Origin of the sequence: Rhodoferax ferrireducens (genome assembly GCF_003347515.1) — a bacterium.
Taxonomy (GTDB): Bacteria; Pseudomonadota; Gammaproteobacteria; order Burkholderiales; family Burkholderiaceae_C; genus Rhodoferax.
On the sequence record NZ_QEII01000284.1, the window covers coordinates 1 to 55,538 of the forward strand.

The following is a 55,538-nucleotide window of genomic DNA, read 5'->3' on the forward strand; positions in this document are numbered from 1 at the left end:
ATCGTCAGCTTCTACAACAGCCAGCGGTTGCACTCCACACTGGGCAACTTGCCACCCAATGCTTTCGAGCAGAAATCGGCAATCAAACAACCTATCGGTCTGTACGAAAAAACTTGACCAGGACAGACTGATGGGGGCGAAGTCAGTGACGGGGTTGTAGGGGAGCTTCTTATAGAGCGCAGGATTCACTGCGTGGGTGCCGATGTGACCCATCATCAGCGTATACCCGTCAGCCGGAGAACCCTTGACGAATTCAGCAGCTATGGCACCGGAGGCCCCAGGCTTGTTGATCACAATGAAGGGTTGCCCCAGCGCGGCTTGCAGTTCATTTCCGAGCAACCTTGCCAACGCGTCTGTCACACCTCCCGGCGGGAAGGGCACCACCAGCTGGACTGCACGGGTTGGAAAGGTTTGCTGCGCGTAAGCGCTTGACAATAATTTTATGGGGCTGACTGCAACAGCTGCCGCCAGTAAAAATCGCCGTCGCGCGCATCTTGTGTAATTCATGGTGTTTGTCTCTGGTTGTCAGGAAAGTGAATTCGTCAGCCAAACCTTGCGGCGGCATCCCATCCGGAAAGAGGGGAAGGAACCTGGACACCGCGAACAACGGCTGGCCGGTTTGACATGCGGTCAAACCAACGCGACAGATGGACGTGCCGCCCAAAATCGAAATGCATGGCAGATATGCAGTTGAACCAGCCATAGTGGGCGATGTCCACAATCGAATAGTCCCCACAAATCCAGTCTCGGCCCGCCAATCGCTGGTCTACGACACCGAATAGCCGCTCAACTTCGGTTCGGTATCTGTCAATTGCGTAAGGCAGTGGCTCACCCGCGTAGTACGTAAACCAGGCCAGCTGGCCGAACATCGGGCCGATAGCTGAAGCCTGGAAGAACAACCACTGGAGCGCTTCCCAGCGCTCGTTGGGCGTCACCGGCATGAGCCGGTTGGACTTTGAGGCGAGATACAGCAGGATGGCGCATGACTCAAAAACGGTCGTGTTCGAGTCATGGTCTGTAATGACGGGAATTTTGGCGTTCGGCGCTATCTCCCTGAATGAGTCCCGCAGATGTTCACCAGCCCGGACATCGACACACTGGACCTGGTAAGGCAACGCCAGTTCTTCAAGGGCAATACTGATCTTGTGCGAGTTCGGCGTGTTAAGGCCATAGAGGGTTATCACTGCGCGATCCTTATGCAATTTCGGCGGCTCGCTGGACTGAGTTGAGCATCGAGGTGTCCATCAAGTACTGCTTGGCGCGGTCAGGGTCTGCCGCGGTCTGCCGCAGGCTCAATGCCTGTTCCGCCCGGCGTGCGGGATCCCTCTCTTCCATCTGTTTTTTGTTGCGTATGCTTTGTGCCTGAACATGCTCGACTGCAACATAGCGGCGCTGTCTTTCGTAGACATCCAAAGCCGACTCAGGACCGCTCTGGCGTACGACGCTGAGAAGCCGCTGTGCCAGGTTGAATGCGTCGTGCACTCCGCCGTTCAAGCCAAATCCGCCCAAAGGGTTGTTGATGTGTGCGGCATCGCCCGCGAGAAAGACGCGCCCGTGCCGAAACCTCGACGCCACTCTCTGATGCACCCGGTAGGTGCTGCTGTAAACCACGTCGAATTGACCCTCACCCGGCAAGAATTCATGAAGGCGCTTTTGTACGGCCTCTGGTGCCAGAACTTCTGGATCGGGAAGGTCAGGGTCGGCTGGCATTGCAATCCGCCAGAGGTTGGCATATTTGTCATCCGACAGCTTCAGGACAACCGCCCATCTCTCGGGGTCTGTGACGTAAGCGGCGCCCGAAAATCCCAGACCTTCAAGAGGCTGCGTCACATTGGTGACCAGGAAGCGCTCCGGCCAGCTGAAGCCCGGAAAGTCGATAGCGGACTGCTTGCGTATCACGCTGTGCGCGCCATCCGCGCCTATGACCCAGCGTGCATCAAGCGTCTGTTCGACCCCGTCGTCTCCGCTAAACCGCACTTCGACCCGATCTGCTTTGGATTCGATTCCCAGTACCTTGTGCCCATGCAAAAGTTTTGCGGGGGTGGCACGCAATCGCTTGATCAAAACGTCTGACAAAACATGCTGCGGCATGTGAAAGCGAAACGGATACCTGGTCTCGTCGCGCAGCAATCCCAGGTCGAATTCCGCGATCAGGCCGCTGCGATCACGTACCTGCCACACCGGAACCTTAACGCCGCGAGGCAAGATTTCCGAAGTGATGCCGAGCTCGTCCAGCATTTCAAGCGTGGGAGGGTGGAACGCCGCACCACGCTGTTCTTTCGCCGTCTCAAGCTCGGCCTCTATCAGCGCCACTCCAACGCCCTTGGTCGCAAGGTAAAGCGCGGCGACGAGCCCGACAGGCCCACCGCCCACGATGGCTACGTCTATCGTCACGCTCCGCTCCGGCTGGCGTCATATGTATCCACATGACCGGCTGTGAAGTGGCGCAACTCCTTGTCGTAGCGATCGCCAAAGAGCTCGCGGGCTGATGGCACGGGATTGGGATCCTGAAGGAAAGGGGTCTCGAACGTCCAGTTTCCCGTGTACACCGAGTACTCCAAAAAGACGCCGTTGGGGTCGCGGAAGTAAATCGATTTGCAGAAGAGGTGATCAATGACATCGGAAACCTCGACACCTTTCGACTCCAGGTGTTTTTTGGCCTCAAGCAGTGCGCCCTCGCTCTCCACACCCAACGCGACATGGTGGGCAAATCCTTTGTCTTTGGTCTCTGGTGTTTCGTCCTTCAAATCAAAGAAAGCGACGCGGTCGCCGTTTCCTATGTCAAAGAAGTAATGTTTCTTGTCGGCAAGGTCGCCCCAGGTCAAACCCGCAAATGGGTCGACTGGCGGGAGATGAAGAGTCGTGACGATGGGGCAACCCATCACGCCGCTCCAGAAGCGAACTGTTTCTTCCATATCCTTGGTGCACAGCGCCAAGTGGTGCATACCCGTACTTTTGATACCCATGACGAACTCCTATGTGTAGATTGCGGATCCGTTTGCCTTGTGCTTCAATCGCAACGGCAAACAGGTACGTATCCTAGGTCGCCGGGACTCGCCGCGATAGATCGTACGGCTTAGAACAGGTATTAGTGCAATGCATATCAGCAATCTCGACATCAAGACACTGACGATTTTTTCGACGGTGATGCGCTTGCGCAATTTGTCCCAAGCCGCGGTACAGCTCGGGCTTACACAGCCGGCCATTAGCCAAGCGGTGACACGCCTCCGCAAGCACTTTGGAGATGCGCTGCTGGTTCGCACCGGCCGGGGAATGGAGCCTACTCCGCGCGCACTTGAATTGCTTGAAGCGGTGGATGCCATCCTCACGATCGCCCATGAGCAGCTGGATTCACGAGCCGCATTCGAACCGTCCAAAGCGCGCCGTACGTTCAGTTTTTTTGCCACCGATTTCGGTGCAACCCTGCTTCTCCCTAAACTTGCGAGCGTGTTGCGCGAAGAAGCACCGCTCGTTACCGTCAAGGCAGTCACCAATACCCTCCGGCCTGCGAAGCAGCAGCTGGAAGGCGCGGAGGTCGATCTGGCGGTTGGTGGTTTTACTGACCTGGGGGGAAGCTTCTACCAGCAGTTGCTCTTCAGGGACAACTATGTGTGCCTGGCCGGAAGCCTTTTCGTGAACACCGCTGCGAAACTGAGCAAAAGCGCATTCCGAAGTGCGTCACACGTTATTGTTGCGCCGCTTCCTCAGGGCTACGGCGCAGTGGAAGAACTCGTTCGCGGCGAAGCAGAGTCCGGGCGGATCGCCATCGAGGTACCTAACTTTCTCTCTTTGCTGATGGTCTTGCGGGAAACTGATCTCCTTTGTACGGTTCCCGCCCGCGTTGGAACGGCTGCAGGGCGACTTCTTGGTCTTCGCACATATGAGCCACCATTTGCACTTCCCAGCTTGAACGTGAAAATGTTTTGGCATGAACGTCTGCATCGGGATCCGGCGCATCGTTGGTTTCGAACGCTCATGGACAGGCTTTTCCGAGCGAAATAAAACCCATGAAAATGGGCTAAATGATGACGCCAACGAGGATTTGACCAGAGTGGTCTGTTGTTGCCAACCAAAAATTGATCAGTTAAGGCGAGAAGTTCCGTAAATAGTCTGCCCTGCAAAATTCATTCTTCAAAAACCAGCCCACTCGACCTGGCCAAAACTCGGTTTTTTTGCCACGGCCTCGCCGTCAAGCAAGTTGCTCAAGTGCCAAGTCCCGATGCGCGCATGAGTCCCATATGACTCTGCCGCGGCCCATAGCGGTGACGCCGTTAGCTGCAACAAGCGCAAAAAAGCCGCTCCTATGCCCAGCCGGGCAATCGCGCGCAGCAACCAGCGCAGGTTGTAGCCCGCAGCGCAGCTCAGGGCATGCAACGCATCTCCCAGCGAGCCTTGCAGCCAGCAGCGATCCATGCGGTGATCAGACTTCAAGTGTCCGATGGCCGGCTCCACTGCCGGGCGCTGTTTGAGCCAGCCCTTTTGCTGCGCACTCAGGCTCTTGAACTTGCCCCGGTGAATGATTGTCTTGTTCGGGTTGTCGGCGTCCACGCCGCGAAAGCCCAGATCGACCACGACGTCCTGGATGGTGACGCTCAAGTCTTGCATCAGGTTGGTTGCCTGCTCCAGGACTGCGCTCAGAATGTGGCCGTCGTAGGGGTTGCCGGGGAAGGTACGCGCGCCCAGCATCAGGCCATGCTGGTGGGAGACTATTACGGCGCTCTTGACGCCAAACTCGTAGGGCTTGCGCGCCTTTCCCTTGCCAATACACTCAACTTCCGGCGCGTGCAGCGCGTACAGTTTGTTCTTGTCGTTGCGCTGCTGCGTGCGGATGCGTTCAGCGCGCCCCAGCCACAGCCCCAGGTCACTGACTGCCTTGGGGTGATCAGGTGCAAAGTCCGCCCCCTGCATCTTGCGCTGCACCTGGCGCATGACGATGCCCAAAATTGTGCGCTGGCGTTTGAGAACCCGTTTCAGGCGCCGAAACTGCTTGGCATGCGCGTAGCCGCCGGCGCGCCAGCGCAGCGCTTTGCCTTCTTTGGCAAAAGTCTGTTTGAGCCCGATGCCGGCACGCTTGGCAGCGCTGACCACCTTGTGGCGCGCGATCTCCAGCAAACGGCTGTCTGTCGGGTGGGCGATGGCCTTCTCCTGGACGGTGGTATCCACAATCACGCGCTCCAGGTCCTTGGGCTTGAGCGCCTCAAGGGCTACGGCCGTGTCGATGGTGGCCTTGAGCAACAGTTCCAGGCCTTCTTCGCCCAGGTCGCGGCGAAAGCGCCCAATCTGTGTGGCGTCGCACGGCAGCCGGTGTTCGTAGTAGGCCATGCCGCTGAAGAACTGCCAGACGATGTTCTCGCTCCAGCGCACAACCAGTTCCTCGTCGCTGAGATTGAAGCTGTGCTTGAGGTACAGCAGGCTGGCCATCAGGCGAATCGGTAGCTTGGGCCTGCCCGCGTTGCTGCGACCTGCACCCATCAGGGCCTGCGTGGGGCCGAACATGTCACGGCCTTCAAGGATCTGGCCGGCGCGAGCCTGGCGCTCGAATTTCGCTGCCACCGACGCTTCGATCTGATCCCAGGGCAGTCGGCTCGCCAGCACTGCCAGGGGGTCGCTCAGGTTGATCATGGCATCGATGCGGCTGCGGAAAAAGTCAGGCGTTTGCATCCTCAAATCCCTCGGAAATAAACTCTCTGTAAAACGATTCTTGAGGGAATTGGTGCACCTCATTTACACAGAAAACCAGCATTCATGCGGGTTGGCGGGATTCTGCAGGGCTGACTAAATATTATTTACGTATAAATTCTCAGTAGTGTCCGGTTAAAAGTTGAACAAATTCAACTGGTTAGCGCCAACCGGTGTTTCTGGAATTGGGGTACAGGTCTGCAAGGCGCATGCAAGCTGGGTTTTCTCGAAAACTGAGACCGAAAGAATCTGTAGCAATGCATAGAGCGAGGCATCGAGTTGAAGCTCCTTCTTGACGATGGCGATGAGCACGTAGGTGCAGACGGCGCACCAGATTTGGGTCTTCACGGCGTTCTCGCTGGTGCCCAGGAATTTTTTGATCCGCAAATGCTGCTTGATCCATTTGAAGAACAACTCCACCTGCCAGCGGCTCTTGTACAAGGCGGCGATGGTCAGCGCTGGCATCCGCCATAAAGGACAGGGTCATCAGCTCCTGCACTGCCATGCGGTCGCAGTGTGTGGGCCAATCCCAATCGAAGTCGGCCAGTGGTTTGAAACGCCCAATATGGGCTGCCCGCAGTCGGCGTTCCAGACTGCGCTGGGCTCGCTCACTCTCTTCCCAGTCCAATACATCTTTGGTCCACCCCAGTCGTACTGGGTCGCCCTGCAGGGTCTCCCAGTGCGCCAGCAGGCCCATCAAACGCAGAGCTTTGGCGCGCTCCTGAAGTTGCGCCAAATTGATGGCGGGAACCTGGCTGGCATGGTCGGTAATGGCGTTCGTGTTCATGATTTGTCGTCCTGCTCATCTGTGGCATCTGTATCCGGTTTGGCCGGGGTCAGTTCGTCATACGAGTCCAACTTGTGGGGACGTACTGTTACGTCCAACGCGCGTGGCCCACCGTCAATTGGTCATCCTCAGGCCAGCGCCTGTCCGCCGCTGGTCCTGCTACCCAAAGACGCGCCTGTGCGTTGAGATCATCCACATCGGTGAAGCTGCGCGCGGCAAAGAAGTTGTCGCGGATGTATCGAATCGATCGCTCCACGCGCCCCTTCTCGTTGCCGCGTGCCACCGCCACCGGGCGCGGCTCATAACGGTGGTGGGCGGCAAATGCCAGGTACTCAGGATTGAAACGGATGGCACTGCCCACGCGCTCCAGCACAGCGCTTTTAAGGTTATCGCTCAAGATGACCCTGGGAACGCCACCCCATGCTTCAAACGCCAGTACATGGCCGAGCAGGAAGCTGTCCATGCGGGCGTTCAAACTAAAGTGCAGGAAGATGCGCCGTGAGTAGGCCAACACCATCACAAAGGCCATCAGGGGACGGCGAGCTTTACCAACCTCGACATGATCGAAATGAGCCCAGTCAACTTGTGCCTGTTCACCCGGCAAGGTGCGAAGGCGCAGGTAGGCCTCAGCGGCGGGACGCGGACGGTGGCGAGCCACGATACGGCGAAAGTAGTCACTGCCACCAAGGTAGCCACGACCCTGCACCATGGCATGAAGGCGGCTGGCCGTGAGTGTGGGGAATTTGGCCAGCGTCTCGCGGATGAAGGGCAAATAGGGATCAGCCTGGCTGGCTCGCAGGGACTGCTGGGCTCGCATGACGTTGGCAGTCTCAAGTACCCGGCGCACAGTGTCACGGTGCACGTGCAGCTGGGTCGCGATGGTGCCGATACGCCAGAGCTCGGCTTGGTACAGGCGCAGGATTTGGGCGCGCAATTCAGGGGCTATGGCCATGGTTGGATTTGTACTCGCGGTTATTGAGCAGAAATCCCAAACGCACATGCGCCACGCAGCTTGTGCAGCACCAGTGGCAACGCCACAGGGCAGCGGGCGCACTGGGCACCAAGATGGAGGAAGTCGATGCTGCCGCGCTGCATGGCTCAGTGGTTGGGATTGAGAGGGTGGACGGGATGACTGGCAGTACAGCATCCGAGGGGGTGTCCTGGGAACCCTGATGAACGGACGCGTCAGCATCTTTACTTGCCATCTTCAAGCAATTCAATAAGCTGCATGAATATGCGCGCTACTTGAGGTCGAGTAGCAAGTCTTTGATAAAAGACGAGTAGCAGGTGGGGGTCCGGGGGAGGAACAAATGGGACGCGCAATTGTGGATAACTCTGAATTGGTACGTTGGCGTGCCCTACCTGCCTTGGACGTGCTCAAGGTGCTGGCCGACCACATAAAGGAAGACCCGGACTTCATCCCCCTGACACGGCACAACGCCAGCCGATGGCATGTCAACGTCGCCGGCAGAGAATACGAGTTTCTGTGCGAGGGTCCCAAGTTCTACGACACCCGCCAAAAGCGCGGCGGCGGCGGCGCGATTGATCTGGCGATGTATGTGTTTGGGTTGGACTTCAAAGGTGCAGTTGGGCGGCTCAAGGGCGTGCTGTGAGGTTTGTACTGGCCGACAAGAATCTCGTGGTGCAAGGACGAACCTTCGAGGGTTTCCCGCTGCTCATCAACGACGATGGTGACGCCATCCAGCCGGCGCAAAACTGGTTGTGGCAGGTATTGGTCAAGTCCGGGCGCACCTCAAGCACAAAGACCTGGGAGAGCTATGGTCGGGCGGTATATGACTTCTTTGGCTTTGCGCTGACCAATCGCTACGATTGGACGAAACCCGCCCCACCTGGCATGCCTGGAGCAATTGAGGCGTGGCGCGACTGGTCGCGGGGCACGCTGGGACTTCAGGCCAGCACGATTAACCAGCGTTTGCGGATTGTGGTGCGCTTCTACAAGTGGGCCGTCGAGCAGCGCCACATCGAGTGCGTGCCCTTTGATTATGTTGAGGTACAGACGAGTCGCCAGCCCGGCTTCCTGGCTCACGTGGACACCACCAGTGGCAAGGTTTCCAGCCCGCAGGTGTTGCTGCAACAGAAGCAGCAGACCATCCGCTTCCTCACGAAGGATCAGATTGGGGTCTGCCACGAGGCCCTGAGCAACACGACGCACCAGCTCATGTACGAGCTGATGGTGCGAACCGGCCTGCGCCAGATCGAGTGCCGCACCTTCCCCGATGCCTATGTGTTCGATCCCGAGCGGCGCAAGGATCTGCGCTCCGGGCAAAAGATCCGCCTGCACCTTGATCCAGCTGACATGGCGACTAAGAACAGCAAGCCACGCGACATTGATGTGCCTTGTGACCTGATGGAGAAGCTCTGGGCCTACTCGGTGCGGCACAGGCAGGGCCGCGCCAACAACAACCGCGACGCCCAAGAGTTCCCCAACCTCTTTCTCACAGAGGGCGGTTTGCCCTACTCCAAGAACTCGATCACCGCCATCTTCAGCGCCCTGTCCATGCGGGTCGGCTTCGCCGTGACAGCCCACATGCTTCGCCACAGCTATGCCACCTACCTGCTGTGGAGCCTCAGAAAAAGCACCACGTTTGAGGGAGAGCCGCTGCTGTATGTGCGTGACCGTTTGGGCCACAGCGATGTCAGCACCACCATGGTCTATCTGCACCTGATCAACTCGTTGGAAGGGCATCTGGTCCTGGCACACGAGGATGAGATTGACCAACTATTTGCCTCCACGCTGGAGGCAGAACCCGCATGAAAAACAAAAAACCCTTTGGTGCCCCGGCCCCCGTTGAAGTCACCACCACCGCGCCGCAATCGGTCGATGCCACCAGCCTGGTCATCGACCTCCCAGAAAACCCTTCTACAACCCGCTCCCTTGACCTAACCCCCTGGCTCGGCACGGGCATCGACGCATGGGTGTGGGCCTGCGCCGGGCAGTTGCGTGCTTTCCACGCCAGCAAGGCGGTGACGACCTACACCATCGTCAGCTACTGGCGACACGGAATGCGGCACTTCTTCGAATACCTGGAAGCGTCGGGTGCTGCGTTCGAGCCGCAATCGGTGGAGCCCCGGCACATCCTGCAATACATCGGCTGGATCAAGGATCACCAAGACTGGTCCTACGGCACGCAAAAAGACCGCTACGACAAGACAAAATCCGTCCTCGCCGCTTTGGTCCGACGCGGAATCGTCCAGGCCCACGAAGACCTCTTTCCAGCCAATCCCTTCCCCGGCAGCAATACCCTCAAGAATGGCGCCAAACCGCTGTCTCAGACTGAGCGCCTGCGGTTAGCCATGGCGCTGCGAGAGGACATCATTGCCATCCATAAGGGGGCGTTTGCGGACACTGACAGCGCCGCAATGGTGGTCTATCTGCTGGCGGTAGCGATCCGCACCGGGGCCAATCCAACACCCATACTGGAAGCGTCCCGTGACTGCCTGCGTGACCACGCCTTCATGCCCAACATGATGCTGATGGAACTGTTCAAGCGCCGCGGCAATGCCACCAAGCTCCTGCAATTGCGCTACTCGAAAACGCACGATGGTTCGTTGGCGGTCCCTATGGACGGGGTGGCTCTGCTGCGCAAGGCGCTGCTACTTTCTGAGGCGCTGGTGCGTGATGCCAAGCCAGAGCATAAGGATCGCGTGTGGTTGTACCGGGCAGAGTTGAAGAGCAGTGCATCCGGCAAGGTCACTGTGTTGACGGGCAGCACGGTGGGATTTGGCATCGCCGCCCTGATCGAGCGGCACGATTTGAAGGCCGACGACGGCCAGCCCTTGCGCCTGAACCTCTCTCGCCTGCGCAAGACGCTGGAGCACCGCCTGTGGATCCTCTCAGGCGGAGACTTGATTGCCACCGCAGCCATGATGGGCCACGACCCCAAAACTGCCGACATCCACTATCTGGCCTGCACCCAGCAAATGCGGGAGAACGCCACCTTTGTAGGGGAGGCTCTGCAGGACATCTATGACCAGGGCTCGACAGACCGAAAAGTCATCCCCATCCTGCCCGGGAAGTCGCCCACCGGGCGCTGCAAAGACCCCTACCATGGTGACAAGGCACCCAAGAACGGCGAGCCTTGTGATGATTTCTTCTCCTGCTTTGCCTGCAAGAGCTATGCCGTAGTCGGCTCGCCCGAGGATCTGCACCGACTCTTTAGCTTCTACTGGTTCCTTGAGCGGGAAATGAACCACGCCAGAACTGAGGATTGGCGGGCCGAGTTTCGCAACACGATGAACATGATCGACCGCTTCACGGCGGACAAGTTCGACGCGCAATTGGTCGCTGCTGCCAAAGCACGCGCCCGAGCCGATCCGCTCAAATTCTGGGCGTCTTACACCCTGAGCAGCCCGGAGGTGGTCAATGGCCAAACGTAAGACCATCCACGCAAACGTTGCGGCTCCTGCAAAGGTGGTCGCTGCACCCGAGGCGCGAGCGGCAAGGAAACGGATTGGCAAGGCCTACGAACTGCTGGCTGACCAACCTGCGAGTCTGGCAGGCCTGTCGCCTGAAGATCGGGGCAACGTGGTTATCAGCGCGGTGCTGGACGATGTCGGCAACACCATGGTGCTCTCCCGCGCCAAGGATCTGGTGTGGGAAATGTGGCCCTTCGTAACCACGCCGAACACAAACAAAAACAAGAAACGCTTGGACTGGTCGGGCATTCCAGAGGTCTATCGTGAAGCCTGCCAAAACGTCCTCTACCGCTACTGGAAGGTGGGGCGTCCGGGCTCGGAAGTGCCGGGGGTGTCGTCACTGGTCAATAACCTGAATAGCCTGCGCATCGTCTGCCGCTTTGCGGACAGGGTCAAGTTGGAATCGCTCGTAGACATGGGGTCGTTTCACGTCGCCAACTTCGTTCACGAACGAAAGAAGGCAGGGCTGGTGCCTGCCACGCTGAACAAACAATTCTCGACGGTGGAGCTGCTGTACCTGTTTCGTTCTCAGCACGACGGAGCTTTGCAGGTGCATCCCTGGCCGGATTCGAGTGCGATGGAAATGGCGGGCATGGTCGGAGAAGATGCGAAGGACTCGCGCAAGGTGGCCTTGACGCCATTGATACCGGTCGAAGTGGCGCAGTGCCTTTACCGTCATGCCAGGGGCATTCTGGGATGTGCAGACGCGTTGCTGGACGAGCGGGATCGCGGGGAGCGTTCGGTGTTCAGGGTTGCTGAGATCATCGGCATTCGGGATGCCTGCTTCTACCTGTTGGGTGTGCTCACCGGAATGCGCTCTTCCGAACTGTCGAGCATTGAGATTGGCGCGGGGCGCACGGAGGTCAAGAACGGCATCACCTTCCATTGGGTGGCCAGTGTGGAACATAAGACCAAGAAGGGGCGTGTGGAGTACCTGATGCCCTCGATGGGGCACGACATCCTGCGCATTCTGGAGCGCTGGTCGCAGCCTTACCGCGAGCGACTGGCCGAGCAGATCGCTGCGATGGAGAAGCAGAAAAAGCAACTCACGCCCGAAGAACTTCAATGGCTGGCCACCGCCAGAAGCAACACCCGCAAGCTCTTTCTAGGCAATGGCAGCAGTGGGATCGTGCCGGTGTCGGGGACCGGTTGGACGCAGATTCTTACCCAATTTGCCCTTGACGCCGGAACGAACTGGAAACTCGCAGCCCACCAGATGCGCAGGCTCTACGCCTACACCTTTGTTCGCCATCGCCTGGGGGATTTGCTGTTCCTGAAAGAACAGTTCAAGCATTCCAGCATCGACATGACGCAGCTCTACGGCGCAATTCCTGTGCAGGACGCAGGCCTGTATGACGACATCCTGATCGAACTGATGACCTACAAAGCCGGGGTGGTTGCCCAGTGGCTGGAGAAGGACGAACCGCTGGCCGGTGGTGCGGGTCTTAAGATCAAGCAGATGCGTGCCCACGACTTCGAAGGGCGTAAGGAACTGCTCACCGAGACCTCGCATCGCATCAATATCCGCTCCACTGGACATTCGTGGTGTCTTGCGCAGGACGAGGGGTGTGGCGGGTCGGGCATCTATGCCAAGGGCACTTGCAGTGAGTGCGGTAACGGGCTGATCGACAGCCGGTTCATTCCGATCTGGCAGGAGGCGTATCGCCACCATAAAGAGTTGAAAAATGATGCCGCCGAGATGGGGCCCGGGGTGGTGAAGCGGGTCGAGCGCGATCTGGCGCAGGCCGCCAAGATTCTGAAGGACCTGGGTGTGCAAGTGGATGCTGGAGACGAAGATGCCCAAGTTGCTTCCCGCTAAGGTTCCTGCCGAGGAAGTTGCGGACGCCCCGAGGAAGCGGGATCGGGAGCGCACGCTGCACCAGTTGAACCTGGCACTGATTCGCGTGCAACGCCGGGGCGAGAAGGTAACGCTCAAGGGTGTGGCAGATGAGGCCAAGGTCTCGCCACCCTTGATCAACAATCGCTATCCCGACTTTGCGGAGCAGGTTCGTGCCGTCACCGGCAGGGCGATTCGCCAGCAATGCAACGAGAAGGCAGACCTTCTGGTGAAGGAGCGGGAGAAAAATCGCAAGCTGCGCGAGTCGGTGGACAGCCATTTGGTGGAGATCACACGGCTGGCGTCCGTGAACGAGACGCTGCGCACCGAGATGGCTTTGCTTAAGGCAATCGCTGACGGGAAGGTTGCCAGAGGGCCGTTCGGGCGGAAAAAAGAGCCCGGAAAGATGTGAATTTGTTTACTTGGAAAACCCCACGTCGAATCAACAAGTTACTCTCGTAGTAAATTTACAACGAATCTTATCTGATGCGTCACTTTCTGCGCCAAAGCAGCCCGACGCTCACGCCAACGACGAGTACGTTCGGCATGCTTGAACCGGCCAGCGCGGCTGCATTGATAACGCCGGGCAGCGTCACTTTGCAGGGCCTGGCGGGTGGCGGCTGAACACCCAGCGGCGCAATAGCGTTGTCCCCGGTCACAGTGGCTGCAAACCAGGACTTGCACGCGGCAACCCGCGCACAGGAAGAGTCGGGCGGGAAGATCGCGCATGAGCACCTCTGGCAAACCAAAGGTGTGCTGGACGAGATGCGTCCAAGGGTGCAACAATCAAGCTGCACCCGTCATTGACACGGTGTAGGGCGCAGCGGTCGGAATGAACTTGCAAGTAACTGCCGCCGCTGTGCCCGCCTACTTCGGAGTAGGTGTATTACAACGCAGCCGCTTGCGCGTGGCGCCTTGTCCCGGATAACCCACGTCCCAGTGCGTGGCGACCCTCTCAACAATTACCTAAATCCTGGTCACGTCAACCCGTGCGCCCATCCCTGAGTGCCTTAGGGAGGTCAGGGATGGAAGTGACTGAAATCCTGCAACATCAAGAACAAACTGCGCACTCAAGCCCGGAATTCAGCGTTTCCCAACACCCGTTGACACGGCTCGACACGCCGCCAAAATTCATCACTCACCACCCACGATTCGACCCGCTTGCGTGTCGCCATGCATTCGCCCCCGACGCCGTGTGAACTACGGCTCAGGACGATAGTTTACTATTTACGGATAACTTCTAAGTTTCGACAGGGCTTGCAGCGCTAGAGCGTGGTGTGTGTAGAAGGAGTGAATGGCTGTAAGGCCTTTAATCTCCGGCAAGCACCGCGTCGCCCGAATACAGGGCCAGCCCTGCCTCTACCACTGAGCCCAAGACCTGGCGTAACTCTTTTGCCCTGCTCTTTCCAAATTCATTTTCAAAGCGGTTGTGGATCTCCTTCCACAGGGGTGTGGCCTCTGCCAGTGCCTTGTGGCCCGCAACGGTAAGATCGATGAGGCGCGCGCGACGATCCACACCAACGCGCATACGAACAAGGTTGTCACGCTCAAGTAGGCGAAGGTTACGCCCAAGCGTGGTACGGTCCATGGTCATAGATTGAGCCAGGTCGTTGATAGCAGTCTCGCCAATGGCGTCGAGCCGCGCGAGTAGCGAGAACTGTGACACGCGCAGTCCGGAATGGCGCAGCGCCTCGTCGTAGGCGATAGACAGCGCACGTGTGGCGCTACGAAGAATGGAGCAATTGCACTGGAGCATGGTCACCATATGTTTTATCGGATACGGAAATTATACATTTGTGCGCATATGCTCTCATCTCTGAGTTTCGTTTTCACCTTTGACCGGCGGGTAATTGGTGTTCTTGCCGGATTGCCTTGACCACTCGCGCGTACTTATCAGACTCGGTCGTGAACCATTTTGCGGCTTGTTTCAGGCTCATATTTTCCACAAGCCTTAAGGCCTCGGCACGATACCTTGCTGTGGCCAGAGCGAGCGGGGCAAGGATGACATCATTGCCAGTGCTCACGAGCAGCGTGTGACCGCCGGGCGCCGCCGACAGCACTGTCCTTGCCGCGATGGAGCCGCCTGCGCCGGGTACATTTTCGATGACCACCGCTTGGCCTGGCGCTCGCTGCAGGGCTGGCTGTAGCTCGCGCATGGCTACGTCGGCGGGGCCACCTGCCGGGTAAGCCACTTTCACGATCACCGCCTTGGCGGGCCAAGCCAGCGCGAACGACGCGCCAGTGGTGAGCGATGCGAGCATGGCAACGATGGCATCTCGCCTGTCCAGATAAGTCATGATTGACTCTGGGGTTGAAAAGGCGCGGCGACAATTATACGCGCATATGCGCAGAATGGCACAAGATAGCCTTATCCAACGAGGTATGAGCCTGAAGCGGGGTGCGTGATTCCAACGAGGTATGAGCCTGAGGGGCGGGTTTGGGGCGATCATTTTTCCCATGGTGATCGACATGGACGAGACCCGTCTGCAAACAATTTCCCAACTTCAGGCCTTCCTGGCCGGCACGCTGGAGGTGCGCTTTTGCGTGCCCGACAGCGATGACGCCCGCTACGCCTACATCGTCTCGGTGGCCCAGCGCTTTGGCTACGCCCGCCTGAATCGGCCCGACAAAGGCGTGGTACTGCGCTACCTGCTGGCCACCTGCGGCTACTCGCGCGCCCAACTCACACGGCTGCTGGCACGGGTCCTGGATGGCCAGAGCCTGCACAAACGCTACCGCGCCCCGGCCCATCCGTTTGCGCAGCGCTACACCCCGGCTGACGCCTTGCTGCTGGCCGAGGTGGACCGCGCCCACGGCACGCTCTCGGGGCCGGCCACCACGCATTTGCTCAAGCGGGCATTGCATGTGTTTGGCGATGCGCGGTTTGAGCGCCTGGCCAGCCTGTCGGTGTCGCACCTGTACAACCTGCGCCACAGCAAGACTTACCAGAGTCAGCGCGTGAGCTTCACCAAGACGCGCCCAGTGGTCAATCCGATCGGCATGCGCCGCGCCCCCCCGCCCCGAGGGTCGCCCTGGCTTCATCCGCATCGACTCGGTTCACCAGGGCGATCTGGACGGCACCAAGGGGGTCTATCACGTCAATGCGGTGGACATCGTCACCCAGTGGGAGGTGGTGGCCACTTGTGAGCGCATCAGCGAGGCCTACTTGCTGCCTGTGCTGCAAGACATGATGGAGCAGTTTCCGTTCAGGATTCTGGGCTTTCACTCGGACAACGGCTCGGAGTACATCAACAAGACCGTGGCCCAGCTGCTGGAGAAGCTGCGGGTGGAGCAGACCAAGTCACGCTCACGCCAGTCCAATGACAATGCGCTGGCCGAGAGCAAGAACGGCGCGGTGGTCAGAAAGGCATTTGGCTACAGCCACATTCCCCAGCGCTTTGCTGCGCCCATCAACGCGTTCTGCCGCGAATACCTCAACCCCTACGTCAACCTGCATCGGCCTTGCTTGTTTGCCAAGGAGGCGGTCGATGCCAAGGGCAAGGTCAGGAAGACCTATCCGCATGACATGGTGCAAACCCCGCTGGACAAGTTGGCCAGCCTGGATGGCGTGGGCAAGTTCCTGCGCAAGGGGATCGCCATCACACAACTTCAATCAAAGGCCAAAGCCCACAGCGATCTGGAGGCAGCCAATGCGATGAATGTGGCCCGGCTTAAACTGTTTGACTTGTTCAACCGACGACCCAAGTCCGCCGCCTGATTCAATCCTCACATCCGTCTTCGCTCAGGCTCATACCTGAATTGGAAAATACTAGATCGTCTACGTGTTTACGCTAGTAGTCTCGTGTAATTAGGCGTATATACTTCTATTCAGCTCCGCGATATTTTGCGCCGCACCGAGCAACCGATAGTTTTTAAAGGAGATAAGCCGAATGAACCCTAACGACAAAGCCATGGCCCTAGTTGCGGAGAGCGCAGTTACAGTCACCCATGTCCGCATCAGCACGGACAAGCCCTACGCCTCAGTGAAGAAAGCTATCGAGTCGCGCTTGGGCCGCCTCTCCGACCACGTCCGCGAGTTGTTACGCCTGGGCAAGATCGAGGAGGTGCGCGCCGCGCTTACTCTCGCTGCGGGCGACGCGGGCCTCGCCATCCATTACGTCGGCCCGCATGGCGATTGGCTGTTGCTAAACGGCGAGCGCAAGGAGGCTACCTCCTACCTCATCGGCAATGTGCTCTACGCGGTGCAGATGACTCGCGTAGATTTGGCCGCCGGGCTGTACGCGCCGCTACGTGTTGTGCTGTATGCGAGCGAAGATGGAGGATCGGTAATCGAGTACGACAAACCCTCAACACTCTTCTGCCAGTTCGGACGCGAAGAGATCAATACGGTCGCCGCCATCCTGGATCAACGGCTGTCCGCCGTGCTTCTTCAGGCTTGTGCAGTTTAAAGGAGCAAAAAAAATGACAAGGACGCGCATTGACTCTCTCGGGCTATTCACTCTGGTGTGTGCCGTCGCCACCAACATCGCGAGGGTCGCTGCCGCTGCAGTAGCGACCACCTTCCTCGCACAAATCGCTCTCGCCGAAACCTTCCCAAGCAAGCCGCTGAAAATCGTTGTACCTTACGCAGCTGGCGGTCCTGTGGACCAACTTGCTCGCACCCTCGCCGAGGGACTGTCACGTTCGCTTGGCCAGGCCGTCATCGTTGAGAACAAGCCCGGCGGCAACACCATGGTCGCTGCGTCGCAAGTGGCCAAGGCGCAACCCGATGGGTACACCCTCTTCATGGCCTCCTCGGCTAGTCTTGCGGTGAATCCTGTTGTCTACAAGAAGATGGCATACGACCCCGACCGTGATTTCACGCCGGTCTCGATGGTTGCGCGAGCGCCGCTGGTGATGGTGGTTAACGCCGGTGTACCTGCCAAAAACCTTAAGGAGCTCACGGCTTACATCAAGAGCATGAATGGCCGCTTCGCTTTTGCCTCCAACGGCAACGGTAACCCGCTGCATCTGGCCTGTGCCCTCTTCAGCTCAATGGCCAACTTGGACATGCTGCACGTCCCCTACAACGGGACGGCCCCGGCTCTGGCCAGCGTGTTGGCTGGCGATACGCAGATGACCTGCGACATCGTTCAAAACTCGATACCACAGATTAAGTCGCACAAGTTACGCGCCATCGCCATCATCGGCCCGCGTCGCGTTGCTGTACTGCCCGATGTGCCCACGCTTGGCGAGGAGGGGCTGCTCGGGGTTGATGCTTCTGTGTGGTTCGCGGTGGTTGTACCCAAAAATACTCCGCTGCCCCGGGTTGATTTGCTGAATCAGCACATCGCGAAGGTGCTGGCGACCACGGAACTTCGGGAACGCTTTGGCGCATTGGCGATGGAAGTACAGAGCAGTTCAGGGAAGGATGTAACAAACCTCATTACCAAGGAGCGGTCGAAATGGATGGACGTGGTGACAAAGTACAAAATTTCCATCGACTGACAAGCTCGGTGTAGTCATGAAAATAAATGTAAGCATGCAACAAGGCACGCAGGAGATTTTTGCTTGGAGCACACTGTCTCAGCGTTTGCGGGGTTGGTTTCCATTGCCTCTGTCGGCGCCACGTTATCACTGCATATCGATATGAGCGAGTTGGGCGCGGCCTTCGATGCAACGCCTGCAATGCGGAGTGCTATTTTTACTCACTGTTATTTGAGCAACGTTCATTGACCTGAAGGCACAAGGAGCAAGCAATGATTTCATCGCAATCAGATTCCGCTACGGTAGGTGTATCTACGCCTTCACGTGCGTCTGTTATCCAGGACGACGTGCTCATCGCGTCCTGTGTCGGTCTGTGCCTGGTCCCTGCTGACCAGGTCGCCGACTACTACAGAGCTCACGGCTACGCGGCGGCGCCTGGCATAGTTTTGCTCCTAATGTGGATAGCGTTGCAACTGGTGGGGCTCGTGCCGTGAATCCTTCGTCTTCCCTTGTTGACGGCGAGTCGCTGCCGCGTGGGTGCTCCATGCTGAGCTCGGTGCAAGTTATCGCTTTTGGCGCGGCCATCGTTACTATCTCGATGGGGGTACGGCATGGCTTTGGCCTGTGGATGCTCCCGATGACGCAAGCACGCGGTTGGTCGCGGGAAGTGTTCTCTACAGCGCTCGCGATTCAGAACCTGGTGTGGGGCTTTGCGGCTGTGGTCGCGGGCATGATCGCCGACCGCTTCGGGGCTTTTCGTGTGATCGCAGCAGGCGCCGTACTCTATGCGACGGGTCTTGTCGGCATGGCATTTGCGGCCTCGCCAGTGCAGCTGCTTTTTGCCGCCGGCGCTCTCATCGGCACTGCTCAAGCGGGAACCACTTATTCGGTAGTCTATGGTGTCGTAGGGCGAAATGTTGATGCGCAACGGCGCTCATTGGCGATGGGAGCAATCGCGGCGCTGGGCTCGTTCGGGCAGTTCCTGATGGTGCCGATTGAAAGCAACCTTATTGAGATTGCAGGCTGGGCGAGCGCTTTGATCATACTTGGTGGCGTCGCTGCGCTAATGCTGCCCCTGTGTTTCGGTCTGCGCGAACCCGACTTCGCCGGCGGTGGGCTGCCGGTGCGCGAGCAGAGTATGACACAGGCGTTGTCTCAGGCGATTCACTACCCTAGCTTTTTGCTGCTGATGGCGGGCTATTTCGTCTGCGGCTTTCAACTCGCTTTTATCGGCATCCACGTCCCTGGTTACCTGCGTGACCAGGGGCTTATGCCGCAGGTAGCTAGTTATTCGCTGGCGATTATCGGCCTCATGAATGTGGTGGGCGGCTATGCCTGTGGCGTCTTGGGCGAGCGGATGGAAAAGCGGGTGATCCTCGCCGGCATTTATTTCAGCCGTGCGGTCGCCATCGCGCTCTTCGTGCTCGCGCCGGTTTCAGCATGGTCAGTTTTTGCCTTCTCCGCCGTGATGGGCCTCTTGTGGTTATCTACCGTCCCGGCGACGCAGTCAATCGTCGCGCAAATCTTCGGCGTACAGCACCTGTCCATGCTGGGTGGAGTCATTTTCCTCAGCCACCAACTCGGCTCGTTCCTAGGCATCTGGTTGGGTGGGGTGATCTTTGAAAACGTTGGCAGTTACCGACCGGTGTGGCAGCTTTCTGTTCTGTTTGGCCTTGTGGCTGGCGTGCTCAGCCTAATGGTGAACGGAGACCCGTGGCGGCGTGCTGCGGCGCGGGGGGTTAAGTTATGACTACAACGAGCGATAAACCGATGAATGTTTTGGTACTGGGTGCCGGCGCGATCGGAGGATATTACGGGGCTCGGTTGCATGAGGCAGGAGCGCAGGTCACTTTCCTGGTGCGGCCAGCGCGAGCACGGCATATCGAAGAGACGGGAATATGCGTCAAAAGCCAACTCGGGGATGTACGCTGGGCTGCGCGCACAGCGACACGAATTGATGGCCACAACACCTATGACCTCGTGCTGCTTGCCTGTAAGGGCTTCGACCTGGACAGTGCCATCGATGCGATCGCGCCTGCGGTAACTGCCGGCGCTTGCGTGCTGCCATTTCTCAACGGCATGGGCGCCTACAAGAGACTAGACGGCGCCTTCGGAAAGGCCCGTATCTTGGGCGGAGCGGCCTACATCGCGGTCGAACTGTTGAGCCAAGGGCACGTGATGCACTACGGCGTTAGCGATAAGGTTGTGATTGGCGCCCGTTCACGCGAAACTTTGGATTTGGCTAGCCGCGTGCATGTCGCGCTCGCGAAATCTGGCGGACAGCGCCTACTGTCGCACCACATCGATGAAGTGCTGTGGAACAAGTGGGTGATGATAGCCGCCGGCGCGGCCGTAACCTGCCTGAGCCGCGGCACCATCGCGGAAGTGCTTGCCACGCCGGGCGGCGCCCAGTTCGTCCGCCGAGCAATAAATGAATGCTGCGCTGGCGTGGCGGCCGCCGAAATGCCACTGGCACAAAGCGAGCGGCAGGCCATTGAAGAGCGCCTGCTCGACGGGTCATCGAACTGGGCCTCCTCAATGAAGCGCGACATGGACCGGGGCATCTCCCGGATCGAGAGCGAAGCGATTTTGGGTGACCTGGTGCGCATTGGAAAGGTGCACGCCATCGACCAACCGATCTTACTGGCTGCGCTCACTCACCTGCAGGTATATGAGACGCAACGTTCTTGATAGGCATTGCGCTCACCGATATTTCTTTTTTTAACTTAACTACCACTCAGGAAATAGATTATGTCTCTCACCTCCCATCCCGTCATTTTCGAAAAGATCGGCCCGGTCGGCGTGCTCACCATGCAGTATGCCCCGCACAACCTGGTGGGCCACGACCTGTGCTCATCCTTGCTGGCCGCGTTAGAGCGCAGTGAGAACTCCGGCTGCCGGGCATTGGTGCTGAAGAGCGGGCTGCGCCACTTCTCCGCAGGCGCTGACCTTGCGCTCTTCGAAGACCGTGGTGCGCGGCTGGACGCTGAGCTCAATCCTGTTGGCGTGCTCGATGCGTTCAGCCAATGCCGTCTACCAATCGTCGCTAGTGTGCATGGCATGGCTCTTGGCGGCGGTTTCGAGTTGGCGCTTGCCTGTGACTTCATCATTGCTGGCGCATCGGCAAAGTTCGGCCTGGTCGAGGTTACGCTGGGCCTGCATCCCCTGATGGGCGGCATTCAACGCGTCATCGACCGCGCCGGTGAAGCACGCGGCAAGGAGATCGTCATGCTCGGGCGCCGCCACGATGCGGCAACACTGGAGAAGTGGGGCGTGATCAATCGTGTCGTGCCCGACGCGCAACTGCAGGAGTCGAGCCTTCTGATTGCTCAGGAGCTTGCCAACGGCCCCACCGTCGCTCACGGCGCGACCAAAAGACTCGCCAATGTTTTTCTTGCCAGTGGCATGCATGCGGCCGATGCTGCAATGAAGGACATTCAGAAACCCATCTTTGCCAGCACCGACCTCGTCCGCGGCCTCGACGCCTTTAAGGCCGCGGGCCCAGGCAACGCGGTGTTCGAAGGTAACTAAAGGAGATCATCATGGCACAAGGACCACTTGAAGGATTGCGCGTCGTCGATTTTTCGCGCGTACTGGCCGGGCCGCACTGCTCGAAGACACTGCATGATCTGGGTGCGGACATCATAAAGATTGAGCCGCCTCGACCCGACATCTCGCGCGCAGCCTACCCGCAGACAGAAGGCATGTCGCACTACTACATCCAGCAAAACTCAGGAAAACGCAACCTGAGCCTGGACCTGAACTTCCCTGAGGCGCGCGAAATCGTGTTAGCGCTTTGCAAGACCGCCGACGTGATCGTTGAGAACTTTCGTGCAGGCACGCTCGCTTTCTTTGGATTGGACTACGAAAGCATCCGAAAGATCAATCCGGCAGTGGTCTACGCATCCATTTCTGGTTACGGGCATAACGGTCCGCTGTCGCACCGCGCCGCCTATGCACCCACGGTGCAGGCCGAATGCGGGTTCACAGACACAGCCATTCGCCACCTGGGCTCTGACCTCGCTACGGCGCGGCATGATGCGTATTCGCACGCTGACATCTACACTGGCCTAGAAGCAGTTGTGGGCATCTTAGCGGCTCTGCACAAGAAGCAGCAGACGGGGCTAGGGCAGCATGTGGATGTAGCTATGGCCGCCACCATTCTGTCCATCAATGAGCGCGTGCATGCTGACTTGTCAGGTGTGGACATGGGTGATGAACCGCTGGCGCTGGGCGCGGCGATGTCGCCATTTTTTCGCGTGGCGAGCGGGGAACTCATTACCATAGCGACTAGTATCACCAGCACGTTGAGCTTCCCTCTCTACACTGCCGCAATGCGGCGAGCAGATCTTGCATTGAATGCACACTTTCTCACGCCCGAACTGCGATTGAAGCACGTGAGTGAATTGCACGCAATCATCCAAGCATGGATCCTCACCTTCGACAGCTTGGAAACGCTCGAGGCGCAACTTGAAGAAGCGAAGCTCGCCTTCGGCGTGGTGCGTAGCATCGAGGAGTTCGCCGCATCGGAGTGGGTGAACTGGTGGGGCGCCATCGATACGGTCGATGATCGCGTGGGCGGCACGGTGCGCATCCCTGGCAAGCCGTGGCGCTTTTCTAGTGACACGCTCGCGCACCCCGGCCGCCCCGCCTACCGCGGCGAGCACAATCGCGAAGTACTCAAGGAGCTCGGCTTGTCCGACGACACGGTTGCGCACTACCAGGAGGCCGGCATTCTGACGACCGGCATTCCGGCTATGCAGGCAAGCAAATGAAATCCCTTACCGCAGAGGAAACAAAATGAGCAAGTCACGCCGAAAAGTCATTATCACGTGCGCAATCACCGGTGCCATCCACACGCCAACCATGTCCGACGCCCTTCCGTACGCACCGGAGGACATTGCGCGCCAAGCCATCGATGCAGCCGAAGCGGGGGCGGCCATTCTGCACTTACATGCGCGCCACCCAACAACTGGCGCGGTGTCGATCGACCCGGATCATTTCATGGCCTTCCTGCCGAACATCAAACGCAGCACCGATGCAGTGATCAACCTGTCGACAGGCGGGAGCCTCACTAACACCGTGGCAGAGCGGATCGCACCGGCCAAGCGCGTGTCGCCAGAAATGACATCGCTCAATATGGGCAGCATGAATTTCGCCATGCACCCGCTTGCAGACAAGTACAAGGTATGGAAGTTCGATTGGGAAGAGGCCTATTTGCGTAACTCTGACACCTATATATTCCGCAATACTTTTCGCGACATCGCAATGGTCGCAAAGGAACTTGGCGAGGGCGAGGGCGTAAAGTTCGAGCATGAGTGCTATGACGTGGGACATCTTTACAACCTGAAGTTCTGTTTAGACAGTGGAATGTTTAAGACGCCCGTGTTCATCCAGTTTGTGCTGGGAATCTTGGGCGGGATTGGCGCCGACCTTGACAACCTAGTCTTCATGAAACGCACTGCTGACCGCTTGTTCGGGGACGCATACCGCTGGTCGGTCCTAGGCGCCGGCGCGGCCCAAATGGACTTGGCTGTCGCAGCAGCCATGATGGGGGGCAATGTTAGGGTTGGCCTTGAGGACTCTCTTTTGATTTCACGGGGGCAACTTGCCGCGTCGAACGCCCAACAAGTCGCTAAGATTCGCCAAATGCTGAGGGATCACGGTCTTGAGGCTGCGTCACCGGCGGAAGCTCGGGAGATGCTGAGCCTCAAGGGCGCCGAGCTCACGCGTTTTTAACGAAAGGGATTGCAATGCATGTATTAAGAAAGGTCCGCGAGGCGGGCGGCGGCTATGAACAGGTTGCTGCCATACTCGCGCCCGATATCGTTTTCAATAGCCCAGTGTTGTCGCGGCCAGTCATTGGACGAGACTTGGTGGCGCGCGTCATGGTCGCATCGGTCGCAGTTCGGGACGGGCACTACGTCAGTGAAATCAAATCCGGCGCGCTTACTTACCTGCATTGGAAGGGCACTATCCGAGGCGAGGCCATTGAGAGTTTCGAGGTCATCCGTGACGACGACAATGGCCTCATTACAGAAAGAACAGTCGCTATGCGCCCATTTGCTTCTCTGCTGCTATTCCGTCAGGAGTTCCGAGCCTGCATGCAAGACGAGATTGGCGCCGACTATTTTTCCGTACCCGCAGCCCTCGCCATCGAAGCAACATAAGCGCTCTATTAACCCGAATGGCACTTACTTTGGCTCATACGCATGACCATGCCTCTGGACGTGTCGGCGAGCCTGGTCGCGCGGCACCTTCAACCAGGGGTAGGGTTTGGGCCGTCGTTTTCGCATTCGCGGCTCGATGCGTCCGGGCCGATGGCCAACCCTGCATTGGGCGATCAGCGTGAACAGCCGGCCGCAATCGTTCGTAGCCGACAGGCCTCGCGAGACCCACTCCGTCCACAGTTGCACCGTGTGCTTGAAGCTCAGGCCGCGCGGGTCTACGCCGGCATTGCAGGCGGCCTGCGCCATGAGCAGGCGGATCACGTTTGTTGCCGCCGACCGAAAACTGACCCACTTTAGGCCACTGTGGGTCAATATTGAAGCGGCGCCGACAATCGGGCAGCTGCTTCTATTTCCGCGCGATCGTCGCAGACGAAGGTCAATCCGGCTTCGCCCGGACCATTCGGTGCTGCGCGATCGAGCAAAGCCGCGCACGTCCCAATTTGATCGTCGTGGCAAAAAGCCTGGCCTGGAAGCACGTCCGCAATTGCGCCGGGGACTGACCCGGGGTCGCTGGCCTTCTCACACCACGATCGCAGCTCAAATCCCCGATGCCAGCTTCAAGCGAGTTGCTTCTCCAACTTGTCGAGCACCTCGTAGCTTGGCAGCACTTTCGCCACACTGGCATTGGGCTCGCGACCTTCACGAATGGCGGCGATGAATTCGCGGTTCTGCAGCTCGATGCCGTTCATCGACACGTCGACTTTGGACACGTCGATCTTTTCTTCCTTGCCATTGAACAGATCGTCGTAGCGCGCGATGTAGGTCGCCGTATCTCCGATGTATCGGAAGAATGTTCCCAATGGACCGTCATTGTTGAAGCTCAAGGAAAGCGTACAGACGGCACCGCTGCCCGCCTGCAGCTGGATGCTCATGTCCATCGCGATGCCCAGGACGGGGTGGATCGGCCCCTGCAGCGCGCTGGCCTTCACGATAGGGCTGCCGCACTGGTACGCGAACAGGTCCACAGTGTGGGCAGCATGGTGCCACAGGAGGTGATCAGTCCAGCTGCGCGGCTGGCCTAACGCGTTCGTGTTGGTGCGGCGGAAAAAATACGTCTGCACGTCCATTTGCTGGATGTGGAACTCGCCCCGCTGGATCTTGCGGTTCACGTACTGGTGGCTGGGATTGAAGCGCCGCGTGTGGCCGCACATGGCCACCAGCCCGGTCTTTTGCTGCAGCGCTACTACCTCGCGCCCATCGGCCAGGTTATCGCACAGCGGAATCTCCACTTGCACGTGTTTGCCGGCCTTCATGCAAGCGATAGCTTGCGCGGCATGCATCTGGGTCGGCGTGGCGAGGATCACGGCGTCGACGTCCTCGCGGGCCAGCGCCTCTTCCAGTTTCGTGCCGGCATGGTCCACGCCGTACTTCGCCGCAACCTCCTTCGTTTTTTCGAGTTCGCGACCGATCAGCGACGTGACCTCCACGCCATCGATCAGCTTGAGCGCGTCGAGGTGCTTCTGCCCGAAGGCGCCGGCCCCCACCAGGGCGATTCGGAGGATTTTGCTCATGCGTTCTTCTGGTTAAGTTCCCCAGTACAGGCGGGCCGGGTTGTCCACCAACAGCTTGCGCTGCAGCTCCGGCGATGTGGCGATATGGGGAATGAAGTCCACCAGCAGGCCGTCATCAGGCATGTGATGTTTCAGGTTGGGATGCGGCCAGTCTGTGCCCCACAGCACACGGTCGGGGAAGCTCTCCACCGTCTTGCGCGCGAAGGGCACGACGTCGCGGTAGGGGTTGCGTTCGCCATCGAGCGCGGGCTTACCCACCACCGACAGGCGTTCCGGGCAGCTCACTTTGCTCCATACATTGTTGTGCTCGCGCATGAACTTCACGAACAGCTCGAACTCCGGTCCATCGATGGGTCGTGTCACGTCGGGGCGTCCCATGTGGTCCACCACCACGGTCGTTGGCAATGCGGTGAAAAAGTCCCACAGTTGCGGCAGATCCACGGCCTCGAAGTAGATCACGACGTGCCATCCTAGTGGCGCGATGCGCGCGGCGATCTCCATCAGCTCGTCCTTCGGCGTGAAGTCGACGAGCCGCTTGACGAAGTTGAACCTCACGCCGCGCACGCCGGCGGCGTGCATTGTCTCCAGCTCGGCATCCGTCACCGTGCGCTTCACCGTTACGACACCGCGCGCCTTGCCGTTCGACGAACGTAGAGCGTCCAGCAGCGCGCTGTTGTCTGCGCCGTGACAGGTCGCCTGCACGATCACGTTTCTGTCGAACCCCAAGTGGTCACGCAGTGCGAACAGCTGTTCCTTGCTGGCGTCGCAGGGCGTGTACTTGCGCTCGGGTGCGTACGGAAATTGGCCGCCGGGGCCGAACACGTGACAATGCGCATCTACGCTGCCGGGCGGCAGTTTGAACTGCGGCTTGCTCGGACCGGCGTACCAGTCGAGCCAACCGGGGGTCTTGGTGAATTCCATGTTTGTCATGTCATGCCGGAAAGTCCCCGCACCGTTGGCCTTTAGCGCCAACGATCACGGGTCAAGCCCGCCAATCCTTTAGTCGATATACCTCAGCCCCGCCTTCTCCAGCGGTTCACGCATCTTGTACATGTCCAAGCCCAGGATGCCGGACGCGAGCTTGGCGCGCTTCTCGCCTTCATTGGCTTCGCGGGCGGCGGCGGCATCGCGGGTTTTTTCTGCGTTGGCTGCAGGCACGCACACCACTCCGTCGTCGTCGGCCACGATCACGTCGCCGGGCGTGATCAGCATTCCGGCGCACACCACCGGAATGTTCACCGACCCCACCGTCGCCTTGATCGTGCCCTTGGAGCTGATAGCCTTGCTCCAGACAGGAAAGTTCATTTCCTTTAACGTCTTCACGTCGCGCACGCCGGCGTCGATCACCAGCCCGAGCGCGCCACGCGCCTGGAGCGAAGTCGCCAGCAGGTCACCGAAATAGCCATCTGTGCAGGGGGCCGTGATAGCCGCTACAACGATGTCGCCGGGCCGGATTTGCTCGGCCACGACGTGCATCATCCAGTTGTCGCCCGGGTGTAGCAGCACCGTCACCGCCGTACCCGACACCTGCGCGCCGGAAAAAATGGGCCGCATGTAGGGCTGCAGCAGGCCTACGCGGCCCATGGCCTCGTGCACAGTGGCCGAGCCGAAGCGGCCCAGGTCGCCAGTGACGGCCGCATCAGCGCGCCGGATGTTGCGGTAGACGACTCCGAGTTCGTACATGGTCAGCGTCCTTGCTTCTTGAGCAGTGCGTCAAGCCGCGGGAAAACGTGACGGGTGTTTGCCTCAAAGATCTGGTGCTTGTCCTGCGCACTCAAAAGCTTCGACGCGTCGATGTAGCGCTTCGTGTCGTCGTAGTAATTGCCGGTGGTCGGGTCGATGCCCCGCACCGCGCCGATCATCTCGCTTGCGAACAGCACGTTCTTTACCGGGATCACCGTATTCAGCAGGTCGATGCCGGGTTGGTGGTACACGCAGGTGTCGAAGAAGATGTTGTTCATCACGTGATCCTGCAGCAGAGGCTTCTTCATTTCCTGCGCGAGGCCCCTGAACCGGCCCCAGTGGTAGGGAACCGCGCCGCCGCCGTGCGGAATGAGGAAGCGCAGCGTGGGAAAGTCCTTGAACAGGTCGCCTTGCACGCATTGCATGAAGGCTGTGGTGTCCGCGTTTAGGTAGTGCGCGCCCGTCGTGTGAAACGCATGGTTGCAGCTGGTGCTGACGTGGATCATCGCCGGGATGTCGTACTCGACCATCTTCTCGTAAATCGGGTACCAATGACGGTCGGTCAGCGGCGGGCTGGCCCAGTGGCCGCCCGACGGGTCGGGGTTCAAGTTGATGCCCACGCAACTGTACTGCTCGACGCACTTCACCAGTTCGGGGATGCAGCTCTCGGGCGCCACGCCAGGTGACTGCGGCAGCATTGCGACCGGGGCGAAATGCCGGGGGAACAGCTGAGACACGCGGAAGCAGAGTTCGTTGCAGATGGCCGCCCAGGTGCTGGACACGTTGAAGTCGCCAATGTGGTGCGCCATGAAGCTGGCGCGCGGCGAGAACAGCGTTAGGTCGTTGCCGCGCTCCCTCATCAGTCGCAGCTGGTTGGTCTCGATGGTCTCGCAGATGTCGTCGTCGCTGATCACGAGCTCCGACGGCTTCGGCATCGCGGAGGGATTCTTGATGCCGGCAATTTGCCGGTTGCGCCACTCTTCCAGCGCCTTGGGAGCCGTGGTGTAGTGGCCGTGGCAATCGATGATCAGGCTCATAGGGTTGTCTTCCTCGGTTGTCAGGCAGGCGCCATGCCTTGCCGCCGCTTTTCCGCGTCGCACTCCGGCGACGCCATGAACGCCAGGAACTCACGGACATCACTGGCGCGCGCAGTAGTGGCGCACACGGCGCCGGAGAAAATGGTCTCAATCTGGATCGCGTCAGGCAGCGGCCCCGCGACGGCAACGCCTTCCACATGCATCAGTTCGCTCAGTTGCTGGAAGCCCAGGGCGACGTCGCCCCGAGCGACCATGGCACCGACCGGCACGCCCGGCTGCGCTTGCGCCAGGCGCGACGCAAGTTGCTGCGCGACGCCCCAGCGTTCGAAAAGCTTCAGCAGCGCGACGCCGCTGGGTCCTGTGGAATAGCCGATGGTCGGCGCGGCAAGCACGGCGCGCCGCGTCGAATCTTCCGTCGATAGGTCGGGCAGTGGCGAACCCGCGCGCACTGCGACGGCCACCCCGGACCGCACCAGGTCGACCCGCGTACCGCCAATCGCACGGCCTGCATCCACGAGCTTGTCGATCGCGTCGGCCGCCAGCACAACAAGGTCGAAGGCCTCGCCAGCCCAGACGCGCTTCGCGGCGTCGACCCCGCCGACCGACTCGAACACAACGGCCATACCGCTTCGCGCGACGAAAGTGGACACAAGCTGTCCAAGCACCTGTCGGGTGGCCATGGATGAGATTCCCCGCAGGGGCGGCTTTTCAAGCATGGCGTAATTCTCCATTCGCCATGGCGCGGACGCAAGGGGGAACCGCCTCTATCAGGTAGAACAAGCACGCATAGCCGGCACACTGGGTGGCCAGGTTCCCCTCACTTGCACTGAATCTCGCTTGCAGCTTGGTATAGACCTCACCCGTAATCACCACGTCGCTTTTGAAGGGTCGTGTGGTATAGGTGGTTCGGTAGCTTGCCTGATCGGCCAAGCGCTGATCGGTGGCGGGGTATTTCGTTGCAGGATCCGCGCCGGCGTCGTTCACATTGACGTCGTAAGTGCGTGCACCTTGATCGCCGCACCGAGCTCCACCAAGAACGCGGGTCAAAGCCGCGACCCCGAGATGCACCAGAGCAAGAAGGGCAACCAGTGGTACTTCGGCATGAAAGCCCATGTGGCGGTGGATGCCAAGAGCAAGCTCATCCACCGAGTCGTAGCCACCAGCGGCAATGTGCACGACAGCAAGGTGCTGCCCAGCCTCTTGCACGGCAAGGAAAGCGCCGTGTGGGGTGACAGCGCCTACGCCGGTCAAAGCGAAGTCATCGAGCGGGCTGCCCCCTGGGCGCAGGATTTGACGCAACGCCGGGGCAAGGGGTACAAGTACCTGAGCCAGATGCAGCGCACCATCAATCGCAGCAGGTCAAAGGTGCGCGCCCGAGTCGAGCATGCCATCGGCACGATCAAGCGCATCTTCAACTTCACCAAGGTGCGCTACCGGGGTTTGGCCAAGAATGGCAACCGGCTGGTCGTGGCTGCGGCCTTGGCCAACCTGTACATGGTGCGCAGGCAATTGCTGGCATCGCCACGCCCGTAGTGAGCCAGGAGCGCACCGGGAGGCCGCGACAACGGCGCTCAGCGCGTCAATTGAACTTGAAAACTCGCCCCTTCGCTGCAAATCTGAGCGTCCGGCCGTTTAACGGGGCTTGATCAGATCTTCCTTAGCGACCAATTGGAGCTGCACCGCTGCCATGCAGACGCCCACCAAACTCAATCCCTGAGACGCATCGCGTGCAGCCAGGGCAAAAGGATGACTGCGACCATAACCGCGCCCGAGTAACCCACTCCAACCCGGTGTAGCAGGGCGGGAAACGAGTCGGACCACCCGGCATAGGCAGCGTTGGCAAGGGTGCTACCTACGCACGTAAAGAAGCAGGCGATGAGGCTGAACGGTATGACCTCTGCGCCCCGTCTCCAGCACTTGAAAAGCTTCATCGCTGCACTTCGGCGCCGCCAGCTGGGTTTTGCCCGGCTTGGATCGGGGCCGCATCCTCTAGAACCAGCAGACCATACGCGGTGTTCGAAGCTGGGACATGATAGAAGCGATGGACTTGCCGCACCTCTTTGGCCAAGGCGCCGCGCATGATCATCCACATGATTACCTCCAACCCTTCCGAGCCGGCTTCCGTAAGCAACTCGAGATGGGACGTTTGTGCGAGCTGTTCAGGAGAGCTGACGATCTCATCCAGCCACTTGTTGTCATATGGCGAGTTGATCAGTCCGGCGCGCTCGCCCTGTAGCTGGTGCGACATCCCACCGGTTCCAAAGATCGCGACCTTGATGTCTGCCGGATAGGAATCGATCGCCCTTCTGATCGCTTGCCCGAGCTTGTAGCACCGACTTGCGGTCGGCTGCGGGTATTGAATGACGTTGACGCAGAGTGGGATGACGCGACACGGCCAGTGCTCCGGCTGTCCAAAAGCAAGAGACAGCGGTACCGTGAGACCGTGGTCCACCGTCATTTCGTTCACCGTCGTGACGTCAAACTCGTCATTGAGCACCAGCGATTCAACGAGGTGCCAAGCAAAGTCCGGGTCACCGTTGCACGGCGGCACGGGTCTCGGACCATAGCCCTCGTCGTGTGGGTTGAACACCGCCCCCGCGCCGATGGCGAAGGTGGGCGTCAGATCAAGACCAAACCGCGAAGCGTGGTCGTTGTAGACGACTATGACCACATCGGGCCGGACTTCAGCCGCCCATTTTCGAAACGGCTCGACACCTTCAAACAGGGGCTTCCAGTACGGCTCCTGTGTCTTGTTGTGATCGATCGCCGCCCCGATGGACGGGACGTGCGAAGTTCCAACTCCCCCAATAAGCTTAGCCATGCTGGTCACCTCGACGTCGATTGCCTTCGATGGACCTGCCACCTTGGCTCATCATTTGCTTGAACTGATCTACCGTCATTCCGCTGCCGGACATGGCCGCTCCGACATGCTGCATCGTGAGGCCGTCGAAGATGGCAAGCTTGAACGTGTAGTAGATATTTCCCCCGAGCCTCAAGAGCTCGAGCCATTCGCGGTTCAGTACGGCCTCTTTCTGGCGCTGCGTCATCGCGAACTGATCCAAGTACATTGCTGGATTGCTCTTGAATTCGGCTCGATTGACCGCTTCATCCAGAGACTTGCAAAACATGTTCAGGCCATAGCCCTCTTGTAAATGCTTGCCGTCGAAGACATATGTCCCCGGAATGTTTCGATAGTCACGTGTTTCCATAGATTGAATGGCTTTCGGAATAAACCATGCGTTAAAGCAGCTTTAATATAGGCTTGATTTGGTTGGCGATCATTGGTGCTTACTCAGGGTTAGGCTTTAACCAATTTGCATATCGCGCGCCCTTCATTTCGGGACGTCCTTTGACGTGACTGTGCCCAGGCAGACGGGCCTTTCCGCGAGGAGGTATCGCTCAATGCCCTACTACGCGCGGAAAGATGTCCTGAATGAGCTCGAGCGCGATTTTTTGCGCCGACGTTATCGGACGCTGCAGGCTGGTGGCGAGCGACAAGGCGATGCGCAGCGGCGGGTTTCCGATCTGCCTTGCAGCGTAGGCCGACGGCCTTTGCGTGTTCAGCAGCGCGTTGCGCGCCAAGATTGCGCCGCCCGCGCCGTCGTGCACCAAGTCGAGGATGGCGTTGACGCCCTCGATCTCCAGCGCCACGTGCGGCTTACAGCCGGCATCCGCTAGGGCCGATTCGACGTGCATGCGGATGGCATTCGGCCGGCTCGGGATCACGAGCGGAGTCTGCGCCAGCTCGGCCATCGACACCGGGCCGGAGGGCGGGTCTTCGTGCATGCCAGGTTGCCGGAGTTGGACCAGCAGCAGTTCTTGCTCGAACAGCGGCAGCAAATCCACCTCACGCGAAGCCTGCGCGTTGTAGAGAATCACCACGTCCATGCGGCCACTCATCAGCCATTCCTGCAGATTGCCTGACATCGCTTCACTAATCGCGATCCTCGCGTCCGGCATCGCTTCGCGCAATGCCCTTGTGAGAGGAACCGCCAGCACGCGCGCGACGCTGGGCGGCAGGCCCACGGCCACACGTCCCGCCAAGCCGCCGCGCAACCGACCCAGGTCGTCGCGGGCGCGCTGCACTTGGTGCAGGATGCCGCGGCCGTGCTCCAGCAGGACTTTGCCGGCTTCAGTCGGTACCGCGCCGCGGCCGTTTCGCACCAGCAGGTTCTGGCGCAGCTCGACTTCGAGCAAGCGCACCTGCCGGCTGAGCGCGGGCTGTGCGACGTTCAGTTCGAGGGCGGCACGTGTAAAGCTGCCCAGCTCCGCCACACGGACGTAGTTTTCAAGCTGCTTCAGATCCATTCAGGAGTCAGTGAAGTCGCTGAACGACAGGCACTGCGTAATCTCGCCCGACCATGGCCCGAGCAAACAAATAGCCGTTTCTCGTGCGCTCGCTCACAGCGTTGAGGTCCACGCGGCCCTCCGGATCGCAGGGGAACACCAGCACGCAGCCGTCACGGAAGAGCGATTGATACCTGAGCTCGAAGCTAGGCGAATACTCGGCAACTGATTTGTGCATGACGTTCTCCTGAGAAAAAGACTTAAGCGGCGTAACACTCCGGGTTACCGAGGAGTGAAGTGGGCGCGCGTTCAGTTTGGACGCGTTACTCCTCCATCTGGAATCCGAACACCCGGCTGACCTCACGCCAACCGGCCAGCTCTCCGGCAATGCGGCGTGCTAATTGAGGCCCGCTCTCGTCCGCAGGCTCCAGCGCCAACTTCTCAAGGGCTTCGCGTACGGCTACCGTACGGAGTGCCGCGCGAACGCCTGTCGCCATGCGCTCAACTTGCCGTGGCGAAACGTCGGGTTTCGCGAACATCCCCATCCACTCCGAGCCGACCACGGTCGGATGGCCCTGCTCCACAAACGTCCCCACCTGAGGCAGGAAGCCGCTACGCTGCTTTGACGCGACGCCCAACACTCTCAACTTTCCAGAAGACAGGTGGGGGAGCAGTTCCGTCAACGGGTTGATCACCGCCGGAACCTGTCCACCCAGCAGATCCTGAATGGCCGGAGCAGAGCCGCGGAATGGAATGTGCTGAAGTTGCACCTGCCCTGAGCGCCCAAGCAGGAACGCAAGGAAGTGGGTAATGTTTCCAGCCGCCGGCGAGCCGATGTTCGTGTTCGCAGGATTTGTCTTCACCCAGCGGAGATACGATTTGACGTCGGTGACCGACGCGGGCGCCCCTGGTCCTACAGCCAGCGCCAAGGGGACGTTGGCAATCGTGGCAACGGGCAGAAGGTCTCGAACCGGGTCGTACGCCAGCTTCTTGTAGACGTGCGGATAGATGACGAGCATCGATCCGGGAGTGACAAGCCACTGACTCCCGTCCGATGGTCCGTTACGAACGACATCAATCGCGATCCGCCCGCCAGCTCCGGGCCTGTTATCCACGAGCACGGTTTCAGCGACGACTCCGCGAAGAAAATCACCTAGCCTGCGGCTTACCGCATCGATAGAGCCGCCCGCAGGGAACCCGGCGATCAGCTTAGTGACGTTGGGCAAACGATCTTGGGCGAATGCCGGCACGGCCGTCACAAGCCCTGCGCCAGCGAGGCCCTGAAGCACCGTGCGTCTTCTAACATGGTTCATATTTGGTCCTTTCTTCAGAAGCTATGACGCAGGCCGAGCATGACGCCCGTCTGACCACGGCCTGCAGCGGGGCCAACTGGAACCGCTTCACCCGCCGTCACGGAATAGGCCGCGTTGCTGCCGTTGCTCACGTGACCCAGCATGGCGTATGCCGATGTTCGCCGGCTGAATGCGTAGTTGCCGCGGACGACCACCGTCTTCGCATTGGCGTTCGGACGATCGTCTCGGATCGCGATAAGCTGCGCGTCAACGCTGAACGGCCCCGCAACCGGTGTACTGACGCCGAGGTAATAGAGGTCGGTCGAGAGCGGCGTGGGATTCGCTCTGAGTTTTCGGCGAATCAATCCGCCGCCGACCTTTGCATCGCCAACGCGCACGTAGCCGTTGAGATGCGTGCGCGCATCGGTGTTCGAAGCGTTAGGGGTCGTCCCGGGCGGTTGACCGAAAAAGCCACCCGTGGCGCCGCTCTCCAGCTTGTCGTGGGCCACAGCGACCCCCCATCTTGGCGCGTCATATTTCGCCAGCACCGACCAGGCGCGGCACTCGTGCGCGGCGTTCTCGCCAGAGCAGTTCGCTGGAGCAGCACCGTCACGCCCAAGAGAATATGTGGCGCCAACCGTCATACCACTGAAGGTGCCGCGGTAGGAGATCGAGTTGTCCGTGCGAGCGTTGGGGAGGTACGGATCGAAGGTCGCGAGCCCGAAAACGGATGGGCCGAACACATCCGCGTCCAGCATGGAGTAGAACGACATCGTCCAGTGGCGACCGAGGGTCAACGTGCCCCAATCTCCAGAAAGACCGACGAACGACTGGCGGCCGAATGCGCGTCCGCCTTGCAACGCCACACCACTATCAACCGCGAACCCTGATTCGAGCGTGTATACAGCCCGCAAGCCGCCGCCCAGGTCCTCCGTTCCGCGGAGGCCCCAACGCGAGGGAAGTTGGCCGCCGCTCAGGCCCGGCATACGAGTCACATGGCCCCTGCCAGTACTGACGTTGTTCACGTATTCGACGCCGGCGTCAAGGACGCCATACAACTGCACGCTTGACGGTGCGGGGGTCTGAGCGTTGGCGCAGCTCCCCGCCGCAGAAAGCGCCACAATTACTGCCAGTTTTCTTTTCATTAACGTTTCTCCTCGTGGTTGTGATTGATGTGGGTGTTACAGGTCGAGCACCAAGTGCGGCGTGACCGCGCGTGACACACAGAGCGCCATACAGTCGCCGCGCGCTTTTTCATCCTCTGTAAGGAACAGGTCGCGGTGTTCGGGAATTCCGTCGAGAACACGTGTGATGCAGGTGCCGCAAACGCCTTGCTCACACGATGTGTCGACGTCAACGCCCGCGGCCCGCAATACGTCGACGATGGTTGCGCCGGGAGGTACGGCCACGGTGATGCCCGTTCGTGCAAGCGTTACGCGCAGCTCGCTTTCCGATGTGGCGGGTGCCTGTTGGCCTGCATTGAAGTATTCGAGGTGGACGCTTGCCTTTGGCCATCCCCGTTCGGACGCCACGTTGCAGACCAAGTCCATGAAGGCGCGCGGGCCGCAGAGATACAGCTGCGCGCCCGGCCGCGGCGCGTCGAGCGCCTGCTTGAGGCTGGCCGCGGTCTCTTCGTGGTTCTGCTCAAAGTGCGGCTCGGTCTGTCCAGCAAAGCCCGCACCCTGCAGCACATCGAGGAAGGCCGCGTGCTCTGCCGACCGTGAGAAGTAGTGCAGCTTGAAGGAGCCACCTTTTTGAACCAGCGCCCGGGCCATGCACAGCAAGGGGGTAATGCCAATACCGCCGGCGATCAGGATGGAATGCGACGCGTCCAAGTCGATCGGGAAGTTGTTCCTTGGCAGCGAGATGTCCAGCTCAGTGCCTGGCTTCAGCCGCTCGTGCACCGCCCTCGATCCACCTCTCGATTGCGGCTCCAACTTGACGGCAACAGTATAAAGGGCGTCATCCTCCACTGCGCCGCAAAGCGAGTACTGCCGAATCAAGCCGGGCGCCAAGTGAAGATCGATGTGCGCCCCAGGCGTGAACGGAGGCAAACGTTGTCCGTCACGCCGGGAGAACTGCAGTTGCCGCACGTCTCGGGAAACCGTAGTCGCCGACCGCACGACGACTGGGATCGTGCCGCCTTGACTCATACAGACTCCTGCACTGCAAAGAGGGAGGGGACCGCGTGTTTCGCGCAATACTCTTCCTTGCTCTCCGCTGCTCCCATCTCGCCTGTCACAACAACCATGTCACGGAAGTCGTTCTGATCAGGACTACGAACGACGCCCCGGGGATCACGTCCAGCCATCACATCGTCGACGGCCTCGTCGAGCATGCGACGCGCTCTGACAATCGCGATGTCGGTGGACGAGAGGTGCTCATTCGCCTGTTGGTGGACCACCCCCTGCGCCTGCGTGATCGCAATGTCGTGCACCGAGAAGCACTCACCCAATCCGGCGTATGCCTTTCCCTGCATGGATGCTCGATTTTGCGAATAGAGCTCCTCTTGCCGGCGCCACATCCTGTCGCCTTCAGCCTTTTCGGCGCTGTACTGGCGCTCCAGCGATTCCTTGTCCAACTTGCCGCTGCGATGAAAGATGAACTCCCACCGGTAGTGATGTTCGTCATCGATCGGCACATCCCACAACATCGTGAGTCCGCCTTCACCCAGATACCCTTCGAAGCCGCCGACCGCGCACGCGTTTGGCATCACGAAGTTCGTGACTCGAACAGAGAGCCGGTCTGTGTCGGCGATCGCTCGCCGGGTATATAGGCGCACGCCAAAGCAGGTGTCTACAATCGATAACTCGGGACGAGCCTGATTTGAGAAGACGCCCCAGCGCGCCTTCATTTGCGGATCGGTCAGCTCCAACTGGTGCAGGAAGGAGGTGTGCACCGGGTCGATGTTTCCTTCGCTCGCCTGGAGCCAATTGCATTCGCCCAGCCACCGCGTCACATAGCAGTGCTCCGGACCGCCTTGCAGAGCCGGATAGTTGGGAAACAATGGAGGCTCGCCTCTTCCGAGGTATGCCCAGAACACCCCAGCAGCTTCGTGAAGCGGATAGGATTTCATCTTGATCCGATCCTTCGCGGTCGGCGAGGCCTCGGCAGGTTGCTCCAGGCAACGACCGTTCACGTCGAAGAGCCAGCCGTGGTACGGGCAGCGGATGCCGCCATCCTCGATGCGCCCCAATGCAAGGTCGGTGCAGCGATGCGCGCACTTGCGGTCGATCAGGCCTACGCGGTCCTGATCGTCCCTGAACAGCACCAAGTCTTCGCCAAGCAGGCGAACGGGTTGGGGCGCCGCGCCGGAAGGGAGCGATTCGATCATCGCGACCGGCTGCCAATAGGAGCGCAACAGCTCTCCGGCGGGCGTACCCGGGCCGGTCTGGGTGAGGTATTGGTAGCGATCGGGGCCGCGGGTCTTCATCCGCACGGGTACAGCGATGGTGGTGTCGTTCATGGTGGGGTGGTACAAGTTAGTTTGAAAGCAGTTTTAGTTTAGACTTGCACCTGCCTTGATCTGAACGGGACTTACGCCCATGTGGGCTTTAACAAAAATGCAAAGCTGGAGGACGAATGGAAATCAAACAGCTGAGTAATTTCTGCAAGGTGGCCGAACTCGGCAGCCTGACCGCGGCCGCCAAGACGTTGGACCTGACGCAGGCGGCACTCAGCCGCCAGCTCTCGTTGCTTGAGGCAGAGTTGGAGGTGGAGCTATTTCGGCGGACGGGGCGGGGCCTGGTGGCCACGCCGGCGGGGAAGCGATTGCTCGAACAGGCCCACCTCATCCTCCAGCAAGTGGCCTCGGTGCCTCGGGTTGTGCGCGGCGCGGGCGATGTCGTGCGGGGAAATCTTGCACTCGGGTTGCCACCCAGCCTTGCTCGGACCATGGTGGTTCCGCTCGTGGAAGCTTTCCAGTCACACATTCCCGAAGCTGTCATGCGCTCAGTCGATGGTCTGTCAGCCAACTTGGTTGAGTTGGTTGCAACCGGAAAACTTGACTGCGCCATTGTGTACAACACGACGCCCACCGATAAGGTGGTACTGACGCCGCTGGCCGACGAAAGTCTGTACCTGGTATCGGGACCCATCGACGGGCCCGTTCTTGGAACCTCGGTTCCCCTTTCCGAAGTAGCCAATCTGCCACTGATCATCGCGGGCCGCGTCAACGCGGTGCATCAGGCGCTGTGCATGGGGATGGCCCGCCTCGGAAAGAACCCTACGGTCGTCCATGAGATCGCGAACTTGATGGCGATCCTCGATCTCGTGCGCAAAGGATACGGCTACTCGGTCATTCCGCTTAGTGGCGTCCACTCCTGCATTGGGCAGAGCAACCTCCGCCTTCATCGCATTCGCCGACCTGCTTTGCAGATCACGCTGTTCATCGCTCAGCCGGCCGTGTCGGACGACCCTCTCACGGTGAGCGAGGTCGAGCTATTGCGAAGTGTGGTCCTCGAGCAGCTGAATCAGTTTGAACAGGATGTGGAGGCGGCGGTAGTTCAGTAGCGGTTTTGCCCGCGCTCCATTCCTCGACATCAAGCGCATTCAGCGAGTAGTTGCATTGACGCGCTGCGATTGTCAACTCCGTAGCGGCGGTCGCGAGATCTCCGGAATAGAAGGCAGACCCGTACGAGTCGCAAATTACCCGACGCGTTTAGCTGATGTAGTCCAGATACGTGAGAGACCAATGGCTGCGATGCCTGCGCGGGCGACCTGGGCGTCCTCCGTGGACTTCACGCCGCCCACGCCGACAGCTCCGAGATACTGGCCGTCTTTCACGACGGGTACACCGCTTCGAGGCGGTCAGATACAAGTTCAGCATTGAAGGCGGAGGGTGATGGCAAGGTGATTTCCTGCACTCATTTAATTTCGTCAACCAGCCTTTTGCGCAATTTCAGCGATTCGCTGTTGCCGCCGACCGAAAACTGACCCACTTTAGGCCACTGGTGGGTCAATATTGAAGCGGCGCCGACAGACGCAGCCGACTTCTTCGCAACACGACACGAATTGCTCTTGCTACCCGGGAGGCATCCATATAAGCACACCATGTCCGCAATGGGATCTCTGGGCGTGAACACCATCACTTCCTTGACACTGCTCATGTCTGCGGCCAGTGCTCCTCAGCTTGGGTTCCAGCTTCAGTACACGCTTGGCGTACGAATTTTTTTTTGAGATGCCCCCCAATTCCAGTACATATAAAAATATGATGATCGTAATATTTATGTTACTATGCGCTCATGAACTCAAAATTCCTTGGCAAGAAAGCCCAATCGCATCAGCGCATCCTAGAAGCAGCCTCCAGGGAAGTGCGTCGTTCTGGCTTTCGCGGCGTTGGTGTTGCTGACGTGATGAAGGAAGCCGGCCTGACTCACGGTGGCTTTTATTCCCACTTCGCTTCGAGGGATGCACTGCTTGCCGAAGCAGTAGTCCATGCGAGTAGAAACATCGGCGACGCCATCAGCGTGAATGTAGAGACGCTTGCGCAACGTGGTCAAAGCACCTTCAGTGCCTTCGTCGAGACCTATCTTTCAGATAGCCACATGAGCGACTGTGAGAACGGTTGCCCCGTGGCCGCACTCTGCGGCGAAATGCCCAATCAAGCTGCTGAGGTTCTCGACTCCTCCCGACGGATCGTTGCCAACCTGTACAAGCTCGTGCAGCAGGCGTTACCTCCAGGTTCCAGTGCCGAAGCGGCCTGGACGGTGGCCAGCACGCTTATCGGCGCAATGCAGTTAGCCCGTGCCATTGGTAACAACACGCAGGGGAAGGCAGTCCTTGCCGCCGCGAGAGCAGAGCTCATCGCTAACTACGACTCCCAGCACTAGCCAGAGAGGAGAACGGAACATGACATAGATAAATACACGTCACGCTAAATTGCTCGCTTAAAAATATGATGTACATAATATTTTGTACATTAATCCAAATTAAAAGGAAAATTCCATGAAACTCCAAAATTCTGTAGTACTCGTCACTGGTGCCAATCGCGGTCTAGGCCTCGAATTCGCAAAACATGCTCTCGAGCGGGGTGCCAAGCGCGTCTACGCGGCCGCTCGCGACATCTCTTCAATCAAACTCGAGGGTGTTGTACCTGTTCAGCTTGACGTTACCAAGCCCGAAGATGTGGCGGCTGTAGCTCTAAAGCTTTCTGATGTCACCATCCTGATCAACAACGCAGGCATTGCGCGTCCGGGCGCGTTCGTGGCGGAAAACGCTCAAGCCATCTTGCGCGAGCAGTTGGAAACGAATGTCTTCGGCATCCTGAACCTGAGCCAGGCGTTCGCGCCGATCCTTGCGAGCAACGGTGGCGGCGCCATCCTCAATGTCCTGTCGCTTCTGAGCTGGGTGAACACACCCATGATCGCCGGGTACGGCGTGTCGAAGGCCGCCGCTTGGGGTCTCACGAATGGACTACGTCACGAGCTGCGCGCTCAAGGCACGCAAGTCGTCGGGCTCCACGCCGGTTTCATTGACACCGATCTGACCCGCGGCTTTGATGTCCCGAAAGCCATGCCGGTGGACGTCATCCGGCAAGCGCTTGACGCGATCGAAGCCAATGCCGAGGAGATCTTCGTCGACGAGTCTTCGCGCCAGGTTCACCAGGGTCTGTCGTCCTCGGTCTACCTCAAGGATGTCATCGCAGGTTGAACCCCGAAGGACCAAGCCCACTTTCCCCTAATACTCACAACTCAACGGAACATTCCATGAAAAAACTTATCGCTGTTTTCACCCTGTTGGCCTCCGCATTCGCAGTCGAATCGGCGGTTGCAGCCGCTCCCGTCACCCTCGAAACCGCGCCGACGAAGTTTATCGATGCAGGTGGCACGCACTTCGCGTACCGAACAATCGGAACGAAGACGGGCGTCCCGATTGTTCTCCTTCAGCACTTCACGGGCACGATCGACTATTGGGATCCCGCTGTTGTTAACGGACTCGCCAAGGAACGAGAAGTAATCATCTTCGACAACACCGGCGTGGGCGCGTCCAGCGGCAAGGTTCCCGACAACGTCGAACAAATGTCTACCGATGCGTTGGCATTCATTAAAGCCTTGGGCTTCCAGAAAGTCGACCTTCTGGGCTATTCCCTTGGTGGCATGATCGCGCAGAACCTCGCTGCGCAGCATCCTGAGCTTGTCCGGAAAGTCATCTTGGCAAACACCGCGCACCAGGGTGGCGGCAACGACCTCATGAAGGTGCTCAACGATGCGATGTCTCAGAAGACGTACCCGGATCCGCGCATGGTGCTGTTCTTCACGGAGTCGAAGAGTAGCATCGAGGCAGGGCAGGCATTCCTGAAGCGTACCCATGCTCGGCAAAAGGATCGTGATCCCGAGGCAGGTCCGGATGTGGCGAACGCCCAGGCCAAAGCGCTCATCGTGTTCTCGACGACGCAGGATTCTTCGAACAAGCTACTGAGTGCCATCACCCAGCCCGTGCTGATCGTCACTGGCAGTAACGACACTATGTTGCCCACTGACAGCTCCTACGCAATGTTCCGGATCCTCAAGAACGCACAGCTCGTGATGTACCCCGATTCGAACCATGGGGCGATCTTCCAGTATCACAACCAGTTTGTGACCGAAGCGAACAATTTCCTGAATCGCTAAGGCACGGCGGCGTAATCGTGCCAGGCGGTTGAGAGCGGATCCCAAAGGGGATGGCCTCCCAGGCACGATACGTTCATGGAATGGAAGCCCCGTAAAGGGGCCAACAATTGATCAAAAACCAACTCAAATGAAAAGGAAAGAAGATGAATAGACGTACTTTCTCTGCGGCTGCCGTGGCTGGAACCGCTGCCGCCTTAATGTCCGGCAAAAGCATTGGCCAAACAGCGCAACCGGCCCGCAACATCGTTTTGGTGCACGGCGCCTATGCGGACGGTTCTTGCTGGTCAGATGTAATCGTCCGACTTCAAAGAGTGGGGATGAACGCGACTGCGGTGCAGAACCCGCTGACGTCTTTGTTTGACGATGTCGAAGCGACCCGACGAATACTCGCGCTGCAAGATGGTCCCACCGTCTTGGTAGGTCACTCATGGGCGGGAACTGTTATCAGTGAGGCTGGAGTTGATCCCAAGGTTTCCGCGCTGGTATATGTCGCCGCACGCGCACCGGATGCTGGTGAAGACTACGGAGCTTTGGCTGGCACGTTTCCGACGCCACCAGCCAGCTCCGGGCTTGTCAAATCGGATGGGTTCGCTCAGTTGAACGAAGAGTCCTTTCTTCGTGATTTTGCGGGCGACCTGGATGCAACGAGGGCAAGAGTGCTCTTTGCACTGCAAGGTCGAATCTCAACAAGCTTGTTTTCATCTCGAACTACACAAGCAGCATGGCGAGCCAAGCCGACCTGGTACGCCATATCAACTAAGGACCGCACTACCTCGCCAGACCTGCAACGGTTTCTTGCTAAGCGAATGAAGGCACGGATGGTCGAGCTGGAGTCCAGCCATCTTTCAATGATCTCCCACCCTGACGAGATCACCGATTGGATATTGAAAGCCGCTGGACGGACATGATTGGTCACAGTTTTTTGCGGTTGGGAACTGACCAGCGTGGCGTTTAACGTGTGAGTTCCCCAAACTTTCACAGCGTCCATGCACGCATATCGGCGAGAAGGTCGTGTTGCTCTATTAAATGTCTTCAATGGCAACGGGACAGCTGAATGGAGTTGCGCCACCTTCGATATTTCATTGCCGTGGCAGAGGAGCTGCACTTCGCACGCGCGGCGGAACGGCTCCACATCGAGCAATCTCCGCTGTCACGCGCGATCAAAGACCTGGAGCACGACTTGGACGTGCAACTGCTTGAACGCACTACGCGCAGCACGCGCTTGACATGGGCTGGGCAAGTATTCCTGGATGAAGCCAAGCGGGTGTTGTCTGCCGTGGACCAGGCCAAAGCCAGCGCGAAGGCGGCCGCTACCGGCTATCGCGGCACGCTACGTATCGCGCTGTCCGACGGCATTGATCCGGTGCGCCTCGCTGCGCTATTGGCCCAATGCCGTGAAGAAGAACCCGATGTCGAAATCCGCCTGTTCGAAGTGCCCCTGGCCCAGCAGTTAAAGGGCCTGCGCGACGACTTGTATGATGCTGGATTCGCCCAGGCCGCCGAGGTGGGCGAAGACATCGTCACTCAACCTGTGTGGAGTGATCCGTTGGTGATCGCTGTTCCCGCGCGTCATCCTCTGCTGGCGCGCAAGCGCATTCCGTTGGAGGAATTGATCCGCTATCCACTGGTGCTCTGCCACCCAGAGATTTGCGAGGGCTGCTACCGACAGATCGAGCGCATCTTGCGCACTGTCGATGTTGAACCCATCGTCGCTGAACATGCGGCAACCTTCGATCTGATGATGACGCTGGTGGCCGCCGGATATGGACTCAGCTTTGCCAGTGAATCTCACATGATGGTTTGCCGTCATCCCGAGGTCGTGGCTCGCCCACTCGCGGGACGAGCACACCTGCTGACCACGTACCTGCTGCGGCCCAATACCGAATCGTCCGAGCCGCTGAGTCGCTTCGTCTGTCGATTGATTGAGGCAACAGTCAGTCCCACCATCACCCAATGAAAGGTTATGCAATGAAAATATTCCCCGCGTTGATACTTAACGTCGTGCTAACCGCCTGCGGTCAATCTGCTCCCACTGATACGGTCGAATCGTTGGCCGCCAACCCCGAACGTTTGAAGGAACTGCGCGCACAGTGCAAAGCCGACCACGCGAAGCTGGGCGATGCGTTATGCAACGCAGTGGCCGAGGCCACACGCAAGCGCTTCATGGGCAACGGCACGCCGTACACGCCCGAGTCGGCCCCGAAGAACTGATTGCATTGAGCAAGTAGCGACGCTGCGGCCAGTCAAGGCTGGTCGTATAGCTCGGTACGTGTCGATTGCTCACATCGGCAAAAATCTTTGAGCAAATCACCCTGTACGCCGCAATGCACTGTTCTTTGCAGCGACGCGCTCCATTTTTCCCCAGCTAGAAATCTTGTTTTCTTCGTCTTCGTTATCCCGATAACGGTCTTTGACCGGCACTGAGTTGACACCGAACCTCATGTCTGCGGCACGTCTTTGTGCGCGCGATGTGCAGAAGAGATTCGGAGGTCGGGATGCAAGGGACCAGTGTGCTGTTCGGTCAGGTGTTGACGGTGTTCGGCATCGTCATCGCCGGTGTGTGGGGTGCCACGCAATGGACTGCTGCTGCCCTGGGTTATCAGCTACGCCTGGGCGCGCCCTGGTTCGATTTTTTCGGCACACCGGTCTATCACCCTTGGCGGCTGTTCGAGTGGTGGTTCTTTTTCGACGCTTACGCACCGCACATCTTCAACACGGGTGGCACCATCGCCGGCGCCAGTGGCCTGGCTGCCATGGTGGTCGCCATCGGCATGTCGATATGGCGCTCGCGGCAGTCCAAGCTGGTCACAACCTATGGCTCCGCACGCTGGGCCGATGCCAACGAAATCCGCAAGGCTGGGCTGACCGGTCCGGCCGGGGTTTTCCTCGGCCTGCACGACAGCCAGTACCTGCGCCATGAGGGGCCGGAACACGTCCTGACCTTCGCGCCCACGCGCTCGGGCAAAGGCGTGGGTCTGGTGGTGCCGACGCTGTTGTCATGGCCTGCATCCGCAGTCATTCACGACATCAAGGGCGAGAACTGGAACATCACCGCTGGCTGGCGCTCGCGCTTCTCGCACTGCCTGCTGTTCAATCCGACTGATCCCAAATCAGCCGCGTACAACCCGCTGCTGGAAGTCCGTCGCGGCGCGTATGAAGTGCGCGACGTGCAGAACATCGCCGATATCCTGGTCGATCCCGAAGGCGCGCTGGAGCGGCGCAACCACTGGGAGAAGACTTCCCACGCGCTGCTGGTTGGTGCGATCCTGCATGTGCTCTATGCAGGCGAAAACAAGACGCTGCGCGGTGTCGCTAACTTTCTATCCGATCCGGCGTGCCCGTTCGAGGTGACGTTGCACCGGATGATGACGACGCGGCACCTGGGCGAGAGCACGCATCCTGTCGTCGCATCGGCCGCGCGCGAAGTGCTCAACAAGAGCGACAACGAGCGCTCGGGTGTGCTGTCCACAGCCATGAGTTTTCTGGGTCTGTACCGCGACCCCACTGTGGCCGAAGTGACTTCACGCTGCGACTGGCGCATCGCCGACCTGATCTCTGCGGAACATCCGGTGTCGTTGTACCTGGTTGTGCCTCCTTCGGACATCAGCCGCACCAAGCCGCTGATCCGACTGATCCTGAACCAGATCGGTCGGCGGCTCACCGAATCACTCGATGGTTCCGATGGCGTGGAACGCAAACACAAGCTGCTGCTGATGCTCGATGAGTTCCCGGCATTGGGCCGTTTGGACTTCTTTGAATCAGCGCTGGCCTTCATGGCCGGCTACGGCCTGCGCGCCTTCCTGATTTCGCAGTCGCTCAACCAGATCGACAAAGCCTACGGCCAGAACCATTCGATTTTGGACAACTGCCATGTACGGGTGACTTTCGCCACCAACGACGAACGCACCGCCAAACGCATCTCCGAGACACTGGGCACTGCCACCGAGTTGCGCGCACAGCGCAACTATGCGGGCCATCGTCTGGCACCGTGGCTGGGCCACCTGATGGTGTCGCGCCAGGAGACAGCGCGACCACTGTTGACACCCGGCGAAGTCATGCAACTGCCGCCGGATGAATCGGTGGTGATGGTCTCCGGTCATGCACCGATCAAAGCCAAGAAGCTGCGCTACTACCTTGACGCCAACTTCAAGCGGCGCGTACTGCCACCGCCCACGTTGACCTTGGGCCGTTATGCCGACGTGCCAGCGACACGCGCCGACGACTGGAGCGCCTTGGCTGTACCCGCTGTGCCGGCCACGTCCGCCACGACTGGGCTTGGTGAATCGGCCGATGACGGCGGCCCCCGCCAACAGCCCGAGCTATCCGAAGTCGCCACCTACAGCCCCGAACCCGATCAGTCGGCCAGCGACCTGTCGCTGCTTGATGACGACGATTTTCCTTTACCTCTTTCGGCATCCCTCCCATCCCAGTTCGACCCGCGCTTGCAGCGCACGGCACGGCTGGCCGCTCTCGACCCTGACGACGGAATTCAACTATGAGCCTCAACCAGTCCACCTATCGCCTGAACCTCTTCATTCAACCCGACCACGCCAAGCGCCTGGATGAACTGGCCGCCAAGAAAGGCGTGTCCAAGTCATCCATCGTCGCGGCAGCGCTTGCGTCCTGGCTCTCACCGGACGCGGGTGACCAGCGCGAGGCGGCCACCGCTAAACGGCTGGATCGGCTGTCACGCCAGTTCGAGCGTCTGGAGCGTGACCAGAACATCCTGATCGAGACGCTGGCGCTGTACGTGCGCTACTACCTCACGGTCAGCACGCCGGTGCCGGAGGCCCATCAAGAAGCGGCCAAGGCTCAAGGCAAGGCGCGCTTCGAGCAGTTCATCGAACAGCTCGGCCGCCATGTGCTGCGCGGGCGCAGCCTGGTCAAGGAGGTCTACGAAGAAATCCAGCCTGATGCCACTCGGCTGGCGGAAGCGGCCACGCAGGAGGACGGCGCATGAGCGCCGTCCCGAAGTTGCCACCCGAGTTGCAGCTTAAGCCGCCGTCATCCGCTGCCACCTCGCTGGACCGGCGTATCCGCATGCTGCGCACGGCGATGGGGCCACTGATTGCCGCCGCGCTGGAAGACCCGGATGTGGTGGAGATCATGCTCAACCCAGACGGCTCCTTGTGGATTGATCGGCTGTCGTCGGGCCGCTCGCCGACCGGCGTCAAGCTGTCCGAAGCCGATGGCGAACGCATCATCCGGCTGGTTGCGGCCCATGTCGGTACCGAGGTGCATCGCGGCCAGCCACTGTTGACCGCCGAGCTGCCGGAAACGGGTGAGCGCTTCGAGGGCATCCTGCCGCCCGCCGCGCCGGGGCCGGCCTTTGCCTTGCGCAAGCGCGCCGTGAGCATCATTGGCCTGGAGCGCTATGTCGCCGACAGCATCCTGACCGAGGAACAAGCCGAGTTCCTGCGCCGCGCGGTGCGCGAGCGGCTGAACATCCTGATCGCCGGGGGCACCAGCACCGGCAAGACGACGCTGGCCAACGCACTGTTGGCCGAGATTGCCGCCACTGGCGACCGGGTGCTGGTGCTTGAAGACACCGTGGAACTTCAGTGCGCCGCCCGCGACCATGTATCGCTGCGCACGCGGTCTGGTGTGGTGTCGATGGCCGAGTTGGTGCGGGCCACGATGCGGCTGCGACCCGACCGCGTCATCGTCGGTGAGGTGCGCGGCGGCGAAGCACTGGATCTCATCAAGGTCTGGGGCACCGGGCACCCTGGCGGTATCGCCACCATCCACGCCAGTTCCGCCCACGGCGCGCTGCTGCGCCTGGAACAACTGATCCTCGAAGTCGCCTTGACACCGCCGCGTGCGTTGATTGCCGAGGCGGTGAATGTCGTTGTCTTCATCGCCGGGCGCGGCCGTGCCCGCCATGTTCAGACCATCGCCCGCGTTATCGGTTTCGACGGCCACGGCTACCAGCTCGACGACGCGCTCGCGCCGCCGCTTCCAACCCTTTCGATCCCTTCCTCAACCACCCCTGGAGAACTGTCATGACACACACCGTTTTTTCGACTTCCCGCTTTTCTGTAAATCCGCATCTGCGGCTGACGTTGCACGTTGCCGTGCTCGCTGCACTGATGCTCTGCCTGACTTTGCCGGCACATGCGGCCGGCTCCAGCATGCCTTGGGAAGGGCCGCTGCAATCCATCCTTGAATCGATCCAGGGGCCGGTGGCCCGGATCGTCGCGGTCATCATCATCATTTCCACCGGCCTGGCGCTGGCCTTCGGCGATACGTCGGGCGGCTTTCGCAAGCTGATCCAGATCGTGTTCGGGCTGTCGATCGCGTTCGCCGCGTCCTCGTTCTTTCTGTCGTTCTTCTCGTTCTCGGGTGGGGCGGTGGTTGCATGAGTACCGAGACCGAATTTGCGCCGGGCTTCGCAAGTGGTTTCGAGATTCCGCTGCATCGCTCGCTGACCGAACCGATCCTGCTGGGTGGCGCACCGCGCACCGTGGCAATCGCCAACGGCACGCTGGCCGCCGCCGTCGGCTTGGGCCTGCAACTGTGGATTCCCGGTCTGGTGCTGTGGATCGTCGGCCATTCGTTGGCGGTCTGGGGTGCCCGGCTCGATCCGCAGTTCATGGCCGTGTTCGCCCGGCACATCAAGCACCGCCCACTGCTGGACGTGTGAGGAGAACACGCCATGATGAATCTCGCTGAATACCGCAAGCGTCCCGCGCTGCTGGCCGACTGGTTGCCCTGGGCTGGACTGGTCGCGCCGGGCGTTGTGCTCAACAAGGATGGCTCGTTCCAGCGCACGGCGCGCTTTCGCGGGCCGGATCTGGACAGCGCCACGCAGGGCGAACTGATCGCCACGTCGGCGTGTTTGAACAACGCGCTGCGCCGATTGGGGTCAGGCTGGGCCTTGTTCGTGGAAGCCGAGCGGCGTGCCGCCGCCGACTACCCGCATTCGGAGTTTCCCGAACCACTATCCTGGCTAGTGGACGAAGAACGCCGGGGCTCGTTCGAGGAAGACCACAGCCACTTCGAGAGCAGCTACCACCTGACGCTGGCGTACCTGCCCGCCGAGGAATCCCGCGCCCGCGCCGCCAAGCTGCTGTATGAGAACACGCCGCAAGGCGGCGTGGACTGGCGCGAGCGGCTGGAATCGTTTATCTCGGAGACGGATCGCTTCTTCGACTTGCTCGATGGCGTCATGCCTGAGATCGTCTGGCTGGACGACGGCCAGACGCTGACCTATCTGCATGCGACGGTCTCGGCGCGGCGCTACCGGGTGGCGGTGCCAGAGCATCCGTTCTACCTCGACGCCTTGCTGGCCGATTCCGCGCTGGTGGGAGGTTTGGCCCCCATGCTCGGCGACCAGCACCTGCGCGTGGCATCGGTGCGCGGTTTCCCCACCTCGACCTGGCCGGGGCTGCTGGACGACTTGAACCGCCTGGGCTTCGCCTACCGCTGGTCCACACGCTTTCTCTGCATGGACAAGTCAGAAGCAGAAAAGGAACTCACACGTCTGCGCCGCCAGTGGTTCGCCAAGCGCAAGAACGTGGTCGCGCTGCTGCGCGAAACCATCTTCCAGCAGGAAAGCCCGCTGGTCGATACCGATGCCTCCAACAAGTCAGCGGATGCCGATGCGGCCCTGCAGGAGCTGGGCAGCGATCAAGTCTCCTTCGGCTATGTCACCGTTACGGTGACGGTACTCGATGCCGATGCCGGCGCGGCTGACGAAAAATTGCGTCGGATTGAACGTGTCATCCAGGGCCGCGGTTTCGTCACGATCCCGGAAACGCTCAATGCCGTGGAGGCGTGGCTGTCCTCGATTCCGGGCAATGCCTACGCCAATGTGCGACAGCCCATCATCTCGACGCTGAACCTGGCGCACCTGATGCCCGTGTCTGCTGTATGGGCCGGGCCGGAGCGCAATGACCACCTGGACGGGCCGCCATTGATCGTGACGCGCACCGATGGCGCCACGCCGTTCCGGCTGGTGACGCACATCGGCGACGTGGGCCACACGCTGGTGGTCGGGCCTACTGGCATGGGCAAGTCAGTGCTACTGGCGGCTTTGGCGATGCAGTTCCGCCGCTATCCCGGTTCGCGCATCTTTGCCTTCGACATGGGGCGCTCCATGCGCGCCACCATCCTGGGCCTGGGCGGCGAGCACTATGACATGGGCACGGACGGCGAAATCGCCTTCCAGCCGCTGGCCCGCATCGACCAGGAGGGCTACCGCACCTGGGCCGCCGAGTGGCTGGAAGGTCGCTTGCTGCACGAAGGCGCAGCCGTCGGCCCGGAAGAAAAGGCCATGGTCTGGTCGGCGCTGGGCAGCCTGGCGGGTGCGCCGGTGGAGCAGCGCACCTTGACTGGCTTGTCGGTACTGCTGCAATCGAATGCCTTGCGCCAGGCCTTGCAGCCCTACGTGCTTGGCGGCGCGCACGGCAAGCTGCTGGACGCGGATTCGGACCGCTTGGGTTCTGGTTCCGTCCAGTGCTTCGAGATGGAAGAGCTGATGCACAGCAAGGCCGCTGTGCTGGCTGTAATGGGCTATCTGTTTGCGCGCCTCGACGAACGCTTCGATGGTGCGCCGACCTTGCTCATTCTGGACGAGGCCTGGCTGTTTCTTGATGACCCGGTGTTCGCCGCCCGCATCCGCCAGTGGCTCAAGACGCTGCGCAAGAAGAACGTCAGTGTCATCTTCGCCACGCAGTCGCTCGCGGACATCCAGAACTCGTCCATCGCCCCGGCCATCGTGGAGAGCTGCGCCAGCCGCATCTTCCTGCCGAATCCGCAGGCGACCGAGCCGCAGATTCGCACGATCTACGAAGGCTTTGGTTTGAACCGTCGCCAGATCGACATCGTGGCCGAGGCGGTTCCCAAACGCGACTACTACTACCAATCCCGGCTGGGCAATCGCTTGTTCGATCTTGATCTGGGGCCGGTCACGCTGGCCTTTGCCGGTGCCTCGACGCCGCAGGACCAGCGCGACATTGACGAGGTATGCCGCTCTGTGTCGCCTTACGACTTCGCAGCCGCCTGGCTGCGCCATTGCGGTCTCGACTGGGCCGCCGACCTTGTTCCGTCCCTTTCGTCAGTTCAACAGGAGAACGCACCATGAAAAAGACCATCCTCGCCATTGCTGCCGCAGCGCTGGTGACCCTGATGCCAGTCGCACACGCGCAGTGGGTCGTGATCGATCCGTCCAACCTGGCCCAGAACATCATGACGGCCGCACGCACGCTGGAGCAGATCAACAACCAGATCAGGCAGCTCCAGAATCAGGCGCAGTCGCTGATGAACCAGGCGAAGAACCTCACCAGTCTGGACTTCAGTGCGTTGAATGAACTGCGTGCGTCGCTGTCGGCGACCAACCAGCTCATCCAACAGGCTCAGGGACTGGCGTTCAATGTCTCGCAGATGGAGACCGAATTCCAGCGGCTCTACCCCGATGCGTATTCCGCCTCCACCTCGGGAACCCAGATGGCGACCGATGCACGTTCGCGCTGGCGCAATTCGCTCGAAGCGCTGCGCACCGCGACCAAGGTGCAGTCGCAAGCGGTGCAGAACTTCGCATCCGACGAGCAGACGCTGACGGACCTGGTGAACCGTAGCCAGTCGGCGGTCGGCGCTTTGCAGGCCACGCAGGCGACCAACCAGTTGCTGGCCTTGCAGGCGCGGCAATCCATCCAGGCACAGCAGCTGCAAATCACACAGGACCGCGCCACTGCGCTGGAGCAGGCGCGCGTCGTTGCCGTGCAGGAACGTGCCCGCGAGGTGCGGCGGCGCTTCATCGGTGACGGCACGCCGTACACCCCACAGACCGTCGATTTCTACGGCAACTGAGGGGCTCGCCATGAACGACGTTTCCGTCATCGACCATTTCCTCAGCGTCTTCTCGCACTACATCGACTCTGGTTTCGGTTTGGTGCGAGGAGAGGTTGCTTTCTTGACGACCACGCTGGTGGTGATCGACATGACGCTGGCCGGACTGTTCTGGGCCATGAGCCATGCCAGCGGTGGCGGCGACGACATCATTGGCAAGCTCATCAAGAAGGTGCTGTATGTGGGCACCTTCGCCTACATCATCGGCAACTTCAATCTGCTTGCCGGCATCGTGTTCCGGTCCTTCGCGGGCTTGGGATTGGTGGCCTCGGGCTCGACCATCACCCAGGCCGAGTTCCTGCAGCCGGGGCGGCTGGCCAAGGTCGGCATCGACGCGGGTGCGCCGATCCTGAAGCAGATCGGTGACATGGCGGGCTTCCCCGAGGTGTTCGTGAACCTTGACGCGATCGTCGTTTTATTCCTGGCCTGGCTGGTGCTGATCGTGAGTTTCTTCGTGCTCGCGGTGCAGCTCTTCGTGACCTTGATCGAATTCAAGCTGACCACGCTTGCAGGCTTCGTACTCGTGCCGTTCGCACTGTGGAACAAGACCTCGTTTCTCGCTGAAAAAGTGTTGGGCAACGTGGTGTCGTCTGGCATCAAGGTGCTGGTGCTGGCGGTCATCGTCGGCATCGGAACAGGGTTGTTTGCCGAATTCCAGGTAACGCCGAATGAACCCTCCATCGACCACGCACTGACCATCATGCTGGCCGCACTGTCCATGCTGGGCCTGGGGATCTTCGGGCCAGGCATCGCGACCGGGCTGGTGTCTGGGGCACCGCAGTTGGGTGCAGGCGCCGTTGCCGGAACCGCGTTGGGTGTCGCGGGAGCAGCGGTCGCCGTGGGTGCTGCCGCTACCGGCGTGGGCGGCGCGGTGGCGGCCGGTGCGCGCATGGCGCCGGGTGCCGCAAAGATGGCCGCGAGCGGTGCCAGCTCGATGGCCTCGACCGCCAGCAGCGCGAAGTCCGCGTTCCAGGCCGGTTCTGCCGGTGCCGGTGGCGGGCTCAAGGGTGCGGCGGCAGGATTGGGCAACGTCGCCAAGACAGGTGCGCAATCGGTCGGGCAGAAGGTCGCCGCTGGAGCCAAGTCGATGAAGGACCGGGCTGCGGCGGCCATCAAGCCGGATGCCCCGGCATCCGGGGCTGGCGCTGGTGCCGGTTCAGCCAGTACAGCCAGTGGCCCGGCCATCCAAGGCGGCAACGATGCCGCGCCCGCCGATACCCAGCAACCCGCGTGGGCCAAGAGCCTGCACCGTCGCCAGCAGATCAGCCATGCCGCCTCGACCGTCGCCCACACGCTGCGCGGTGGGGACGGCGGCGGCTCGGGCAGTAGTCCCAGTCTGCGCGACCCCTCGGATTCATAAGGAGAACATCCATGCGATTCAAACGTTCATTGGTGCGCTATGCGGACACGCCGCAGCCTGCCACCCCGTACCAATCCGCCGAGCAGGTCTGGGATGACCGTATCGGTTCATCTCGCGTGCAAGCAAAGAACTGGCGGCTGATGGCCTTCGGTTGTTTGGTACTGGCTCTGCTGATGGCTGGCGGCCTGGTCTGGCGCTCTGCGCAGTCCATCGTCACACCCTTTGTGGTGGAGGTGGACAGTGGCGGGCAGGTGCGCGCTGTCGGCGAGGCCGCCACGCCGTACAAGCCGAACGATGCGCAGACGGCCCATCACCTGGGGCGCTTCGTCACGCTGGTGCGCTCACTGTCCATTGACCCCATCGTCGTGCGGCAGAACTGGCTCGACGCCTACGACTACACCACTGACCGTGGCGCGGCGGTGCTCAACGACTACGCACGCACCAACGATCCCTTTGCCCGCATCGGCAAAGAGTCGGTGACGGTGCAGATCACCAGCATCGTGCGCGCCAGCGATGCGTCGTTCAACGTGCGCTGGACCGAGCGCCGCTATGTCAACGGCGCAGCTGCTGGACTGGAGCGCTGGACCGCAGTTGTGTCTGTCGTCCTGCAAACGCCGCGCACCGAGGAACGGCTGCGCCGCAATCCTCTGGGCATCTACGTCAATGGGTTGTCGTGGAGCCGTGAACTCGATTCTTCCGAAGGAGCCAAACCATGAAACCGTCTTTGCGCATTTACGTATTTCTGTCTCTACTGGTCGCAACATCCATGACCCTCTCAGGCTGCGCCACGCAGGGCAAGCCGCCGCCGACCATCACGCTGGATGAGCCGGTTGCGGCGCAGCCGCTACCCGAGTTGCCCAAGCCCATCGAGGTCGTCGCGGTTCTGCAGCCCTTGCCATTGCCCGAGCAGTTGAAGCTGTTGCCGGATGAGTTGGAAGCCAAGACAGCACCTGAATCGGCCGACGAGAAGGTGCGCGTCACGCGGGCCAATCAGGAGGCCCGAATTGCGCCCACCCGTGAGGGCTACGTCAATGCGATCCAGGTTTGGCCGTACACCGATGGCGCCCTGTACCAGGTCTATGCCAGTCCGGGCCGAGTGACGGTCGTGTCGCTCCAACCAGGCGAGGAACTGGTGACGGTCGCCGCTGGCGATACCGTGCGCTGGATCGTGGGCGACACGTCCAGCGGCGCTGGGGCCAGTCTGCGTGTGAGCGTTCTGGTCAAGCCTACGCGCAGTGGCCTCAAAACCAATCTGGTTGTGACGACCAACCGGCGCACCTACCTGATTGAACTGACCTCGACAGAGAAAGCCTGGATGGCGTCCGTGTCCTGGGACTATCCAAAGGACCGCATGCTGGCCTTGCAGCGCCAGGCGCAGGCGGCACAGGCGGCACAGGTCGCCGCGCCGGTCGATGCAGGACTGTCGCTGGAGAAAATCCGGTTTCGCTATGCGATCACCGGCAGCAATCCACCGTGGAAGCCGCTACGCGCCTTCGACGATGGCGAGAAGGTCTATATCCAGTTCCCCGGTGGCATCGCGCAGGGCGAGTTGCCGCCGCTGTTCGTCATCGGCGCGCAGGGGGATGGACAGCTCGTGAACTACCGCTTCCGCTCGCCGTACTACATCGTGGACCGGCTGTTCGGCGCTGCCGAACTGCGCTTGGGCGCTGACAAAGGCGACGTGGTGCGGATCGAGCGCACGGATGGGATTGTGAGCGGGACGCGGAGGAACTGACCATGAGCCATTCGAACAATGCCCCTGATACCTCAGATTCCGCAGTGCCAGACGTGCCGCCCAAAGTGGCCCCAGAAAACGTGACGCTGCGCTCCCAGCCACGTCCAGTGACGCGCCTGAACCGGCGCATGCTGGCGGTCCTCGCTGGTGGGCTGGCGGCTACCGTACTTGGCGGCACTATCTGGTCGTTGCAATCAACGCAGCGCCGTGGCGCTGGCGACCAGAAGGAGTTATTCAACGTGGATCGCGTATCGCGCTCGGAAGGGCTTGATCGACTGCCAGCGGACTATTCCAAGCTGCCGCCGACTCTGCCGCCCGCAGTGCCGCAGCTTGGCGCGCCGCTGCCGGGCGACTTGGGCGGGCCGATCCACAAGGCCGAGCAACAGTCGCAGGGTTATGGCTATCAGCAGCCTGGCCATGATCCAGCCGAGGTTGAGCGCCTGGCGCGCTTGAAGCAGGCCGAAGAAGCGGCGGCTTCTTCGGTGTTCTTCCGTTCGGGTGGTCAAAAGGTGGCCGCTGCCGCGCAGCCGCAGGCCTTGCCTGTGGCCACGGCGTTGGCTGCGAATGCCGCCTTTGATCCGATGGCCGCTGGCCCGGCCTCGACAGCAGCACAGTCCGCCGATCCCACAACGGTACAGAACCGGCAGGACCAGAAGGAAGCGTTTCTGTCCAAAGCCGGTTCTACGGAAACCCGGAATTCCGGCTCCCTGCAAATGCCCGCATCGCCGTATCAAGTCATGGCCGGGACGGTCATCGCCGCTGCGCTGGTCACGGGCA

57 protein-coding genes and 4 pseudogenes (1 of these 61 running past the window's edge) are annotated in these 55,538 nt (G+C 60.2%); 36 read left to right on the forward strand and 25 right to left on the reverse strand.

The annotated features are described in order from the left end of the window. The 4 genes from C5P05_RS16660 to C5P05_RS16675 all read right to left on the reverse strand — a co-directional run. The coding region (locus C5P05_RS16660; protein ID WP_269813939.1) for a Bug family tripartite tricarboxylate transporter substrate binding protein at positions 1–507 on the reverse strand (507 nt) is incomplete at its 3' end. Between the two features lie 35 nt (positions 508–542). After that, the gene (locus C5P05_RS16665) at positions 543–1,184 is read right to left on the reverse strand and encodes a glutathione S-transferase family protein (RefSeq protein WP_198674758.1); all 642 of its coding nucleotides are present in this window, start codon (positions 1,182–1,184) and stop codon (positions 543–545) included. Between the two features lie 10 nt (positions 1,185–1,194). Next, positions 1,195–2,394, reverse strand: a complete 1,200-nt coding sequence (locus tag C5P05_RS16670) for an FAD-dependent oxidoreductase (RefSeq protein ID WP_114970977.1) — start codon at positions 2,392–2,394, stop codon at positions 1,195–1,197. After that, entirely contained in the window at positions 2,391–2,966 is a 576-nt protein-coding gene (locus C5P05_RS16675) for a VOC family protein (protein WP_114970978.1), read from the reverse strand. Before C5P05_RS16675 ends, C5P05_RS16670 begins: the two co-directional genes overlap by 4 nt. 130 nt (positions 2,967–3,096) lie before the next feature. On the opposite strand from C5P05_RS16675, the gene C5P05_RS16680 reads away from it, so the two are divergent. Next, complete coding sequence (locus tag C5P05_RS16680) at positions 3,097–4,002, forward strand: LysR family transcriptional regulator (protein WP_114970979.1); 906 nt, start codon at positions 3,097–3,099, stop codon at positions 4,000–4,002. Positions 4,003–4,131: 129 nt separating this feature from the next. On the opposite strand, the gene C5P05_RS16685 is transcribed toward C5P05_RS16680, so the two are convergent. From C5P05_RS16685 to istA, 4 genes and pseudogenes are all read right to left on the reverse strand, one after another. Further along, the gene (locus C5P05_RS16685; protein WP_232834538.1) at positions 4,132–5,661 is read right to left on the reverse strand and encodes an IS5 family transposase; all 1,530 of its coding nucleotides are present in this window, start codon (positions 5,659–5,661) and stop codon (positions 4,132–4,134) included. 153 nt (positions 5,662–5,814) lie between these two features. Further along, positions 5,815–6,144: pseudogene (locus tag C5P05_RS16690) on the reverse strand (transposase); the annotation flags it as partial. A 55-nt stretch (positions 6,145–6,199) separates the two neighbouring features. Next, a pseudogene (locus C5P05_RS34555) lies at positions 6,200–6,466 on the reverse strand (hypothetical protein); the annotation flags it as partial. An 88-nt stretch (positions 6,467–6,554) separates the two neighbouring features. Beyond that, positions 6,555–7,418 (reverse strand): IS21 family transposase, encoded by an 864-nt coding sequence (gene istA, locus C5P05_RS16700; protein ID WP_232834539.1) that lies wholly within the window; start codon positions 7,416–7,418, stop codon positions 6,555–6,557. Positions 7,419–7,776: 358 nt separating this feature from the next. Between istA and C5P05_RS16705 the strand changes: the two genes are divergently transcribed. The 6 genes from C5P05_RS16705 (at position 7,777) to C5P05_RS33735 (ending at position 13,364) form a co-directional block, all read left to right on the forward strand. Continuing rightward, the gene (locus tag C5P05_RS16705) at positions 7,777–8,079 is read left to right on the forward strand and encodes a hypothetical protein (RefSeq protein ID WP_114970980.1); all 303 of its coding nucleotides are present in this window, start codon (positions 7,777–7,779) and stop codon (positions 8,077–8,079) included. Then, the gene (locus tag C5P05_RS16710; RefSeq protein WP_114970981.1) at positions 8,076–9,242 is read left to right on the forward strand and encodes a tyrosine-type recombinase/integrase; all 1,167 of its coding nucleotides are present in this window, start codon (positions 8,076–8,078) and stop codon (positions 9,240–9,242) included. Before C5P05_RS16705 ends, C5P05_RS16710 begins: the two co-directional genes overlap by 4 nt. Further along, positions 9,239–10,864, forward strand: a complete 1,626-nt coding sequence (locus tag C5P05_RS16715; protein ID WP_114970982.1) for a hypothetical protein — start codon at positions 9,239–9,241, stop codon at positions 10,862–10,864. The genes C5P05_RS16710 and C5P05_RS16715 overlap by 4 nt, the downstream gene beginning before the upstream one ends. Further along, positions 10,851–12,722, forward strand: a complete 1,872-nt coding sequence (locus C5P05_RS16720) for a site-specific integrase (protein WP_114970983.1) — start codon at positions 10,851–10,853, stop codon at positions 12,720–12,722. Before C5P05_RS16715 ends, C5P05_RS16720 begins: the two co-directional genes overlap by 14 nt. Then, positions 12,700–13,152 carry a TetR family transcriptional regulator gene (locus tag C5P05_RS16725; protein ID WP_114970984.1) on the forward strand — a complete coding sequence of 151 codons (453 nt, stop codon included), beginning with the start codon at positions 12,700–12,702 and terminating at the stop codon, positions 13,150–13,152. Before C5P05_RS16720 ends, C5P05_RS16725 begins: the two co-directional genes overlap by 23 nt. A gap of 74 nt (positions 13,153–13,226) precedes the next feature. Next, positions 13,227–13,364 carry a hypothetical protein gene (locus tag C5P05_RS33735; protein ID WP_157979360.1) on the forward strand — a complete coding sequence of 46 codons (138 nt, stop codon included), beginning with the start codon at positions 13,227–13,229 and terminating at the stop codon, positions 13,362–13,364. Positions 13,365–14,049: 685 nt separating this feature from the next. On the opposite strand, the gene C5P05_RS16730 is transcribed toward C5P05_RS33735, so the two are convergent. Both C5P05_RS16730 and C5P05_RS16735 read right to left on the reverse strand, forming a co-directional pair. Then, a complete protein-coding gene (locus tag C5P05_RS16730; protein ID WP_232834540.1) occupies positions 14,050–14,505 on the reverse strand; it encodes a MarR family winged helix-turn-helix transcriptional regulator in 456 nt (151 codons plus the stop codon). A gap of 64 nt (positions 14,506–14,569) precedes the next feature. Further along, positions 14,570–15,037: a tripartite tricarboxylate transporter substrate-binding protein gene (locus C5P05_RS16735; RefSeq protein ID WP_157979361.1), complete on the reverse strand. Its 468-nt coding sequence runs from the start codon at positions 15,035–15,037 to the stop codon at positions 14,570–14,572. Positions 15,038–15,209: 172 nt separating this feature from the next. Between C5P05_RS16735 and C5P05_RS34560 the strand changes: the two genes are divergently transcribed. The 10 genes from C5P05_RS34560 (at position 15,210) to C5P05_RS16785 (ending at position 24,337) form a co-directional block, all read left to right on the forward strand. Continuing rightward, positions 15,210–15,887: a hypothetical protein gene (locus C5P05_RS34560; protein ID WP_232834541.1), complete on the forward strand. Its 678-nt coding sequence runs from the start codon at positions 15,210–15,212 to the stop codon at positions 15,885–15,887. Next, on the forward strand, positions 15,847–16,458 hold the full coding sequence (locus tag C5P05_RS34565; RefSeq protein ID WP_232834542.1) for a hypothetical protein: 612 nt from the start codon (positions 15,847–15,849) through the stop codon (positions 16,456–16,458). The genes C5P05_RS34560 and C5P05_RS34565 overlap by 41 nt, the downstream gene beginning before the upstream one ends. A gap of 172 nt (positions 16,459–16,630) precedes the next feature. Beyond that, complete coding sequence (locus C5P05_RS16745; protein ID WP_114970985.1) at positions 16,631–17,149, forward strand: DUF302 domain-containing protein; 519 nt, start codon at positions 16,631–16,633, stop codon at positions 17,147–17,149. 13 nt (positions 17,150–17,162) lie between these two features. Beyond that, positions 17,163–18,188 carry a Bug family tripartite tricarboxylate transporter substrate binding protein gene (locus C5P05_RS16750; RefSeq protein WP_114970986.1) on the forward strand — a complete coding sequence of 342 codons (1,026 nt, stop codon included), beginning with the start codon at positions 17,163–17,165 and terminating at the stop codon, positions 18,186–18,188. Between the two features lie 523 nt (positions 18,189–18,711). Continuing rightward, positions 18,712–19,917, forward strand: coding sequence for an MFS transporter (locus tag C5P05_RS16760; RefSeq protein WP_114970988.1), 1,206 nt, complete (start codon positions 18,712–18,714; stop codon positions 19,915–19,917). Next, positions 19,914–20,858 (forward strand): 2-dehydropantoate 2-reductase, encoded by a 945-nt coding sequence (locus tag C5P05_RS16765; protein ID WP_114970989.1) that lies wholly within the window; start codon positions 19,914–19,916, stop codon positions 20,856–20,858. The genes C5P05_RS16760 and C5P05_RS16765 overlap by 4 nt, the downstream gene beginning before the upstream one ends. A gap of 60 nt (positions 20,859–20,918) precedes the next feature. Next, positions 20,919–21,698 carry an enoyl-CoA hydratase/isomerase family protein gene (locus C5P05_RS16770; RefSeq protein WP_198674759.1) on the forward strand — a complete coding sequence of 260 codons (780 nt, stop codon included), beginning with the start codon at positions 20,919–20,921 and terminating at the stop codon, positions 21,696–21,698. An 11-nt stretch (positions 21,699–21,709) separates the two neighbouring features. Next, the gene (locus C5P05_RS16775; RefSeq protein ID WP_114970990.1) at positions 21,710–22,942 is read left to right on the forward strand and encodes a CaiB/BaiF CoA transferase family protein; all 1,233 of its coding nucleotides are present in this window, start codon (positions 21,710–21,712) and stop codon (positions 22,940–22,942) included. Between the two features lie 25 nt (positions 22,943–22,967). Then, complete coding sequence (locus C5P05_RS16780; protein WP_114970991.1) at positions 22,968–23,906, forward strand: 3-keto-5-aminohexanoate cleavage protein; 939 nt, start codon at positions 22,968–22,970, stop codon at positions 23,904–23,906. Between the two features lie 14 nt (positions 23,907–23,920). Further along, entirely contained in the window at positions 23,921–24,337 is a 417-nt protein-coding gene (locus tag C5P05_RS16785) for a hypothetical protein (RefSeq protein WP_114970992.1), read from the forward strand. A 24-nt stretch (positions 24,338–24,361) separates the two neighbouring features. Here the strand turns inward: C5P05_RS16785 and C5P05_RS16790 are convergent. From C5P05_RS16790 to C5P05_RS16815, 6 genes and pseudogenes are all read right to left on the reverse strand, one after another. Continuing rightward, a pseudogene (locus tag C5P05_RS16790) lies at positions 24,362–24,667 on the reverse strand (IS4 family transposase); the annotation flags it as partial. Between the two features lie 287 nt (positions 24,668–24,954). Then, positions 24,955–25,908: a Gfo/Idh/MocA family oxidoreductase gene (locus C5P05_RS16795; protein ID WP_114970993.1), complete on the reverse strand. Its 954-nt coding sequence runs from the start codon at positions 25,906–25,908 to the stop codon at positions 24,955–24,957. Between the two features lie 12 nt (positions 25,909–25,920). Next, positions 25,921–26,829, reverse strand: coding sequence for an amidohydrolase family protein (locus C5P05_RS16800; protein WP_114970994.1), 909 nt, complete (start codon positions 26,827–26,829; stop codon positions 25,921–25,923). Between the two features lie 78 nt (positions 26,830–26,907). Next, positions 26,908–27,591, reverse strand: coding sequence for a 4-carboxy-4-hydroxy-2-oxoadipate aldolase/oxaloacetate decarboxylase (ligK, locus tag C5P05_RS16805; protein WP_114970995.1), 684 nt, complete (start codon positions 27,589–27,591; stop codon positions 26,908–26,910). A 2-nt stretch (positions 27,592–27,593) separates the two neighbouring features. Further along, positions 27,594–28,628, reverse strand: a complete 1,035-nt coding sequence (locus tag C5P05_RS16810) for an amidohydrolase family protein (protein WP_114970996.1) — start codon at positions 28,626–28,628, stop codon at positions 27,594–27,596. A 20-nt stretch (positions 28,629–28,648) separates the two neighbouring features. Next, positions 28,649–29,344 (reverse strand): substrate-binding domain-containing protein, encoded by a 696-nt coding sequence (locus tag C5P05_RS16815; RefSeq protein WP_232834543.1) that lies wholly within the window; start codon positions 29,342–29,344, stop codon positions 28,649–28,651. Positions 29,345–29,636: 292 nt separating this feature from the next. Between C5P05_RS16815 and C5P05_RS16820 the strand changes: the two genes are divergently transcribed. Further along, complete coding sequence (locus C5P05_RS16820; RefSeq protein ID WP_157979362.1) at positions 29,637–30,161, forward strand: IS5 family transposase; 525 nt, start codon at positions 29,637–29,639, stop codon at positions 30,159–30,161. A 394-nt stretch (positions 30,162–30,555) separates the two neighbouring features. On the opposite strand, the gene C5P05_RS16830 is transcribed toward C5P05_RS16820, so the two are convergent. The 8 genes from C5P05_RS16830 to C5P05_RS16865 form a co-directional block, all read right to left on the reverse strand. Next, complete coding sequence (locus tag C5P05_RS16830; protein WP_114971000.1) at positions 30,556–31,449, reverse strand: class III extradiol dioxygenase subunit beta; 894 nt, start codon at positions 31,447–31,449, stop codon at positions 30,556–30,558. Then, on the reverse strand, positions 31,442–31,837 hold the full coding sequence (gene ligA / locus C5P05_RS16835; protein ID WP_114971001.1) for a protocatechuate 4,5-dioxygenase subunit alpha: 396 nt from the start codon (positions 31,835–31,837) through the stop codon (positions 31,442–31,444). The genes C5P05_RS16830 and ligA overlap by 8 nt, the downstream gene beginning before the upstream one ends. Positions 31,838–32,027: 190 nt before the next feature. Next, positions 32,028–32,936, reverse strand: coding sequence for a LysR substrate-binding domain-containing protein (locus C5P05_RS16840; RefSeq protein ID WP_114971002.1), 909 nt, complete (start codon positions 32,934–32,936; stop codon positions 32,028–32,030). 7 nt (positions 32,937–32,943) lie between these two features. After that, a complete protein-coding gene (locus C5P05_RS16845; RefSeq protein ID WP_114971003.1) occupies positions 32,944–33,153 on the reverse strand; it encodes a hypothetical protein in 210 nt (69 codons plus the stop codon). Positions 33,154–33,238: 85 nt separating this feature from the next. After that, positions 33,239–34,228, reverse strand: a complete 990-nt coding sequence (locus C5P05_RS16850) for a tripartite tricarboxylate transporter substrate-binding protein (RefSeq protein ID WP_114971004.1) — start codon at positions 34,226–34,228, stop codon at positions 33,239–33,241. Positions 34,229–34,242: 14 nt separating this feature from the next. Then, positions 34,243–35,352, reverse strand: a complete 1,110-nt coding sequence (locus C5P05_RS16855; RefSeq protein WP_114971005.1) for a porin — start codon at positions 35,350–35,352, stop codon at positions 34,243–34,245. A gap of 36 nt (positions 35,353–35,388) precedes the next feature. Continuing rightward, on the reverse strand, positions 35,389–36,360 hold the full coding sequence (locus tag C5P05_RS16860; protein ID WP_114971006.1) for a PDR/VanB family oxidoreductase: 972 nt from the start codon (positions 36,358–36,360) through the stop codon (positions 35,389–35,391). Beyond that, a complete protein-coding gene (locus C5P05_RS16865; RefSeq protein ID WP_114971098.1) occupies positions 36,357–37,673 on the reverse strand; it encodes a Rieske 2Fe-2S domain-containing protein in 1,317 nt (438 codons plus the stop codon). The genes C5P05_RS16860 and C5P05_RS16865 overlap by 4 nt, the downstream gene beginning before the upstream one ends. A 116-nt stretch (positions 37,674–37,789) precedes the next feature. Here C5P05_RS16865 and C5P05_RS16870 point away from each other — a divergent pair, with 116 nt between their 5' ends. Next, a complete protein-coding gene (locus tag C5P05_RS16870) occupies positions 37,790–38,719 on the forward strand; it encodes a LysR family transcriptional regulator (RefSeq protein ID WP_114971007.1) in 930 nt (309 codons plus the stop codon). Positions 38,720–38,854: 135 nt separating this feature from the next. Here C5P05_RS16870 and C5P05_RS16875 read toward each other — a convergent pair. Beyond that, a pseudogene (locus C5P05_RS16875) lies at positions 38,855–39,004 on the reverse strand (heme-binding protein); the annotation flags it as partial. A 446-nt stretch (positions 39,005–39,450) separates the two neighbouring features. Between C5P05_RS16875 and C5P05_RS16885 the strand changes: the two are divergent. The 17 genes from C5P05_RS16885 to C5P05_RS16965 all read left to right on the forward strand — a co-directional run. Next, a complete protein-coding gene (locus tag C5P05_RS16885; RefSeq protein WP_114971009.1) occupies positions 39,451–40,038 on the forward strand; it encodes a TetR/AcrR family transcriptional regulator in 588 nt (195 codons plus the stop codon). 115 nt (positions 40,039–40,153) lie between these two features. After that, positions 40,154–40,858, forward strand: a complete 705-nt coding sequence (locus C5P05_RS16890) for an SDR family oxidoreductase (RefSeq protein ID WP_114971010.1) — start codon at positions 40,154–40,156, stop codon at positions 40,856–40,858. 56 nt (positions 40,859–40,914) lie between these two features. After that, on the forward strand, positions 40,915–41,817 hold the full coding sequence (locus C5P05_RS16895; protein ID WP_114971011.1) for an alpha/beta fold hydrolase: 903 nt from the start codon (positions 40,915–40,917) through the stop codon (positions 41,815–41,817). A gap of 143 nt (positions 41,818–41,960) precedes the next feature. After that, positions 41,961–42,725: an alpha/beta fold hydrolase gene (locus C5P05_RS16900; RefSeq protein ID WP_114971012.1), complete on the forward strand. Its 765-nt coding sequence runs from the start codon at positions 41,961–41,963 to the stop codon at positions 42,723–42,725. Positions 42,726–42,871: 146 nt separating this feature from the next. Next, a complete protein-coding gene (locus C5P05_RS16905) occupies positions 42,872–43,774 on the forward strand; it encodes a LysR family transcriptional regulator (protein WP_114971013.1) in 903 nt (300 codons plus the stop codon). Positions 43,775–43,785: 11 nt separating this feature from the next. Next, complete coding sequence (locus tag C5P05_RS16910) at positions 43,786–44,028, forward strand: EexN family lipoprotein (RefSeq protein WP_114971014.1); 243 nt, start codon at positions 43,786–43,788, stop codon at positions 44,026–44,028. Between the two features lie 284 nt (positions 44,029–44,312). Further along, a complete protein-coding gene (locus C5P05_RS16915) occupies positions 44,313–46,316 on the forward strand; it encodes a conjugal transfer protein TraG (protein ID WP_114971015.1) in 2,004 nt (667 codons plus the stop codon). Beyond that, positions 46,313–46,777, forward strand: a complete 465-nt coding sequence (locus C5P05_RS16920; protein WP_114971016.1) for a ribbon-helix-helix protein, CopG family — start codon at positions 46,313–46,315, stop codon at positions 46,775–46,777. Before C5P05_RS16915 ends, C5P05_RS16920 begins: the two co-directional genes overlap by 4 nt. Next, positions 46,774–47,823 (forward strand): P-type conjugative transfer ATPase TrbB, encoded by a 1,050-nt coding sequence (trbB, locus tag C5P05_RS16925; RefSeq protein WP_114971017.1) that lies wholly within the window; start codon positions 46,774–46,776, stop codon positions 47,821–47,823. Before C5P05_RS16920 ends, trbB begins: the two co-directional genes overlap by 4 nt. After that, positions 47,820–48,179: a TrbC/VirB2 family protein gene (locus C5P05_RS16930; RefSeq protein ID WP_114971018.1), complete on the forward strand. Its 360-nt coding sequence runs from the start codon at positions 47,820–47,822 to the stop codon at positions 48,177–48,179. The genes trbB and C5P05_RS16930 overlap by 4 nt, the downstream gene beginning before the upstream one ends. Continuing rightward, entirely contained in the window at positions 48,176–48,460 is a 285-nt protein-coding gene (locus C5P05_RS16935) for a VirB3 family type IV secretion system protein (RefSeq protein ID WP_114971019.1), read from the forward strand. Before C5P05_RS16930 ends, C5P05_RS16935 begins: the two co-directional genes overlap by 4 nt. A 12-nt stretch (positions 48,461–48,472) precedes the next feature. After that, on the forward strand, positions 48,473–50,902 hold the full coding sequence (trbE, locus tag C5P05_RS16940; RefSeq protein WP_114971020.1) for a conjugal transfer protein TrbE: 2,430 nt from the start codon (positions 48,473–48,475) through the stop codon (positions 50,900–50,902). Continuing rightward, positions 50,899–51,627, forward strand: coding sequence for a P-type conjugative transfer protein TrbJ (gene trbJ / locus C5P05_RS16945; protein WP_114971021.1), 729 nt, complete (start codon positions 50,899–50,901; stop codon positions 51,625–51,627). The genes trbE and trbJ overlap by 4 nt, the downstream gene beginning before the upstream one ends. A gap of 10 nt (positions 51,628–51,637) precedes the next feature. Further along, positions 51,638–53,026: a P-type conjugative transfer protein TrbL gene (trbL, locus tag C5P05_RS16950; RefSeq protein ID WP_114971022.1), complete on the forward strand. Its 1,389-nt coding sequence runs from the start codon at positions 51,638–51,640 to the stop codon at positions 53,024–53,026. Between the two features lie 11 nt (positions 53,027–53,037). Next, positions 53,038–53,742 (forward strand): conjugal transfer protein TrbF, encoded by a 705-nt coding sequence (trbF, locus tag C5P05_RS16955; RefSeq protein WP_114971023.1) that lies wholly within the window; start codon positions 53,038–53,040, stop codon positions 53,740–53,742. 50 nt (positions 53,743–53,792) lie between these two features. Then, positions 53,793–54,761: a P-type conjugative transfer protein TrbG gene (gene trbG / locus C5P05_RS16960; protein ID WP_420130759.1), complete on the forward strand. Its 969-nt coding sequence runs from the start codon at positions 53,793–53,795 to the stop codon at positions 54,759–54,761. 2 nt (positions 54,762–54,763) lie between these two features. After that, positions 54,764–55,538 carry the 5' portion of a TrbI/VirB10 family protein gene (locus tag C5P05_RS16965; protein WP_114971025.1) on the forward strand. Its footprint extends 545 nt past the window's final position, so the window shows 775 of its 1,320 coding nt (coding positions 1–775); the start codon lies at positions 54,764–54,766; its stop codon lies beyond the right edge, outside the window.

What these genes read in the sequence shown, in the direction of transcription:
- C5P05_RS16675 (WP_114970978.1), bottom strand. Translation starts at nt 2,966, where the DNA reads ATGGGTATCAAAAGTACGGGTATGCACCACTTGGCGCTGTGCACCAAG.
- C5P05_RS16680 (WP_114970979.1), top strand. Translation starts at nt 3,097, where the DNA reads ATGCATATCAGCAATCTCGACATCAAGACACTGACGATTTTTTCGACG.
- C5P05_RS16685 (WP_232834538.1), bottom strand. Translation starts at nt 5,661, where the DNA reads ATGCAAACGCCTGACTTTTTCCGCAGCCGCATCGATGCCATGATCAAC.
- istA (WP_232834539.1), bottom strand. Translation starts at nt 7,418, where the DNA reads ATGGCCATAGCCCCTGAATTGCGCGCCCAAATCCTGCGCCTGTACCAA.
- C5P05_RS16705 (WP_114970980.1), top strand. Translation starts at nt 7,777, where the DNA reads ATGGGACGCGCAATTGTGGATAACTCTGAATTGGTACGTTGGCGTGCC.
- C5P05_RS16715 (WP_114970982.1), top strand. Translation starts at nt 9,239, where the DNA reads ATGAAAAACAAAAAACCCTTTGGTGCCCCGGCCCCCGTTGAAGTCACC.
- C5P05_RS16720 (WP_114970983.1), top strand. Translation starts at nt 10,851, where the DNA reads ATGGCCAAACGTAAGACCATCCACGCAAACGTTGCGGCTCCTGCAAAG.
- C5P05_RS16725 (WP_114970984.1), top strand. Translation starts at nt 12,700, where the DNA reads ATGCCCAAGTTGCTTCCCGCTAAGGTTCCTGCCGAGGAAGTTGCGGAC.
- C5P05_RS33735 (WP_157979360.1), top strand. Translation starts at nt 13,227, where the DNA reads ATGCGTCACTTTCTGCGCCAAAGCAGCCCGACGCTCACGCCAACGACG.
- C5P05_RS16730 (WP_232834540.1), bottom strand. Translation starts at nt 14,505, where the DNA reads ATGGTGACCATGCTCCAGTGCAATTGCTCCATTCTTCGTAGCGCCACA.
- C5P05_RS16735 (WP_157979361.1), bottom strand. Translation starts at nt 15,037, where the DNA reads ATGACTTATCTGGACAGGCGAGATGCCATCGTTGCCATGCTCGCATCG.
- C5P05_RS34560 (WP_232834541.1), top strand. Translation starts at nt 15,210, where the DNA reads ATGGACGAGACCCGTCTGCAAACAATTTCCCAACTTCAGGCCTTCCTG.
- C5P05_RS16745 (WP_114970985.1), top strand. Translation starts at nt 16,631, where the DNA reads ATGAACCCTAACGACAAAGCCATGGCCCTAGTTGCGGAGAGCGCAGTT.
- C5P05_RS16750 (WP_114970986.1), top strand. Translation starts at nt 17,163, where the DNA reads ATGACAAGGACGCGCATTGACTCTCTCGGGCTATTCACTCTGGTGTGT.
- C5P05_RS16760 (WP_114970988.1), top strand. Translation starts at nt 18,712, where the DNA reads ATGCTGAGCTCGGTGCAAGTTATCGCTTTTGGCGCGGCCATCGTTACT.
- C5P05_RS16765 (WP_114970989.1), top strand. Translation starts at nt 19,914, where the DNA reads ATGACTACAACGAGCGATAAACCGATGAATGTTTTGGTACTGGGTGCC.
- C5P05_RS16770 (WP_198674759.1), top strand. Translation starts at nt 20,919, where the DNA reads ATGTCTCTCACCTCCCATCCCGTCATTTTCGAAAAGATCGGCCCGGTC.
- C5P05_RS16775 (WP_114970990.1), top strand. Translation starts at nt 21,710, where the DNA reads ATGGCACAAGGACCACTTGAAGGATTGCGCGTCGTCGATTTTTCGCGC.
- C5P05_RS16780 (WP_114970991.1), top strand. Translation starts at nt 22,968, where the DNA reads ATGAGCAAGTCACGCCGAAAAGTCATTATCACGTGCGCAATCACCGGT.
- C5P05_RS16785 (WP_114970992.1), top strand. Translation starts at nt 23,921, where the DNA reads ATGCATGTATTAAGAAAGGTCCGCGAGGCGGGCGGCGGCTATGAACAG.
- C5P05_RS16795 (WP_114970993.1), bottom strand. Translation starts at nt 25,908, where the DNA reads ATGAGCAAAATCCTCCGAATCGCCCTGGTGGGGGCCGGCGCCTTCGGG.
- C5P05_RS16800 (WP_114970994.1), bottom strand. Translation starts at nt 26,829, where the DNA reads ATGGAATTCACCAAGACCCCCGGTTGGCTCGACTGGTACGCCGGTCCG.
- ligK (WP_114970995.1), bottom strand. Translation starts at nt 27,591, where the DNA reads ATGTACGAACTCGGAGTCGTCTACCGCAACATCCGGCGCGCTGATGCG.
- C5P05_RS16810 (WP_114970996.1), bottom strand. Translation starts at nt 28,628, where the DNA reads ATGAGCCTGATCATCGATTGCCACGGCCACTACACCACGGCTCCCAAG.
- C5P05_RS16815 (WP_232834543.1), bottom strand. Translation starts at nt 29,344, where the DNA reads ATGCTTGAAAAGCCGCCCCTGCGGGGAATCTCATCCATGGCCACCCGA.
- C5P05_RS16830 (WP_114971000.1), bottom strand. Translation starts at nt 31,449, where the DNA reads ATGGCTAAGCTTATTGGGGGAGTTGGAACTTCGCACGTCCCGTCCATC.
- ligA (WP_114971001.1), bottom strand. Translation starts at nt 31,837, where the DNA reads ATGGAAACACGTGACTATCGAAACATTCCGGGGACATATGTCTTCGAC.
- C5P05_RS16840 (WP_114971002.1), bottom strand. Translation starts at nt 32,936, where the DNA reads ATGGATCTGAAGCAGCTTGAAAACTACGTCCGTGTGGCGGAGCTGGGC.
- C5P05_RS16845 (WP_114971003.1), bottom strand. Translation starts at nt 33,153, where the DNA reads ATGCACAAATCAGTTGCCGAGTATTCGCCTAGCTTCGAGCTCAGGTAT.
- C5P05_RS16850 (WP_114971004.1), bottom strand. Translation starts at nt 34,228, where the DNA reads ATGAACCATGTTAGAAGACGCACGGTGCTTCAGGGCCTCGCTGGCGCA.
- C5P05_RS16855 (WP_114971005.1), bottom strand. Translation starts at nt 35,352, where the DNA reads ATGAAAAGAAAACTGGCAGTAATTGTGGCGCTTTCTGCGGCGGGGAGC.
- C5P05_RS16860 (WP_114971006.1), bottom strand. Translation starts at nt 36,360, where the DNA reads ATGAGTCAAGGCGGCACGATCCCAGTCGTCGTGCGGTCGGCGACTACG.
- C5P05_RS16865 (WP_114971098.1), bottom strand. Translation starts at nt 37,673, where the DNA reads ATGAACGACACCACCATCGCTGTACCCGTGCGGATGAAGACCCGCGGC.
- C5P05_RS16870 (WP_114971007.1), top strand. Translation starts at nt 37,790, where the DNA reads ATGGAAATCAAACAGCTGAGTAATTTCTGCAAGGTGGCCGAACTCGGC.
- C5P05_RS16885 (WP_114971009.1), top strand. Translation starts at nt 39,451, where the DNA reads ATGAACTCAAAATTCCTTGGCAAGAAAGCCCAATCGCATCAGCGCATC.
- C5P05_RS16890 (WP_114971010.1), top strand. Translation starts at nt 40,154, where the DNA reads ATGAAACTCCAAAATTCTGTAGTACTCGTCACTGGTGCCAATCGCGGT.
- C5P05_RS16895 (WP_114971011.1), top strand. Translation starts at nt 40,915, where the DNA reads ATGAAAAAACTTATCGCTGTTTTCACCCTGTTGGCCTCCGCATTCGCA.
- C5P05_RS16900 (WP_114971012.1), top strand. Translation starts at nt 41,961, where the DNA reads ATGAATAGACGTACTTTCTCTGCGGCTGCCGTGGCTGGAACCGCTGCC.
- C5P05_RS16905 (WP_114971013.1), top strand. Translation starts at nt 42,872, where the DNA reads ATGGAGTTGCGCCACCTTCGATATTTCATTGCCGTGGCAGAGGAGCTG.
- C5P05_RS16910 (WP_114971014.1), top strand. Translation starts at nt 43,786, where the DNA reads ATGAAAATATTCCCCGCGTTGATACTTAACGTCGTGCTAACCGCCTGC.
- C5P05_RS16915 (WP_114971015.1), top strand. Translation starts at nt 44,313, where the DNA reads ATGCAAGGGACCAGTGTGCTGTTCGGTCAGGTGTTGACGGTGTTCGGC.
- C5P05_RS16920 (WP_114971016.1), top strand. Translation starts at nt 46,313, where the DNA reads ATGAGCCTCAACCAGTCCACCTATCGCCTGAACCTCTTCATTCAACCC.
- trbB (WP_114971017.1), top strand. Translation starts at nt 46,774, where the DNA reads ATGAGCGCCGTCCCGAAGTTGCCACCCGAGTTGCAGCTTAAGCCGCCG.
- C5P05_RS16930 (WP_114971018.1), top strand. Translation starts at nt 47,820, where the DNA reads ATGACACACACCGTTTTTTCGACTTCCCGCTTTTCTGTAAATCCGCAT.
- C5P05_RS16935 (WP_114971019.1), top strand. Translation starts at nt 48,176, where the DNA reads ATGAGTACCGAGACCGAATTTGCGCCGGGCTTCGCAAGTGGTTTCGAG.
- trbE (WP_114971020.1), top strand. Translation starts at nt 48,473, where the DNA reads ATGATGAATCTCGCTGAATACCGCAAGCGTCCCGCGCTGCTGGCCGAC.
- trbJ (WP_114971021.1), top strand. Translation starts at nt 50,899, where the DNA reads ATGAAAAAGACCATCCTCGCCATTGCTGCCGCAGCGCTGGTGACCCTG.
- trbL (WP_114971022.1), top strand. Translation starts at nt 51,638, where the DNA reads ATGAACGACGTTTCCGTCATCGACCATTTCCTCAGCGTCTTCTCGCAC.
- trbF (WP_114971023.1), top strand. Translation starts at nt 53,038, where the DNA reads ATGCGATTCAAACGTTCATTGGTGCGCTATGCGGACACGCCGCAGCCT.
- trbG (WP_420130759.1), top strand. Translation starts at nt 53,793, where the DNA reads ATGACCCTCTCAGGCTGCGCCACGCAGGGCAAGCCGCCGCCGACCATC.